Origin of the sequence: Clostridium sp. L2-50 (assembly GCF_000154245.1) — a bacterium.
Lineage (GTDB): Bacteria > Bacillota > Clostridia > Lachnospirales > Lachnospiraceae > Coprococcus.
The window spans coordinates 1-57,671 of record NZ_DS480316.1; the positions used below are offsets into that span (position 1 = coordinate 1).

Genomic DNA, 57,671 nt, shown 5'->3' on the forward strand with positions numbered 1-57,671 from the left:
TGGGTCAGTTGTAGCGGCCGCTTGACTTCCACAAAACAGGCAGTGACGGAAGCCGTAAACGCAGGTAAGATAGTCACAATTCCGGCAGAGGACATGACGATAGGCAGCTGGTCGGGAACAGGGTATATGGTCATAGACCCTGAGACCGGAGCAGGGGCGTATATGATATCCGGAGGGCTGAATGGGGGTGCATTATCGGCGCTTTTGACGCTTGGAGGATTATGCGCTACATTTTCTTCGGCTGCTGCAACGTCAATGTTGGTTTGGGCTGCTGTTCAATTCTTCGCACTTACGCTAACACCGTTTTCATTGGTGGCATATGGCACTATGTTGGGTTTACTTGTTGTTGCGATGATAGCGTTGAATTATGAAATGTGGACTGATAACCTCGATTATTTGTTTACGGGAGATTTAAGTTCTGCAGAGCAGGCAGCAGACATGATGGGCAGATTAGGTAATCTGGCTTTGGCAGAAGTGACACTTACAGGGTACATTAATATTCAGTATTTTTATGCTCGGTTGGCAAAAGGTGCAACACACAATAGTACCGCAACAACAGTTGTTTTGGGGAAATATAACAAAGATGGAGTATCATACATTAATGTTGCGAAGGAAAAAAATGCAACATATTTTCAATTGGATAACTGGGCAGAAATTGAAGAAATAGTTGGGAATGATAATATGTGGTATATAAATGAAAGGTTTTTAGAGCAACAGCTTTCGCAGGGAAAAAATTTTATTTTATCTCATAATCCAGCAGAAGCAGATGGGTATTTTTCAAGTGAGGTAAAATTTTTAGTAGAACATGGATATTCATTTATAAAAAATGGGGATATATGGGAAGCAATAATCAATTAGGAGCTAGAATAGTTATGAGTAATAAGAATTTTGAAGATGCCAAGGCTGTTTTTGATAAATATGATGGCAGCTATTATCAGATGGTTCGTGATGGACAATATGAAAAATATAAAAGATATTGTGTACCGAAATCTTTAGAAAAGGAATGGCTCAAAAGCAAGCAAAATGCTGAATACAAAGAATTATTAAGAAGTAAAAATATGTATAAAACAGCACATGCTTTTGATATGTATTGCCATTTTACTTCGTTACTAGGCGATAAGAATGGTATAAGAATTGCTGAAGAATATATTAGCGATAACATGACTATACAAGATACTTGGACGCTGATTAGAGAGATTAGTACCTACACAGATTTGTTGCGAGCATTTAAGGCTTTTGATCATAAGAAAAAAGCAAAGATTATTAAATTTTTAAAAGAATTGCTTGAAAGGAACATTACAATATCAGATGATTATAAGAAGGATGGTGTATTTCCAGATTATTTAACTGAGGAAAAGGTACGAGAGGACATTGTTAGACAGATAAAATACTGGAAAGTTAATTAGTGTTTGCTCGTAGCATACAAATATGAGTAGTGTTATAAAGGTATTGGATTTATAGAGGATTCGTAGTATGACCGGGCAAGTCTTCTCATAGCTGGGCTGAGATACCGGATTCAGACAGGGACAAGGTAAGCTTCGGTATAGACGGTGATGTGCTCACAAGCTTCACGGCTTCCGAGCTGTATGGGAAAAGAGTGTACTGCTCGCATACGAGCCTGCCACGGATGCAGACAAAGCTATATATGACAGCTATGACAGCATATTTGACGTACCCGCTTATGCGGTGTATATAGACACAGCAAAGACAGAGATAAAAGTGGGAGAGGAACTTCTGATAGACGGATATGCGCTGGATGATTACGGCGTGGATTCGTATGCAAAGTATACCTACGGTCAGGGCAAGGCAGGGGAGCGTCTTACTGTGACTGACATCACAGGCTGCAATCGCTAACAAATAATAGACTGCACGAAAACGTGAATTATAATAGTCAATAATAAAAAGTCTCTGTTACTGTTATATTGCAGTAACAGGGGCTTTTTGTTAGTTAATAATTAAAATTATATGTTTGCATATAATTGTGAACGATACAAAGAATCTCATTTGGTGTATGCCGGGCGGGATTTTTGTGTTATAGTGGTAGTTGTGAGATTGAAGAATAGAAAAAGATGAAGGTAGAAAGAAAAAACAGATGAAGACAGATAATAGTACGAAGAAAAAGGACAGTGTAAAGAAAGAACGTAGGGAAAAGAAAGAGAAACTGACGATTGAAAAGAGAATATTACAACTATCATTTCTTGGAAGCGTATTGTTTATAGTAGCGGAAGGTGTGATGGCATGGTTTACTCATTCGCATTCCTTGTGGACTGATTGTTTGTTTGATGCAGCAGATTTAGTGATGATCGGACCGTTTCTGGTGCTTGTGCCCCTGCTTTATAAACCGGTGACAGAGAAGCATCCATATGGATATGCGCAGGTAGAATCATTGTTCTTACTGGTAAAGTACAGTGTATTATTAGCACTTACCTGCAATCTGATGGTTGAAAATATAAAGCTGTTATTACATGGTGGACATGAAGTTGATGCCGGCAGTATTGCTATATTTGAATTGCTTGTATGTCTTGGGTGTGCAGGCATGTATCTGTTGCTTGGTCATTACAGTAAAAAGTATGAGTCTACGACGATCAAAGCTGAGCTTTATATGTGGAAGCTTGATGTTATAAGTAGTATGGGAGTAGCCGTAGCATTTGCAGTTCAGATGATATTGCTTACAACGAGATTCCGTTTTTTGACGCCATATATTGATCCTGCAGTAGCTGTAATTATGGCACTGCTTCTTATAAAAGAACCGGTAAAGGAGATCTTCCAGAGCATTAAAAATCTGATTTTATTTGCGCCGGAGAAAGATGTCTTAAATCAGATACGTGGAATCGTGGATAAACATATGAATGATTATCCCTATGAGGTTACATTCTTAGATGTTATCCAGACTGGACGGAAGCTTTGGGTTGAAGTATATATTGGAAATAAAACAGATGTCATACATATCAGTATTCTGCATCGTGTCCGGGATGAGATCAAGCAAGAACTGAAATACAAATACGATCAGGTATATATAGAGATTATACCGGATTAGGATAATGCAAAAGATTCCAAGTTATTATATAAAACAGAGGTGGTCGATATGAAGAAATGGAAGGCTGCCGGACTGATCACAGTAGCCGGGGCATGTGTTATTGCAATCGTCTGGGGATTGCATGGCCGTACAAAGAATAATGTAAAATTGTTGCAGTTAAATGAGCAGGTATCGGATGATTCTGTTATATATGTAGCATTGGGAGATTCGATTACATATGGATATTCATTAGAACATGCAGAGAATGAACGATTTTCTGCAAGGATCGCTGCTTATATGAAACAGCAGGGCATGCAGGTTGTCGAATGTAATCAAGGTGTAAATGGTCAGCTCAGTGACGACATGTGGCAAAATATCAAGAAAGGCAAGGTAGATCTGTTAGACCATGCTGATTATGTGACATTTTGCATTGGTACGAATGATGCACTTCTTCCGTTTGAATTCTTTGTTATGCAGTATGAAGATTATTTTTATGGATATTCCGGTGCAGGAGATGATTCTCCACTTTGGAAAAAAATTAATAAAAAGACATTTATCCGGGACTTTGAGGAGGCAGACCGGTCTGCAGAAGATAATCTGAATCAGTTTTATAATAATCTTTCAGATAGTATAGATCTGATCCGTAAGGATTCGCCGGATTGCCGGATTGCGATCATGACCTTATACAATCCATACCGGAATATGGATTATGCGATTACCGCAGATGGAAAAACGATCAACATCGGACAATATGCAGAAGAAAAGATCAATCAGGCAAATACGATTATTCAGACAATATGCAGGGAAAAGGATATTGTACTGGCAGATTGTTACGATGCATTTGCATTGTCAAATGATATTGTGCTGAATAATCAGAAGGCAGAAGATTACATAGATCCGGATGATCATCCGACAGCGATAGGACAGCAGTTAATCGCAGATGTGTTTATAGAAGCATTGTTTACAAAGTAAGATAGGATCAGGTATAGCATTTACTTATAAAGTAAGATGTGATCAGAAGGCAGCATTTATTTACCAGGTAAAATGGAAATAGAATAGCATTCATTCATAATAGAACAGCAGTTTAATGAATAAAAAATAGAATAGTTGGAGCACATAATAAGACATTTTCGTATGATGTTACAGTTTAAGATATGTCCGAAATTTGGGATATATTTTTATAAGGATATCATATGAAAATGTCTTTTTTTGAAGCAAGAGGGGTATAATTTATGATTTGATCCGACAATATTTGCATAACATTATGCGTTTTAAATTGTATCCGCTTCTAATCAACTAACGCAAATTGTCAGAACAAATACACATATTGTGTTTACAAGATGGATATATTTATAAAATATATCTATTTTTCTTTCTTTTTAGAAAATATTTCGATATAATTATTATGTAACTGGAGGTTTGGATGCAGAGACAGCATTCAGAAACAAGAATAACGTTTATGTAAGAAAGGGATGATGAGAACATGAACAGAAAATGGGGAAAGAAATGGATGGCAGCAATGCTTTCGATTTCGATGGTGATCGGTATGTTTCCTAGGGTTGGAAATCCGGTCAGAGTTCTTGCGGATGAGCCGCCGGGGCAGGCGGTCACGCAGGCAGATATTTCAAATGCAGATAACAGCGGAAAGGATAAATATGGATTTAATCTGACGACACCAAGTTCATTTAATGCAAATGACGGTGAAAATCCATACGGTTCCGGCTATTCTGCATTTAATGAAAAGATGGAAGCATTTTTATGGTATCGATCCAGTGGAAAGAACCGAAATGCTGAGACGTATAACTATACGAAAAGCTCGGATATCAAGGGCTATTATGTTGGACCGGATTCGAAACGGAACAACAATGGATTTATGCAGAGCCGTACAGCATCCGGCGCAGCTGATGTCAAGTATGTAAATGTAGACGGTTATGATCCGTATGGAACCGGCCGTGATAATATGGTTGCACTTGTTGGCGCATCACTGGGAAAAGATCCGCAGCTTGTTGTAGCAAGATACAGTGCATCCGGTAAAGGTCAGGAATTAAGAAAGACCTTCAGCCTTGGATCGGGTGATGATAATGACTGGCTTCGGGATAATCAGTTGGAAAAATACAGTGCCTATAAGAATTATTTTACATTAAAGGCAGGAGATTTTGACGGTGACGGAGATGAAGATATCGCAGTCTATGTTCCAAAACGTGGAGATCCGTATATTATGATCCTGGACGGAATCACCTTATCGCCGATCAGTGATAATATTCCGGTTCGTAGTTTTATGGGAAATACCGGAGCGGATATGGCAGGTAAATTTACCAATAATGGTAAGACAGCAAGAGCAACAATCAACATGTCGATAGAAACTTCGGATATCAATCGGGATGGTAAAGATGAGATCCTTCTGGTTGGTTCCTATTCGAATATCCACGATGACAGTGATGGAAAGAAGCTGCAGCAGAGAAGCTCTGTATTTGCCTGTTATAAGGTAGAGAACAAGAAACCACAGCAGATGAATAAGTATGTAATGGATAAGGATACATGCAGTGTATATATGCGTTACGCATCTGTAGCAGCAGGTGATATTGATTTTGATGGCTTCCCGGAAGTTGTAGTTGCCGGTGTATACAGTGATAATGATGGCCCGGATGGAGATAAATCCGGTTCAAATAAAAAGTATATGCTGGTAACATTGAAATACGATCCAAATGAAGAGGTGGAGACATTAATTCCATCCGGCGGAAACGTAATGGATATGTGTAATTTTGTAAATGCAGGCTTTGATAAAGATGATAATGTGCATCCGCTTCCTGCATTGACCTGTGCGGCAGTAAACGGAAGAAATGATGCGGAGCAGGTTTTCTTAGATGGTGTTTTCTGGAAGTTTGAAAATGAATCATGGAAAAAGGACTATACAGCCAAGGTATGTCAGAGCAGTGATAAAGGAATCGGCGGTTATATCATATCCGATACCTGGGTAGACGGATGTGTGGCAGGAAACTTTGATGAAAATGATCTGGGAATTGAGCAGGTCTTATATACGACCGGATATAAGCAACAGAGCTTTAACCGGTACTTTTACCGGGTGAACATGTCCGGTAAGGAACAGAACAAGGATTCATCGACCGGTATCTGTACACCGGGCAGTTATTTTGATTCGACTTCAAACGAGCTGGTGCGGCATGTCGGCATGAGTGATTTCCCATGTCTGGCGATCGCAGCAGTTGATGCGGATAAAGATACAGATGTATTTACCTTTAAGAGCAAGAAATATACATACAGTAATGTAGATATTCTGGCTATATTACAGGCTGCTCCATATTTTGGAGAGCTTCAGGATAATTATTATAATGGTAATATCGGAGAAACCTTATATGGTAAGCTATCAGGACAAGGAACGGTAACCAGTAAGACGAAAATGGCATCCATCGGAGCATATGCATCATTTTCCATCGGTTCTTCAGCATTGCAGTTCCATACGGAGGCGTCCTATACCCATGACTGGGAGTGGTCGTATGAGGATGAGCTTTCCCATGAGTATTCGATCAGTTTTGAAAATGATGGTACGAAGAATCAGGTAGTACTTTATCGAACGCCGGTTATATTGTATGAATATGTCATCACACCGGCGAATGGAAGTGCATCGTATACCATGGAAGTCGGAGTGCAGCAGCAGCCGGTCTATTCGACCATGGATGTAGATACCTTTAACCGATTTGCAGAAAGTGATGAAACTCTGCAGAATAAGGTGATCACGAAGGATATTCTGTCCAGTACGCCGGGATGTCCGGATACCTATGCGACCAGCTCGCTTGGAATGAAAGGTTTCGTTGGCTATCCGAACTGGATAGAGATCAATAATAAGGTCAATGACCAGACAACGGTAGCTATGAATATTACGGACAATACACAGAGCAGTAAAACAATGACCCAGACGAACAGCTTCGAACTGACACTTGGTGTAGAAGGTGAAATTGATGCCATGGTAGTGAAGATGAATTATGGCGGTGGTGTCAAGCTTGGCGGTGGCTGGGGCTCCGGTAAGACAACATTTGATTATTCATCAGTATCAAAGGAAGGTGTGGTAGCTTACCCGCCGGCGACGGATTCTCAGTACAGCTTCAGTACAAAATTTGGTATCTGGCAGGCAAAGCTTGGCGATAGCAATGTTCCGATTCTTGGCTTTGTTGTAAAGAATGTCGAACAGCCGCCATCTCCACCGGAAGATATCAGTGTGGATACAGTGACCGCGGATTCCGTAACGCTTGCATGGGAAAGTGGTTATAAGAAGGCAGAGAAATATGAGATCTATCAGGTATTTAATGATGGTATTACAACCAATAAATACAGCCTGTTAGATACGATCAGCGGTGACAGTTTTTCTTACAGCTATGATGGACTGAAACCATCGACGGAATATGAATTTGCACTTCGTTCAGTTGGAACAAATAGCGGAGGCGAGACTGTATACTCCGAATACACACCGGAGGTATCCGTTCATACACTGGCTGACAGTGAGAAACCAGATATCTTAAGCATGACAAGTGTACAGAGAGTTGTTGTCGGCGGTAATGCGAGCTTTGTGATCGATGCACTCCCATCTGCAAATGCGAAAGGCGGTCTGTCCTATGCATGGCAGGTTCGAAAAGCAGGTTCGGTCAACTGGGTAAACCTGACGGACAAAGAAGCTTCCGGTATAAATGGAAGTACATTGAAGTTAAATGGTATCACAGAGGATATGGATGGCAATTCTTATCGATGCGTTCTTTCTGAGCTGATAAAGGGTGTGCGGTTATATGCATATGGAGCTCCGGGTATCCTGCATGTCGGAAGGGCTGACAGTATGATGACAGCAACGATTAGCAATACACAGTCCGACAGTGCGAATAAGGGAACCAATACAGCGTTTGGACAGTATACACAGACACGGACGGTTACGAATGAACGTACGGTATCGAAGACTGTAGCGGTTACGATCGGAACACAGAAGGAGACATTTGTCCAGTATAAGAATGGTGCAGTGGTATCCGCTGTATATCCGGATGCAGTAATACCGGAATTTATCTATTTTGACAGCCAGACAAATGAATGGTATGTACTGGAAGAATATAATGAGACAGCAGGAACAGCAACTGCAAAGGTGAAATTAAATGAAGTAATACCAAATGTATTCCAGAGTGGAACAACCGGTGATGCAGCCGCTCTCTGGAATGGAGTTGATGCAGATACAATAAAGCCTGTGACAGAACAGGTGACAGAGACGGCAGCGGGCAAGACTTATTATGCATATATAGCAGTAACAGCCGATGGTGAGATATTGTTGTACAGCACAGATGCTATGTCAGAAGCAGTTACACAGTGGTATCAGTTGGAACAGGGTACAGATGGAGCAATTACAGCAAAAGCGTATGCCGGTACTGTTCAGTCCTATGTGCCTGCTTATGCCGGATATAAAGAAGAATCTGCTGGCACTACAAATCAGCAGTATATCGAGGTTGATGGAACAACCTGGTATCTGTACTGGCCGGAGGCATACGAAGGAAATAATGCTTATATCATGTATGCAAAATCCGCCGAAGCAGATCGGACTGCGGATGAGACCTATTATTACAAGACTGAGCAGACGGTAACAGATGAGAACCAGCAGGAGCAGATCATTACAACATTTAATGAATTAAAGATCGCTACGGATGATGCCTTTTCTCTTATGGGAAGTTGTGCATCTAAGCAGTATGGTGTTACCCCTGGTGAGGTTGTTACCGTAAATGAAACATATGATACACAGGTTGAAGATATCATAAAGGGAGATCAGACAACGGTTCAGATCCATGTTGCAGAGGCAGTTACATCTTCTGTCAATATCGATAAAACAGGAATTGTAAATGTAAACTTCTTCAATAACCGAACCGGTTCCATTCGTGATATATCAACCATTGTAGATAAGAATGGTAATGCGTCTGTTGTATGGAATCCGGAAGAAGCCGGAGATTATACGGTAACTGTATCCTATGGAGGAAATACATCATTATATCCTACAGATACACAGACCGTTTATTATGTAATAGATCGTACCGATGATACGGTATACGTTCTTTCAGGCAACAATGCGGAATATGGCAATACCATTAAGTTAGAAGTCAGACAGGGAAAACGGGAAAATAATACATCCGGTAATATAACGACAGAACCGCTAGCAGCGGATGCTTCTGTATCCTATCAGGTATCCTATGTAGATGGAGATGATAAGGTTGTAACAGAAAATATAACCGGTAATACATTTACACCGAAATGGCCGGGACAGCATACATTTGCTGCGACGATAACCAGACAGAGCGGTACCAGTCAGACCAAATCATATGCGATGAAGATGCTTACTGTAAGCAAACGGCCGATCGTTATTACTGCTCCATCAAAGGATGATATATCAGAGGATGACACGGCAGATAAAGTATTAAGCCTGTCAGATGTTGATGTAAAATATGCGGGTGATGACACAGAATCCGGTATTCTGGATTCAGATGCAGCTAAATATAAGCTATCGGATCTGATAACAATAGAGGCTGAGCCGAAGTTAGATGAAAATTCGTCAGCAGGTGTTTACCAGACCGGAATCGCATGGCTTACAGTTGGAACCGAAGAAGACAGTGAGTATATAGATCTGGTAAAAGAATTCCTGAAGAAATATAACGTCACTCTGAACAGAGGAAAATATCAGATCGTATCGAACCAGTATACAGTCCGATATGAGTCTGATGGCAAGGGAACGATAAAAGGATATTGTGGAGACTCCAAAGAGCCATTTGCATCCGGAGCCGGATTAGCAGATCAGAGCAAGGTATCCTTTAAAGCAATTCCAAAGGATAATTATAAGATCAAAGCATGGAAGGTAACAGGAAGTGATGGAAATGATCTGGTTCTCGGAACTGATTATGTGGTAAATGGAGATACATTGATTATTTCAGCATTGAGCAGCAGCGTTCATGTCAGTGTATCCTTTGCAGCAAAGACCTACCAGTTGAATTACGATCAGCCGGAAAACGGAAGTCTTCAGGCATATTATGTAAAGGCCGGAAGCTATGGAAGCAAGATCGATACAGGTGAGACCGTCCTTACGGGAAAGAGTATCCTGCTTCAGGCAGTTCCGGATGAGAATTATGTCGTAAAACAGTGGACGGTTTCTCATGGTGGTTCAGCAAAGATCCAGAAAAATACTGACGGAAGTATCTTTGCCGGAACAGAGATCACACTCGATAATGTGGAGACAGATACTGTTGTGGCCGTTGAATTTGAACCGGTAGAGACATATTTATTTGAGACCGAAGTGATTGCAGAAGATCCGGATACATCGGTTGCAGGCTGTAAGATCAATGTCTCAGAACAGGTTCAGGATGGTAAGGCGGCAAAGGGATCAACAGTAACCCTTACGGCAGATCTTCCGGAATCAGTTACGGTATCAGAGTGGAGAATCTATACCGATGATACACATTATACTGTAGCAGCAACGGGTGGAGACCGGTATGTAGTATCCAATGTGCAGAAAGACATGAAAATCAAGTTGGTTGTCAATATGTTCCAGATGGAAACACTTCATTTTGAAGCGGTAAATGAACAGGGACAGCAGGTAGATGATGTTGTTACGGCATGGAGCGATTCAGTGCAGATCAGCAATGATACAAAGATCGTAAAGAATCTGCCGGTTGTTATGAAAGCAGATGTACCGGAGCAGTATCAGATCTCTGCGTGGAAGCTGTTTATCGGTTCAGAAGAACAGACGATCGCAACCGGAAAGGATGCGAAGAAAAGTTCATTTAACAGTGTAAACAAATCCATGCGTGTTGTACTGGTTCTGCTTGATCGGCCAACTGTCACATATAGCTGTGACAGCAAGGGAACAGTGGGATGTAATGATGTTGTATCCGGCGGTTATATCGACAGATACCGTATAGAAGATATTGTTATGACAGCAGTACCGAAGACCGGATATGAAGTGGATCAGATCACAGTAATGATGGATGGTGCAGCTTACAGTGATATGACGGTTTCTGATATAGAAAATACAGACAATAAGCAGATCAGGATTCAGGCACCAGATACAGGCTTTGAGAAGAATGTAGAGGTGACAGTTACTTATAAGGAGATTCCAAAAGCTGAGTTTCAGTATGAGCTGGTATCGGCAGATGGAGTAGATGCAGGAACAGTAGCTGTTCATGTGGATCGTAAAAAACAGAATGATCTTGTGCAGAATGTATCCTCCGGATCAGGCAGCCTTGAAGTATACCGGGACAGCACGGTTACAATGACAGCATCGGTGATCGCTGGCTACGAGATCAATGCATGGAGTATGAATGGTACAGATATCACAGCTGATGTCCGGACGAACAATACAGATCTGAGCAAACTGGTATGTACCGTTGATGAGAAGCTGTTGCAGAATGTACCGATTAAGATCACTGTAACGGTTGTTAAGACACCGGAGCCTCCGTTAGAACCGGAAAAACCGGTTGTAGAGGAACTGACCAGGAAGCAGATCGAGAAGAATTCACAGACACTTTCCAGCAAACAGAAGGTTGCATGGACACAGAAGGGAATTCAACTGACCTGGAAAGCTGTTAAGGGGGCACAGGGATATGATGTCTATGCAGCCCCATGTAATAGAAAGAAGCTGACATTTGTTAAGATGATTTCAGGTGCAAAGAAGAATGCAACCGTACTGAGTAAGTATAAAGGCAAGAAGCTGAACCGGAAGCAGTCTTACAGAGTCTGCGTCAAGGCATATCGTATTGTAAATGGAAAGAAGCAGTATATTGCTACAGGACTGACACTTCATATCGCAGGGCCGAAGAATAAGACCTATACAAATGTAAAGAAGATTCAGTGCAAGAAGACAAAGTATACCTTAAAGAAAGGTAAAACAGCAAAGATAGCAACTAAGCTTATCTTACAGGATGACAAGAAGAAACTGTTATCCAAAGGGCATGGTGCTAAGCTTCGCTACAGCAGTACCAATAAAGCAGTTGCTACTGTAACGGCAAAGGGTACGATCCGTGCTAAGAAAAAAGGAACCTGTTATATCTATGTTACTGCATTAAATGGAGTAAATAAACGGGTGAAGGTAACAGTAAAATAAAACTGCAAATTTAAGTTAAAAAAATTCCATGGTGGGGTAACACAGGAGCTTTCCGGCTCCCTGTTATCCCATTCATGGAATTTTATTTTTGTTCAAAATATTTATATAAAAATCTATTTCTTTCTGGGCAGATAGGTAACAAAGATCATACGTTTATCAATGATCTGTCCGGCGATGGCAATGCCTTTTCCCATTGTAAAGGCGGCAAGGATGGTTCCGATCCCAAGACCTTTGATGTGACCGAGGAAGAAGCCTGTCATACAGGCAGTTGTAAGCAGACAGATAACATCAAAAGAGATCTTAACAACCGAATATTTCTTCTTTATAATCTGTGACGCGACTGCTTATAAGCCTCCCTGTGTACAGAGTTTTTATGATTATGTGTCGGGAAAAAATGAAATGCAGGAAGATAAATTTATATGGAATATATAGAAAATCGGAATTTGCATAAAAGTTTCGCGTATACGACAGGTTTGTGGTATAATTTTACATGAGTGATATGTATGGCTTTTTGCAATATGTATACAAAAAATGATAAAAGGAGATAAAGACTATGGCATGGTATGACAGCGCAGTATTTTATCATATTTACCCACTTGGATTGTGTGGATGTCCACATGATAACAATGGAGAGACAGGAGAGCATTTTGACAAGTTAAATGAATGGGCGGAGCATGCGAAGCGGATCGGATGCAATGCGATTTATATAGGACCGTTATTTGAATCCGGTTCTCATGGATATGATACAACCGATTATCGGCTGGTAGACAGACGACTTGGAACAAATGATGACTTCAAGCAGTTCGTAAAGAACTGTCATGCAAATGATGTAAAGGTCATCGTAGATGGTGTATTTAATCATACAGGCAGAGATTTCTTTGCATTTCAGGATATAAAGCAGAACCGGGAGAATTCCAGATACAAGGATTGGTACTGCAATGTGAATTTCTGGGGTAACAACGAATATAACGATGGATTTTCCTATGATAACTGGGGCGGATATAATCTGCTTGCGAAATTAAACCTCTGGAATCCGGAAGTGAAGAATTATCATCTTGAAACCGTAAAGTTCTGGGTCGATGAATTTGATATTGATGGAATCCGTCTGGATGCTGCGGACGTACTTGATTTTGGCTTTATGAAAGAATTACGTTCCTTCTGCAATGGATTAAAGCCGGATTTCTGGCTGATGGGCGAGGTTATTCATGGAGATTATTCAAGATGGGCAAATAACGATATGCTCCATTCCGTAACAAATTATGAACTGCATAAGGGCTTGTATTCCGGACATAACGACCATAACTATTTTGAGATTGCACATACGATCAAGCGTTTAAATGGCATTGTAGGTGACAAGAAGTTATATACTTTCTGTGATAACCACGATGTAGCAAGAATTTACAGTAAATTAAATAACAAGGCGCATATGTACAATGTAGCGATCCTCGTATATACCGTACCGGGAATTCCGTCAATCTATTACGGTTCTGAATTCGGTATACCGGGCAATAAGGAGAATGGTTCAGACTGGAATCTGCGTCCGGATCTGAATCTGGCTGATTTTAATGAAAAAGATGAGCTCCCTGCATTGTATACAACACTTGGGCATCTGAAACAGAGATTTCCGGAACTGACCTATGGAGACTACCGGGAATTGTATCTGACGACCGGACAGTTTGCATTTGCAAGATGTCTGGATGGACGTGCAGTTGTAACAGCATTGAATAATGCAGATGACGGTGCACACATGGAGATCAATCTGCCGATTGGTGCAAATAAAGCAGTCAACCTCCTGACGATCGATCAGTCAACAGAAGTACAGGAGGATACCTGTACAGATGATGCAACAGCAAAGGCATGGGAAAATGCACGAAATGAGCTGCTTGATAAAGCCGGTCAGTTGGTTGGAGCCTCTGGTGAGATCCGCTATAAGGCAGAAGATATCCGTAAGGCATTAGAAGCACTGGAAACAGGCGCAGACTTCGGACAGGCAGTATGGAATCTGTTTGGAAATCTGAATGATACCATGAACAACATGCATCGTGTGATCGGCGAATTCGAACAGACTATGCATAAGCAGGAGAGAAACTCTGTAGCCGCAGGCGGTGACTGTACAGGTGGAGAAAGCCTTGAGATCCGCGATGGTAAGCTGATTGTAGACCTCCCGGCAAACAAGGGTATTGTCGTATATTTAACCAATGAATAATATATAATTTGCCTACGTTTTACTTATAGTAATGAAAATTACTATGAGAAGATGGTATTAAGTATTTTGTATAATATTTTATTAGAGAAATTTATAGACAGAAAAAGTCCATCAGACTTGTTTCCTTCAGAGGACTGGCTCTGTTATAAAATGACATCAGCGAGAATTTCGTAGTGAGATGCACATTGCCAGTAAATACGGGTGCTTGTTTGAGTCGAAGGCGAGTTAGCACAGGAGTATTTACGAATCAGGCATGTGCAGCGAATAGAAATCGCAGCGAGTCATTTATAGCAGAGTCAGTTTTCTGAATGAGCAAGTCTGATGGACTTTTTTGTCGCAAAAATTTATGCATAAAGAATAAGAGTTATGTGTAGAATGTTAAGATTGTATAGGAAAAAGAATACAAAACTTCTAAAAAATATGTAGCTTTTTGTTGAAAATCACATAAAATAGTGTTAGCATAAAATATATATGTTAGTATATTTGTGACGGAGCTGCGCAGAATTGGCTGAACCCGCTTCTGTGCCGGGGGAATGGTTATAATTAAGGAGATTGTATATGATACTTATTGATACGCAAAAAGAAGAATTTAGCAAACTGAGAGACATCCGCGTATTTGGAAGGATCAGTCATGATGACCGGTTTAATGGGAATTTGCTTGTAATTGGTTTAGGTGGAATCGGAAGCAGAACAGTTTGTAATTTAAAAGGAATGATGGTCGATGATATCACACCGGAGGATAATATTCATTTTCTGATGGTTGATTCAGATATTCCCGAGATGGAACAGACAATTGAGGACAGTAAAGAACATATTGGTTTTAATGCACTTGAAGTATTAAGTATCTACAGACCTAATATTGAAAATATACTTGCGGATGGAATCAAGAAGAATCCGGTACATCCGAATCTAGCAAACTGGATGGATGCAGATTTTCCGGATGTAACAGTGACAAAGGATGGTGCGCATGGCAATCGTCAGATCGGACGACTGATGTTTTCAAATGCTTATGAAGATATCCGTATGCTGTTATTTGACAGACTGGAAGAGATCCATGATAAAGCGAATGGTAACTGGATGGATGTGATCATCGTATCAAGTCTTTCCGGCGGAACCGGAAGCGGTATCTTATCCGATCTTGCATATAATATTCGTGCATACGGAAAGGCAAAAAAGTGGGCGAATCTTCGGATCGGAGGCTGTTTGTTAATGCCGGATGTTATATTTGGCAACAAGAGCGTAACCCAAGATCCGGAATTAATGTTCCGAATGATGGCAAATGGCTGTGCTGCGTTAAAAGAAGTTGATTATTATATGAAGCTTTCAGAAAAGGATGATGCATATATATTTGAAAGCACCACTCACAAGATGGTGATCCGGGAGAATCTGTTCGATGCATGTATGCTTGTATCCGGTAAAAAGGACAGTCAGGGATATCTGCCGGAGGGAACAATTCTTATGGATACAGCAAGCTTCTTATATAAGCTTGCATGTAATAAATATATCGGTAACAATGATGTAAATGATGACAGGAAGCTGCTTCGTGATGTGTTCTTTGATAACGAGAAATATTCTGTGACAAACTGGAAGATGGAGCATTCGGATTCTGAGATTGCGACAGCAAACTGTTATTATAAGGTTGTCAGTGAAGCAGATTATAAGATACCAATCCGTGAGATTGAGAATATCTGTGAGAGTGATCTGTTCAATAAGGCGTATAAGCGATTATTTGTATCTCCGTTCGACAATCCGCAGATTGAAACGGATATTAAGGATGCTTTAAAGGAACTGGATGCTTTTCTTCATGCAGAGCCGGGGGATGAGATCAACCTCAGTGTGAACGGGTTGATCCAGTTTGGACAGTTTACGAAGCCAACCTATAAGATGATCAAGAAGCATACAGACGGACTCAGAGAACATATGGGTGAGAAGCTTGATAATATGGATAAGGAGCTTCCGGTTATGATCAAGTCCATTAAGAATAAATTATGGAATTCCTTAGATGCGGTAATTGCCAGATATATCGAGAAATGCGGTCCGTATGCAGCAATTGATATTATCGGAGCACCGACAGCCGGTGTGGCAGATTCTACCAGAGGTATGATGGCAGAGGTTAAGAAGCTGCAGGAGCTTCACAGCAAATATACACCATCCGGTGAATATTCCAGAATTATAGAATCTATATGTGAGATTGTAGCAAAACGTTTCTTCACTTTTCCGTCTGCAAAGCGTGAGACAGAGAATGGATATTATGATGCCTGTATCAAAGAGACACTTGCTGCAGAACGAAATCGGATCATGGATGAGATTGATGCACAGGATCTGTTTGGTGATACACTTCGTTGGTTGCAGCAGCGAGCAGAGCGTTTGGATGAGATCTATTCCCAGTTCGGAGAAGACCTGAAGAATTCAATCGAGGATCTTGCAAATGAAGGTAAGGTAACAACCAAGAATATATTAAAGAATGCAGCCAGACATGAATTCCTTCCGACTGATTATGTAAATGACAGTCGTATCAATGAGGTAAAGGATGGATTGATCCGGTTGATGTTAGATAATGAAGCAAATATTGATAACGGAAGAGTTGTTCCTGTCAAGGATGCGATGGAGAAGATTTATCGTCGTTTATTCAGCGGTATCGGAGCATATGGTCCGGAGAAGATGTTATCCGTTGCATTCTCTGATAAGAAGCTTGCGGAGAATGATATCAATGTTATGTTTGGTTCACCGACAAATGACCGACGGGATGAAGTTATGCAGAAGGTAGCTGCTGCATTTGTAAATGATATTCAGGAAGAAAAGCAGTTATGTGTGCTCAAGGATGGCTACAAAGAACTTTTGTTAAATAAGAAATATATATCAGTGCCAAATGTAATGCCGTATTTCAGTAGGGCAGTAAAAGGAATCCTGATGGATAAACCATATAATGAGAAGGAGGATTCCATTACATTGAATCCTGGGGAGATCGAGATTTCGATCAATGATATGTATGTCGGCGTGCCTGCATCTATGATGGCATGTACAGCAGAGATGCAGAAAGCCTATAATGCAGTAGATAGTTCTTACAAAGGACTGCATATTGACGAAGTGAATAGGGATATGAGAGATTTCCCGAATCTTTGCACGTTATAATAAATAGTATGAAAGAATCCTGCATGTGGAGGTGTATGAAACCGTTAGTGTTTTTCAAACTTTCGTATGTGGGTTTTTTTATTTTATAGGAAAGAAGCTTGTCCGGATAACAGATTTTATTCAGCAAATATATGCGTTAGCGGCAGATTTTGTTTCGTAAATATATGCTTTGATGCTATATAAAATTTGATTTTTACCGGAATATGGTTATACTAGAAAAAGATTTACATGAATAGATAGAAAGGAAAATTTCCATGCTGATTTGGTATGCGGATGTGTCGGATATGACAGAGGAGCAGATGAAAAAGTATCTGGAAGAGCTGTCTGAGTATCGTTTGGAAAAAGTGAATAGGCTTCGATATGAGAAGGATAAGAAATTGTCGGTTGCTGCGGGAATTTTGCTTGACCGGGCGTTAAAAGAGTGTCATTTGTCTGAGAAAGACTGTCGCTATCAGATCATGGAGCATGGCAAGGTTTATCTGGCAGATCATCCTGAGATAGCATTTAATATCAGTCACAGCGGATGCGTTGCAGTTCTGATCTTTCATAAAGAAACGAAACACGATCTGTCCTGTGGCATTGATATCGAGCTGATACAGGGTGGACGGGAGAAGATCGTGAACCGGTTATTTTCAGAAGCGGACAAAGAACAATATAAGAAGTTGGATCCGGATGCGGCTGCGTTATATTTTGCGCGGGTCTGGACCCGGATGGAATCATTTGGTAAGATGACAGGAAAAGGACTTGATTTTTCAGATCCGACTCAGAAAAAAATTATGGATCGTTCAGAGATGAAAAAGAAAAATGTCTATTTCCGAGAATTCAGAATAACAGATAAAACAGGTCGGGAATATAATCTCTGTGCCTGTGCAGATAAGGAAGGTTTGTTAGAAGAAACTGTATTTTCTGATAAGTCGGTTCTTTTTTCTTCTCAGAATGTAGATTGTGTGGTAATATGATGATGAAAATTTATGTACTGCTACATAAGTGAAGTTTTGGAGGAACATGATATGAGTAAAAAAGCTACGAAAGCACTGAATAATCCGTATTATATCGCAAGATATAATGCATCAAAGAATAATCCAAATCTTACCAGCCGGGAAAAGACGGCTGAGATTTTAAATATTGACCGGACGCGGTTATCACGGATCGAGCTTGGCATGTCAGTTCCTTATCCGGAAGAAGTTCTGGCGATGGCGGATGTATATGAGATACCGGAGCTTTGTAATATGTATTGCTCAGGGGAGTGTGCAATCGGTCGTGAGACAGTGAAACCGATCAATGCAGATAGCTTGGATCGACTGATCCTTCAGTTCCTTGGATCTTCTCAGAAGATGGAGAATATTACGGAGCAACTGATCAATATCACCTCCGATGGAATTGTAGATGAAGGAGAACTGGAGCAGTTTGATTCGGTTCTGTCTGAATTGGAAAAAATGTCGGTCAACATTCAATCGTTGATGATGTGGGCTAAAAAAAATAAAGATTCAATTATGAGTAAAAGAGGAAATTAGAAATGGCAGACAAGAATATCGAAAACGAGATTAAGAAAAGAAGAACATTTGCGATCATATCCCACCCGGATGCCGGTAAGACGACTTTAACAGAGAAGTTTCTCCTGTTTGGTGGTGCAATCAATACGGCAGGATCGGTAAAAGGAAAAGCAAATTCCAAATATGCGGTATCCGATTGGATGGATATTGAGAAGGAGAGAGGTATATCAGTTACCTCATCCGTTCTTCAGTTTAATTATGAAGGCTACTGTATCAATATTCTTGATACACCGGGACATCAGGATTTCTCAGAAGACACATATCGAACCCTGATGGCTGCGGATTCTGCTGTTATGGTTATTGATGCCTCAAAGGGTGTAGAGGCACAGACGATCAAGCTTTTTAAGGTCTGTGTAATGCGTCATATCCCGATTTTTACATTTATTAATAAGATGGATCGTGATGCAAGAGATACATTTGAATTGTTAGATGAGATTGAAAATGTCCTTGGAATACGTACCTGTCCGATGAACTGGCCAATCGGTTCCGGTAAGGAATTTAAGGGTGTCTATGACAGAGAGACCAAGATGGTCGATACCTTTGAAGCAATCTCAACCGGTGGTGCGAAGAAGGCTGCGGAGACGCAATATCATATCGAGGATCAGGAGCTTAAGGATCTGATCGGACCGTACCTGTATGACCAGTTTAAGGAAGAAATTGAATTGGTTGACGGTGCAACCGATGAAGTCGATCTCGAGAAGGTTCAGAAGGGAGAGCTTTCACCCGTATTCTTTGGTTCTGCACTGAATACATTCGGTATCGATATGTTCCTGAATTATTTCCTGAAAATGACGACACCTCCTCTTGGAAGAATGTCGGATCAGGGTGTGATCGATCCGGTTACAGAACCATTTTCAGCTTTCGTATTTAAGATACAGGCAAATATGAATAAAGCGCATCGTGACAGAATCGCATTTATGCGTATCTGTTCAGGTAAATTTGAAGCCGGTATGGAGGTTTACCATGCAGCCAGTAAGCGTAAATTAAAATTATCCCAGCCGCAGCAGCTTATGGCGCAGGATCGTAAGATCGTAGAAGAAGCATATGCGGGTGATGTAATCGGTGTATTTGATCCGGGATTATTTTCAATCGGTGATACTCTTACATTTCCGGGTAAGAAATTCCAGTACGAAGGAATTCCGACATTTGCGCCGGAGCATTTCTGTCGTGTTGTTCAGATGAATACGATGAAGCGTAAGCAGTTTGTACAGGGTGTTACTCAGATCGCACAGGAGGGTGCAATTCAGATCTTTCAGGAGTTTACAGCAGGATTGTCTGAGATTATCGTAGGTGTTGTAGGTGTTCTTCAGTTTGATGTATTAAAATACAGACTGGAGAATGAATATGGATGTGAGATCCGTTTAGAGCCGATCCCTTATAACTATATCCGTTGGGTAAAAGATCCATCTACAGATCTTACAAAGCTGAAACGTGTCAGCGATGTTAAGAAGGTGAAGGATATGAAGGGTAATCCATTATTGTTATTTGCAAATGAATGGGTTATCAATCAGGTGCTTGAGCATAATGAAGGACTGGAACTGTTAGAGTTCAGAAAGAATTAAATAAATGAATAATCTACCTTGAAAATGTAAATCCTTTTCTTATGAGGCCTAAGAAAAAATCCGTTTGACAGACAGGCAGACATAAGCAGGAGGAACATGATATGGCACTGAACAGGGTAGTGATATGTGGTGTGAATACAGCCAGACTTCCGTTACTGACAGACAAGGAAAAGGATGAATTGTTTGACAGGATCGAGCAGGGAGATATGGCTGCCAGAGAGACCTTTATCAAGGGCAATCTGCGACTGGTTCTGAGTGTGATCCAGAGATTTTCGAATTCAAATGAGAACCCTGACGATCTGTTTCAGGTTGGATGCATAGGATTGATAAAAGCAATTGATAATTTTGACCGGAGTCTGAATGTGAAGTTTTCGACATATGCAGTTCCGATGATACTTGGAGAATGTCGGAGGTATCTGCGGGATAATAACAGTATCAGGGTATCCAGGTCGTTAAGAGATATTGCATATAAGGCAATCTACACAAAGGATGCTTTGTTAAAGAAGTTGGATCGGGAACCGACCGTGGATGAAATTGCAAAGGAGATCGATGTAGCACCGGAAGATATCACGACAGCACTGGATGCCATATCGACACCGGTTTCATTATATGAGCCTGTTTATCAGGAAGGCGGAGATACGTTATATATCGTAGATCAGTTAAGTGATAAGAAGAATAAAGAAGAAAATTGGGTAGAGAATATTTCATTGAAAGAGGCAATGAAGAAATTAAACGAGAGAGAATATAATATATTAAGGCTCCGTTTCTTTGAAGGAAAGACACAGACCGAGGTCGCATCGGAGATCGCAATTTCACAGGCGCAGGTCAGCCGTATCGAAAAGAGTGCGATCAAATCTCTAAAGGGCTACCTCAGATAATATATGGACGATTAAGAGGTATCTATATATTTATTCTACAGAGCATTTTCATTCTATTTTTACGCTGTATAACTTTGAACTAACCTCGGCTAAATAGCCTTGGTAAGGGCTCAGTTATCACGTAGCGGTACTAAACTCACCGCCTTGCGGTTCGTTAAGGACCGACATGAAAAAGGTCTGTAGAACAAAATATAGATACCTCTTTATTTGTTTATAGGTAAATCTGTGTTATTGTGATTTCCCATATTTTATTTTAGTTTTTACATTTATTGTGCTTTTTTTGCTCTATTTATTCTTGTTTTGAGCTTCTAGCTGTGATTTGGCTTCGGTGGCAAGCTCTGCCATATAGTCCTGAACGGTTGTGCCGCCGGTGTCGCTGTTTTTCATGAGATTTGCTTTCAGCTTTTCTACTTCCTCGAGTGGAAGATCGCTCATTATGGCAACCTCGGCCGGTTCGATGTGAACATTTAACATTCGTTCAGCCAGATCATATTTTGCTTTTGTTGTTCGATTCATTTCTGATTCATCTCCTTACTTATTCAGATCCTTCAGATAAGCTTCGTTGATCTCGATGATCTTATTCATAGCTTCCGGTCCCGGAGCACCGATTGTATTACGTTTATTGACACATTCTTCCATGCTGATCGCCAGATAGATGTCGTCTTCAAATACCGGGCAGATTGCCTTGTAATCGTCTAGTGGAAGCTCATCCAGCGAGATGTTCCGTTCGATACAGGTGAGAACCAGTTCACCTACGATGCCGTGAGCATCACGGAATGGAACACCGTGGTTTACCAGATAATCGGCAGCATCCGTAGCATTTGTGAATCCGTTCTTTGCAGATGCTTCCATACGGTCTTTATTTACAGTCATAGTTTTTATCATACCGTTAAATAATGCGATACATCCCTTTACGGTATCGATCGCATCAAAGGTAAATTCCTTATCCTCTTGCATATCCTTATTATAAGCAAGCGGAATTCCCTTCATTGTGGTAAGGAGAGAAGTCAGTGCGCCATAGACACGTCCGGTCTTACCACGAACCAGCTCTGCGATATCAGGGTTTTTTTTCTGTGGCATGATCGAGCTTCCTGTGCTGTATGCGTCATCCAGTTCGACAAACTGATATTCATTTGTATTCCAGATAATGATCTCCTCTGAGAAACGGCTCAGATGCATCATGATCGTTGAAAGAGCGGATAATAATTCGATGCAGTAATCACGGTCTGCGACAGAATCCATACTGTTAAGAGTAGGACCTGCAAAATCAAGCAGGGAAGCAGTTAGCTCACGATCCAGAGGGTAAGTTGTGCCGGCTAAAGCACCGGAGCCCAGTGGACAGTAATTCATTCTTGCATAGATATCACACAGACGGCCGTAATCACGCTTGAACATCTCCATGTATGCACCAAAGTGATGGGCGAGAGTGATCGGCTGCGCCTTCTGTAAATGTGTAAATCCGGGCATATATGTGTGGATATGTTCCTTCATCAGGGAATGTAAGGTGTTCATTAATTCCAGTACAAGAGCTTTAATTTCAACGATCTCATCTCTTACATAGAGCTTCATATCAAGAGCTACCTGATCATTACGGCTTCTTCCGGTATGTAATTTCTTACCGGTATCACCGATACGGTCAATCAGATTTGCTTCTACAAAGCTGTGAATATCTTCATATTTGGATGTGATTTCAAGTGTACCATTTTCCACATCGGTAAGTATGCTGTTTAAGCCGTCGATGATCTGATCTCGTTCTGCTTCTGTAAGGATGCCGGATGCTGCAAGCATGGTAACATGCGCAATGCTTCCGCGGATATCCTGTTTATAGAACTTCTGATCAAAAGAGATCGAAGCATTAAAGTTATATACTAATTGGTCTGTTTCTTTTGTAAAACGACCACCCCAGAGCTGTGCCATAATGTAGTTCCTCTTTTCTCTAAAATTATTTTAACTGTTTCATTTTACAACAGGATGAGAGCTTAATCAACAAAAACAGGGATTAGCAGAAGAATTTTGCATGGTAAATATCAAATTTTTATGAAAAAGATATTTACAGGTTTACAGCAGTTGTGGACAGATGATAAAATAACCTAAATTGTCAGAATGGATGGATTGGATGAAGAAACGACATTTTATTTTGAAAGGAATCATTACGGCACTTGTGCTGATCGTTCTTTTCTATACAGGAAGATGGGCATTTTTTAATATATTTCATCGTCAGGATGTTGTGAACGGACTGGTAGCATTACGAACAAATGTAATGCATTCGATGGAGGATGGAAATGATTCTGATATCTTTTATGTAAAGAATGTAAAGATAAAGGATATCAGTGATATTAATAAATATGTGGATTCGGCATTCGGAAGTGTAGATACCTATCGGGTATTGGTATCTTCCGGTGATTATCTTGCAATTCAGCTTTCTTTTGATCGTAGCGAGAATTACTATGTGATCCGGAAAGCGCTTTTTGATGAAGAGATACCATCGGATAAAAAGAAAGCGATTGCTATGTATGATGCATATATAGAATTTTATCAGACCTGCATCAAAGAACCGATGAGTGATTTTGACAAAGAGGTGGCGGTACATGACTATCTGATAAAAAACTGTGTATATGGTTTTCCGGAGGAACAGCAGGATGCATATGATGCCTATGGTGTCCTTGTATCTCATAAAGCAGTATGTGATGGTTATGCGGAAGCGTTTTTTATGTTGATGACCTGTCTTGATATTCCATGTGATATTGTAGTCGGAACGGCAGATGGTGACCTGCATGCGTGGAATCAGGTTGAACTTAATGGCAAATGGTATAATATCGATCTGACTTGGGATGATGCGGTTCCGGACATGGGATCGTATATAAAACACACATATTTTAATCTGACAGATGAGGCACTTGCCGAAAATCATACATGGGAACGGGAGTTTTACCGTACCTGCACAGATACAGATATGAATTATTATGTGAAGACATTTGCAGTATTTGATGATTTTGAAGCATATAAGAAAGGGATCACGAAGCAGATCGGACGCTCGGATGTGCTCGAAGCAATTGTTTATTATATGGATACGGACAGACCGGATCTGTCATTTCTCTATGACAGTTCGGCTATAAAAAAACTTAAGTATCTGGTTGAAGATATGGGAGAATATTATGTGATCATTGTATATGTAAATATATGATTTTATTATTGTAAAACAAAATGCCCGTGACAGTACGGGAGAAAGGAAAACTCAATGCCTGATGAACAGGGGAGAGTGAAGTGTGATAAAAATGAGTAAGAAGGAATTTATGGATCAGCTCAGAGAAGGCTTGGATGGGAATGTATCATATGAGAAATATCGTGAAACAATAGAATATTATGAGTCTTATTTCCGGAGAAAAATAGCAGAAGGTAAGACTGAGGAGGAAATTGTTGCGGAACTTGGCTCCGGGCGACTGATCGCAAAGACGATCGTTGATACCGCAGGAGCTGACCGGACAGAACAGAGCTATACCTATACAGAGACAACGAACGGCAGACGCGGAAGTGTGAGCCGAGATGGAGGAGACACACCAAAGGGCTGGCATATCAAAATGGATGAAAATGGAAATACCAGTGTCTGCTTTGGAAAACTTGATTTTTCTACGACGCTTGGTAAGGTTGTGATCGGAATCGGACTTGTTTTATTACTTGCCCTGATCGTATTACTGGTTGTGATCGGAGTTAAGATTCTTGTATATGTGATCATTCCGGTTGCTGCAATTTTGTTTATCGTGAACCTGATCATCAGTCTGATCGACAATCATCGAATGTAGTCGGAAGCAGATTTTTTAACAAATAAAAAAGTTTTAAAAAAGTTGAAAAAAGTTCTTGACAATTATCGGTATATCCCTTATACTAGCAAAGGTGTTCGACAGAGAACACAAACGAAATGGGATCTTAGCTCAGCTGGGAGAGCATCTGCCTTACAAGCAGAGGGTCACAGGTTCGAGCCCTGTAGGTCCCATTTAAAATAAAATATGGCGGGATAGCTCAGTTGGCTAGAGCATGCGGTTCATACCCGCAGTGTCGAGGGTTCAAATCCCCCTCCCGCTACTAACCTTTAATCGTCATGATATCATGGCGATTTTTTTTTGTAGCAGTGTGATGGTATTTGAATAAACCGGCATATTGATGCCGGTTCATGTGGTCATCATAACGATAGAAAAATATGAGTGAATGAAATAATAAGGAGAAATCAAATATGCGAGTTGGAATGGGCTATGATGTTCATAAATTAGTAGAAGACAGAAAGTTGATCCTTGGCGGAGTGGAGATTCCATACGAGAAAGGACTGCTTGGGCATTCAGATGCAGATGTTCTGCTTCATGCGATCATGGATGCGCTTCTCGGTGCTGCGGCATTGGGAGATATCGGCAGGCATTTTCCGGATACAGATGACCGTTATAAGGGGGCAGACAGCATGGTGCTGTTAAAGAAAGTGAAGAAGCTTCTGGATGAGAAATTTTTCTTTATAGAGAATATAGATGCGACAGTGATCGCACAGCAGCCGAAGCTTGCCCCATATATAGAAGATATGAGAAAGAATATTGCAGAATGTCTGGAACTTCCGGTGAACAGGGTGAATGTGAAGGCTACGACAGAGGAAAAGCTGGGATTTACCGGAGTGGGTCTTGGAATCAGTTCACAGGCTGTCTGTCTGTTAGAGACTGTCGGGAACTATGATTATGATGTTATGGGAATGAACCAGGGAGGCTGCGCCGGCTGTCAGGGCTGTCCGGTCAGACAGTAGGTAGTTTAGGGTATGAATGAAGAAAGATGCGATCAGATGGATTGCAAAACGTTTGATTCGATCAGGATAGAAACTGCCGGAGCGGAAGATATGAACGAGATCCGTAAGCTCTGGAAACAGTCATTTGACGATCAGGATGCATATATGGATTATTATTTTTCAAATGTGGCAACAAGGAATCATATCTTTGTGGCAAAGACTGACTCCAAGATTATTTCTATGGTGCATTTGAATTCATATACTCTTGCTGAGACGACAGCAGGAGCAACCACATATAAAAAGGGTGGATATATCGTTGGCGTTGCGACCGAGCCTGAGTTCCGAAGACATGGAATCATGTCGATATTAATGAAGCATGTGCTTGCATATGCGGCTGAGAATGATTACGATTATATTTATCTGATGCCGGAGAAAGAGATCTATTATAAAGGTCTGGGATTTGCTCCGGTAGTAGAAAGCGGCTTTTATAATATAACCGATCTGAAACCTGAGAAGAATGATTATGAGCTTTGTGGGTTGGAAGATATAACAGATGAACAGTTGCAGAGTTTTTCTGAAAAACTGGCACAACGCTATGATCTCTTTGTACCACGAACCAGAGCCTACCTGGAAGATCTTGGAATGGAATGTCAGTCCCTGTTCGGTGATGTATATATTATAAAGGATGAGAATGAGATAGCGGCGGTGTATGGAACCATGTATGATGGGGATCGCGCAGAGATCGTTCAGTATTGTACAGTTACCGGATCACTTGATCCGTTGTTATATGGAATTTGTGAGAGTGATATTCCTGTATTTTCTAAGGTTGAATTGTTTGGAACATATACAGATCATAAGATGATAAAGAAAGGCCGTGGGATCATGTTTTATGAGCCATATACGGAGTACACAGAATTATATAGAAAATCAGATCGTATTTTCATAAATGAAGTGGTTTAAAAAAATATGGATACCATGTATAATAGTTGTAGAGTGTATATACAAAAAGGAGAAATAAAATGACAACAGACGGATATGTAGAACATATAGTGAAAACAAAGACTTCTGCCGGAATCATGGCATTGATCGTACTTGGAGCAATTATCACCGTGGTGGGAGCATTTTTTATGTTCTTTGTACCGGGAGGCACAATCTTTGGACTTCCGCTTGCGGTTGTTGGTGTAATTATATTTTCATTTGCGATTAATCGAAAAGAGTGTGAGTTTGAATATTTGTTCGTAAATGATGATGTTGAGGTTGCAAGGATCACCGCAAAGAGCAGCAGAAAACAGGTGTATCATTTTGAAGGCGGAGAAGTAAAACAGATCACGACTGTAGATTCAATCTATAGGGATAATGAGCATCAGGCAAATTCCGGTATTAAAACGATGAATTTCACTTCAAAGGATAAGAACACAGAGAATCCTGTTTATTCTTTCATCCTGAATAAGAATAACCGCACAGAGGAAGTCCTGTTAGAGCTTGATGCAAAGACGATTGAACATGTAAAACAATTTTTCAAAGGAAAAATCCGGGAATAGAGAAAGTCAGGAACGGACACATATTTATAAGCAGAAAGACAGATACTATAAAAGAGGTGCTTGCGATGAAAATTACTTTTTTTAAATATCTGTCTTTGTTTTTGACCGGAGGAATGGTATATTATTTTCTTGAAATATTTACCAGAGATTATTCTCATTATTCCATGATAATCTGTGGGGGGCTGTGTATGATTGCCTGCGGAGGTTTGAATCAGATGTTCCCGAGAATGCCGATCTCGTTACAGATGTTTTTATCGGCAGAGATCATAACATTGTTGGAATTTATTACCGGAGTTATAGTAAATCTGATCTTTCATGTCGGAGTATGGGATTATTCATATCTGCCATATAATGTGATGGGGCAGATATGTCTGCCATATTCTGTGTTGTGGATGTTCCTTTCATTGATCATAATATTTGTGGATGATGGAATCAGGCATTTTCTGTTTGGAGAAGAATTGCCGGAGTACAGATTGTTTTAAATATAAATACAAAGCGAGTTTTTTTGTTGTTGAAGCAGCTGCGACGTTTAGAGTAATAAAAAAAGCTTATAACAGATTCGGTCTGAAATCCGGACTTCTGATGATAAGCTTCTTTTATGTGGTGTGAAATTAAATACGAAACTATGGCTGAAGAGGAGTCATCTTAAGTCCTTTATACAATTTGGTATAAAGACTTCTTTCATCGGAGTAAAGCATGATTCCCCGTGCACCATCTTTAACAATGTAGGCGTATTTATTCTTCTGTACATTCATGTACAAAACTTCCTCCACATTCAGTTCTTTGGCTTTCACTTTTGCAACGCTGACACTTACCGGCTGTAATTTGTATTTTTTGATTGCCTGTTCAACTGTCATGATAAACACCTCCATCATATAGTATGTCTATGTTTGTTTGAATATAGTATATTGTATAGATAGCACAAAGTCAACTGTAAATAATGCACAAAAAGGCAAAAAAAGGGAAAAACTTCCGTTATTTTTGATAAAAAAGGAGAGATAAATAGTGAAAAATGCAAACTATTATACTATGATGGAAGAAGAATTGAAGAAAATATCGGATTCCGGCAGTAAAAAGAAGATATTGCTTCATTGCTGCTGTGCCCCGTGTTCCAGTCATTGCCTTGAAGTTCTGACCGATTATTTTGATATTACTGCTTATTTTTATAATCCGAATATCACAAGTGATGAAGAATACGAGAAACGCTGGAATGAATTAAAACGCTTTGTTCATGAAGTATATCAGGAGAATGGGGTGGAGTCATATCTGGAAGAGCATGAGAGCGAACGGTTTCTTGAAATGGCAAAAGGAATGGAAGAGGAACCGGAACGTGGAATCCGGTGCTATGCCTGTTATAAGCTTCGTCTGGATAAAAGTGCAGCATTTGCAAAGAAGCATGGATTTGATTATTTTACTACGACACTGTCGATCAGCCCGCATAAAAATGCAGACTGGCTCAATGAGATCGGAGAAGAACTGGGTGAGCAGTATGGTATAACATTTTTGCATAGTGATTTTAAGAAGAAAAACGGATATAAACATTCGATCGAGCTTTCAAAGGAATATAATTTATATAGACAGAACTTCTGCGGCTGTGAATTCAGCAGAAGAGTGTATGAAGCAGCAGAAAAAATGAAGCAGGAAGCTGCTCAGAAATAAGTTGACGAATTTCGATGAAAAAGTGTTGTCTAACAATAACAAATGTGTTAGAATTGACAAAACTAGAAAAAAGAGGCAGATGAGGATCTTTGTATGTGTGCACAGATTCTCTGTTCACTCTTTTTTTTTGAGCAAAAATAGAAAAAAGAAGAAAGGAATTGTATTATGAAAGCTTTTTTGATACTTGAAGATGGACATGTATTTGAAGGCACCAGTATTGGAGCAACCGATGAGATCATAAGCGAAATTGTTTTCAATACGTCTATGACAGGTTACTTAGAGGTGTTGACAGACCCATCCTATGCCGGGCAGGCAGTTTGTATGACATATCCGTTGATTGGTAATTATGGTGTATGTCTGGAAGATATGGAGGCTGATAAACCATGGCAGTCAGGATTTATTGTAAGAGAGATTGCGAAGAAGCCAAGTAACTTTAGAAGTGAACAGAGTATTAACCAGTTCCTTATTAATAACAATATAACAGGTATCGAGGGAGTTGATACCAGAGCCTTGACCAAGATCCTCAGAAATCAGGGTACAATGAAGGGCATGATCACAACAAATGCTTCTTATGACCTTGAAGATTGTCTGAAGCGGATCAAAGCATGGGAGATGGGACATGTTGTTCTTGATGTTACATGCAAAGAAAAGAAAGTTTATCCGGGAGATGGCTACAAGGTAGCTGTGATCGATCTCGGCGTTAAGAGAAATATTATCAAATCTTTATTAAAGAGAGGTTGTCAGGTTACTGTATATCCTGCTGAGACACCTGCGGAGGAGATCATCGCAGATGCACCGGACGGCATCATGTTAACAAACGGACCTGGAGATCCAAAGGATTGTAAGGTTACGATCAAAGAAGTGAAAAAACTTTTCGATACAGATATTCCTATTTTTGCAATATGTCTTGGACATCAGCTGCTTGCACTTGCAAATGGCGGCGATACCGTAAAGATGAAATACGGTCACAGAGGTGCGAACCATCCTGTAAAAGATTTAAAGACCGGAAAGGTTTATATTTCAACTCAGAATCATGGATATATGGTAAAAGAAGAGAGCCTTGACAGAAAGGTTGCCGAGGTCAGCTTTATCAATGTAAATGATGGTACAGTAGAAGGTGTTCATTACCTTGGTAAGAATGCATAGACCGTACAGTTCCATCCGGAAGCATGTGCCGGTCCTCTTGATACAGACTTCTTGTTTGATGTATTTATGAATATGATGGAGGTGTCTAAGTAATGCCAAAGAATCCGAATATTAAAAAAGTTGTTGTAATTGGCTCCGGTCCTATCGTAATCGGACAGGCTGCAGAATTTGACTATGCCGGTACACAGGCTTGTCGTTCATTAAAAGAAGAAGGCCTTTGCGTTGTCCTGATCAACTCCAATCCGGCTACGATCATGACAGATAAGGATATCGCAGATAAGGTATACATTGAGCCATTAACAGCCGATGTAGTAAAAGCAGTGATCGAGAAGGAAAAACCGGACAGCCTTCTGCCAACACTGGGTGGTCAGGCAGCTTTAAATATCGCAATGGAACTGGAAGAGTCCGGTTTCTTAAGAGAACATGATGTTATGTTGATCGGTACATCTTCTTCAACAATCAAAAAAGCAGAGGATAGACTGGAATTCAAGAAAACCATGGAGAAGATCCATGAGCCTGTAGCACCATCTGAGGTTGTTACAACGGTAAAAGCCGGTCTGGAATTTGTTAAGAAGATAGGATATCCGGTTGTACTCCGTCCGGCATATACCCTCGGCGGAAGCGGCGGTGGTATCGCTGAAAATGAAGAAGAGTTTGTCGAGATTCTGATGAATGGTCTGAGACTTAGTCGTGTCGGTCAGGTTCTGGTAGAGCGTTGTATCGCAGGCTGGAAAGAGATCGAATACGAAGTAATGCGTGATGCAAATGGTACCTGTATTACAGTTTGTAATATGGAGAATCTGGATCCGGTCGGTGTCCATACCGGTGACTCTATCGTAGTAGCACCATCCCAGACATTGGGTGATAAAGAGTATCAGATGCTTCGTACATCTGCATTAAATATTATTTCTGAATTAAATATCCGTGGTGGCTGTAACGTACAGTTTGCATTACATCCAACTACATTTGAATATTGTGTAATCGAAGTAAATCCTCGTGTAAGCCGTTCGTCAGCACTTGCATCCAAGGCAACCGGTTATCCGATCGCCAAGGTTTCTGCAAAGATCGCACTTGGTTATAATCTGGATGAGATCCAGAATGCAATTACCAAGAAGACGTTTGCAAGTTTTGAGCCTGCACTGGACTATGTTGTTGTTAAGATTCCTAGACTTCCGTTTGATAAGTTCATCAAGGCAGATCATGATCTGACAACACAGATGAAGGCAACCGGTGAGGTTATGAGTATCTGCACAAACTTTGAGGGCGCATTGATGAAAGCAATCCGTTCTCTGGAACAGCATGTAGATGGTCTTCATTCCAGCAGATATAAGAATATGTCTGACAGTGATATCTTAAAGCTTCTGCATCATGTAGATGACAGACGTATCTTTGTTATCGCTGAGGCACTTCGCCGTGGCATTACACAGGAAGCAATTCACGATATCACAAAGATTGATCTTTGGTTCATTGATAAGATCAACAATCTGGTTGACTATGAACAGGAGATCCGTGATTCCAAGGGAGATATCTCCAAGGAACTGATGAAGGAGATCAAGCGTGTAGAATTCCCGGATAAGGTAATCGCACAGCTTACAGGAAAGACAACAAAAGAGATCAAAGAGCTGCGGTATGGCTATGGTATCCGTGCATCTTTCAAGATGGTTGATACCTGTGCTGCAGAGTTTGAAGCATCTACACCATACTATTATTCCTGCTTTGACGGTGAGAATGAAGTAGAGGAAGATCATTCCGTAAAGAAGGTTATGGTTCTTGGTTCCGGTCCTATTCGTATCGGACAGGGTATCGAATTCGATTACTGCTCCGTACACAGTACATGGGCATTTGAGAGAAAGGGATACCAGACCATTATCGTAAATAATAATCCTGAGACAGTCAGTACAGATTTTGATATTGCAAATAAGCTGTATTTCGAGCCACTGACAGCAGAGGATGTAGAAGCAATTGTAGATCTGGAAAGACCGGATGGTGCGGTTGTTCAGTTCGGCGGACAGACAGCGATCAAGCTGACGGAAGCACTGATGGAGATGGGTGTTCCGATCCTTGGTACAAGTGCAGAGAATGTAGATGCCGCTGAGGATAGAGAATTATTTGATGAGATCCTTGAGAAGTGCTGTATCCCAAGACCTGCCGGAAAAACGGTATTTACCAGAGATGAAGCCTTAGAGGCAGCCAATGAACTCGGTTATCCGGTTCTGGTAAGACCTTCTTATGTATTAGGCGGACAGGGAATGCAGATCGCGATCTCTGATAAAGATATTATTGAATTTATGGATATCATCAACAGACATGTTCAGGAGCATCCTGTTCTGGTTGATAAATATATCATGGGTAAGGAAGTAGAAGTAGATGCCGTATGTGATGGAGAAGATATCCTGATCCCTGGTATCATGGAGCATGTAGAGAGAGCCGGTATCCATTCCGGTGATAGTATCTCTGTATATCCTGCACAGACGCTTTCACCAAAGATCAAACGTGTAATTGAAGATTATACAAGAAAGCTTGCAAACAGCCTTCATGTAATCGGTCTGATCAATATACAGTTTATCGCATACAATGATGAAGTATATGTAATTGAGGTAAATCCTCGTTCCAGCCGTACTGTTCCATATATCAGCAAGGTTACTGGTATTCCAATCGTAGATCTTGCAACCCGTGTTATCACAGGCGAGAAGATCAAGGATATGGGATATAAGCCGGGACTTCAGCCGGAAGCAGAATACTTTGCGATCAAGATGCCGGTATTCTCATTTGAGAAGATCCGTGGAGCCGAGATCAGTCTGGGACCGGAAATGAAATCAACAGGTGAATGTCTTGGTATCTCCAAGGACTACAACGAAGCCCTTTACAAAGCGTTCCTTGGCGCAGGTGTAAATCTTCCAAAGACAAAGAAGATGATTCTTACAGTTAAGGATGCAGATAAGATGGATGCAGTAGAAATCGGCAGACGTTTTGCGGCTCTTGGTTATGAGATCTTCTCTACAAAGAGCACATGCAGAATCCTGAATGAGAATGGAGTGCCTGCTGAACTGATCAACAAAGTAGAGGAACCATCACCAAACCTGTTGGATCTGATCTTAAGTCATGAGATCGATCTGATCATCGATACTCCGTCACAGGGTGTTGAACGAAGCAAGGATGGTTTCGTGATCAGACGTCATGCAGTTGAAACCGGTGTTACCTGTCTTACAAGTCTTGATACAGCGAATGCACTGCTTACAAGTTTGGAGTCATCCGCAAATAGACGATTATCACTGGTTGACATCAGCGAATTATAAGTATAATATGATACAACCTGACAAAACAGGCTGCTGCATTTTGCAGCAGGCTGTTTTGTGTTCTTAATAGGAGGTGGAATATGCATAACATTCCAAGAGATGAGGTGTTTGTGATCGGACATAAGAATCCGGATACGGATTCGATTTGTTCAGCGATCGCGTATGCAGATCTTAAGAATCAGTCAGAAAATAAATACATTCCCAAAAGAGCGGGTAATATCAATAAAGAAACAGAATTTGTATTAAATTATTTTGATGTGGAAGTACCGGAGTTGATCAAAAACGTGGACACCCAGTTGAGTGATATTTCTTACCGGCTCGTTTCCGGTGTACCGGGTGATACAACAATGAAGAAGGCATTTGAGATCATGCAGAAGAATGATGCAACGACGTTGCCGGTTGTGGAGAACGGAAAGATTCGTGGAATATTAACTGTTGGAGATATTGCAGAAGCTTATATGTTGAATTCGGAAGACGATATTTTGTATAAAGCGAGAACCAGGTGCCGACATATCATGGAGACGATCGATGGTGAGATGGTCTGTGGAAATCCGCATAGTTATATTACGAAAGGAAAAGTTATCATAGGCGCGGCACATGTGGAGCTTATGGAGCATTTTGTAAAGCCGGACGACATTGTTATCTTAAGTGACCGGAAGGAATCTCAGCTAATGGCTATCGAAAAGGGAGCAGGTATGCTGATCCTTTGTCTGGTGGATAAGGTGGATGACGATGTTGTGAAGCTTGCGGCATTTAAGGGCTGTTCGATCATCACATCTCAGAATGATACTTATAAGGTGGCCAGACTGATCGGTCAGAGTATACCGGTAAGGTTCTTTATGGTTCGTGATAATATAATGACGTTTAACGAGGATGATTCGGTTGAAACGATAAAAAGTGTTATGTCGAAGACGAGAGTTCGTTATTTCCCTGTTGTAGATAAGAGTGGAAATTATCTGGGACTGGTTTCCAGACGTAACTATATCAATGCCAGAAAAAAACAGGTGATCCTGGTCGATCATAATGAACGTACACAGTCGGTTGATAATATCGACAAGGCAGAGATCCGGGAGATCATCGATCATCATAGAATTGCAAATGTAGAAACGCTTGCACCGGTTTATTTCAGAAATCAGCCGGTTGGCTGTACATCTACGATCATATATCAGATGTACAGAGAGCAGAACATTATACCGGATAAGAAGATTGCAGGATTGATGTGTGCGGCTATTTTATCAGATACGCTGCTGTTTAAATCACCGACCTGTACCTGTGAGGATAAGAATGCAGCATATGCACTGGCGCAACTTGCCGAGATTAATGTAAATGATTTCGCAATGGAGATGTTTGATGCCGGAAGTAATCTGAAGGGAAAGACAATCGATGAGATTCTGCATCAGGATTATAAGAAATTTGAGATCGACGGACGTACCTTTGCGATCGGACAGATCACATCGATCAATACCAGAGAGATTGAGCAGATACAGAAGAGTATGTATGAGTATCTGACCGATTATACAGAAAATGGATGTGATGTATTTTTGTTTGTAATGACAAGTATCTTAGACGATAGTTCCGGAATGTTGGCATTTGGAGATGAGGCAGAGGAGATCTGTTCCCGTGCATTCCAGACGGAATTTGTCGATCATTATGCATATCTGGAAGGCGTGGTTTCCAGAAAGAAGCAGATCGTTCCGGCACTTGTCCGTGCCGTACAGGAACTCGATCAGCCGGAATAGAACAAAGGCAGAAAGGCAGATGTACAATGAAGAAATATCAGGCAGTTATATTTGATTTGGATGGAACACTTTTAAATACATTAGAGGATCTGGCAGACAGTACAAATTACGCACTTCGTCAGATGAATTATCCGGAACGGACAATCGATGAGGTCCGCCGCTTTGTAGGGAATGGCGTAGAGAAGCTGATGGAGCGTGCAGTTCCGACGGGAACTTCAGAGGACGATACATTAAAAGCACTCGCGATATTCAAGGAACATTATTCAAAGAATATGTTGAATAAGACAGGCCCTTACGAGGGAGTTGTCGATGTGCTTAAGGCGTTAAAAGAAAAAGAAATACCGGTAGGTATCGTATCGAACAAATTTGATGCTGCAGTGAAGGGACTGAGGGATCAGTTCTTTGGTGCATATATAAGTACAGCGATCGGAGAGTCTGCAAATGTAGCAAAGAAACCGGCACCGGACACTTGCATAGAAGCAATGAAGGAAATGCAGATTGGACGGGAAGGCACAGTCTATGTTGGAGATTCAGATGTGGATATCATGACCGCAAAGAACAGCGGACTGGAATGTATCTCTGTTACCTGGGGCTTTCGTGATGAAGAATTCCTGTTAGAACATGGTGCTACCCAGATCATCCATAAGCCGGAGAAGCTGCTCGAATTTTTTTAAACAGTAAAGCTGCTGTCTGATCGATATGGAAGTTGTATATGGAAGATATATAATATGGAGATGGACATGAACATGGCAGTTCAATGTATAAGGAATATGTAAGATGAATATATATACAGCAAATCAATATATAAAGGATACCTTCGGGGAGAAATTATACAAGCTGTCATTAAATGCTGGAACCACCTGCCCGAACCGGGATGGAACGGCAGGAATTGGCGGTTGTATCTTTTGCAGTAGTCTAGGATCGGGTGATTTCAGTCCAAAAGCGGATATGGACATAGATCAACAGATCGAACAGGCAAAACAGCTGGTTGCTTCGAAGTTCAAAGGTAAACATTATATTGCATATTTTCAGTCATTTACGAATACTTATGGTGATATCGACCGTTTGCGGGATATTTATAGAAATGCAGCGATGCGGTCAGACATTGCAGTTATTTCAATTGCAACCAGACCGGATTGCCTGGGAAATCAGGTGATCGATATGCTGCGTGATATACAGAGAATCAAGCCGGTGTGGGTAGAACTCGGACTTCAGACGATCCATGAGGAAACGGCAAAGCTTATTAATCGCGGATATCCGCTTTCGGTATATGACGAGGCAGTAAAAAAACTCTGTGATCTTGGTGTACATGTGATCGTACATATGATATTGGGACTTCCGGGAGAGACACAGAGAGATATGATCGAAACAGCAGAGTATATAGGAAAGAGCGGTGCACAGGGCATAAAGCTACAACTACTTCATGTCCTTAAAGGAACCAACCTTGCTGAATTGTATCAGAATGGAGAATGTTCTGTTTTGTCGCTGGAAGATTATACAGAATGTGTTGTTTCGTGTCTGAAGGTACTGCCGCCGGATATGGTGATCCATCGCCTGACCGGAGACGGACCGAAGAAACTATTGATCGCACCGCTTTGGAGCGCAGATAAGAAAAAAGTAATGAATACGATAAATGCAGCAGTCAGACAGCTATAAAACAGATCTGACTGCTGTTTTTTTAGTTGTTGTTTTTTCTGGATTCATTCTGATTACAGATATTTGCGGCATGAAGAAAACGGGTGACGGCATCCTTGTAATTTTTAGACAGACGATCATACTCTTTAAATACATGAAAAAAATCCCAGTCAAATATATTGTCAAAGGTAAATAACTGAAAAAGGTTCTCATTTTTAATGTTTTCCAGAGATGCAAGATCAATACAGATTAGAAATACAAGAAACTGAATATTGATATGATAGTAATTTGATGCATAAAAAATTGTTTTTATATCGGGTATAGAACTGCCACGTTCGTATTGGGAATAGGCAGATTGGGATATTTTTAATTCTTCGGCTGCTTCACGCATGGATAAGGTTTTGCTTTTTCGAAGGGATAACAGTGCACTGCCTATATTGGTTCGGATAACGGATGTCATATATTCTTTTTCTCCTTTTCGTTTTTCTCATTACAGTATAATTGTACATAGGTTTTTAGTAGCTCCAACTCCCATGTTGGGACTTCCTTCAACTGATTGATAAGATCAGTAATTGTTTCTTTGCGAACAGGAACAGCCTGATATGCAGATGGATCACTGACTGCTTCAATCAGATTGTAATTGTCCTGTTCTGCGTTTTTTAATGACATGGAATAGGCGAACAGGAAGTCGTGGTCGAGAATCTTCGATAATTTGGCTATATGTTCGATACCGGGAAGTATCCGCCCTGATTCATAATTAGCATATCCGGATCGCGAGATTGAGAGCTGCTCGGCGACCTCTGCCTGCGTCATTTGTTTTTTCTCACGGAAGTAACGTAGAAGCTTAGGTAATGGATAATTTTCATTTGGCATTTGTGTAAGTCTCCTTTCATTTCTTTGCAACATCATACACGATTTGCAGGAAAAAAGTGCCGAAATGTAATAAATGGTAGTGTTTCATGTAATAAGTTGCGTTTTTTCGGTTGATACGATACAATTACAGAAGCTTTATTTATGAAAAAAACGGAGGTATAAAATGAGTCGTGCGGATGATATTTTTATAGAAATGTGTAGATCAATCATAGAAAACGGATATAGTACAGAGGGAGAAAAAGTCCGCCCTAAGTGGGAGGATGGAACAAGTGCTTACACGATCAAAAAGTTTGGCGTCGTAAACCGCTATGATCTGTCAAAGGAATTTCCGGCAATTACACTTCGAAAGACATATATTAAGTCTGCTATAGATGAGATACTGTGGATCTGGCAGAAAAAATCCAATAATGTACATGATCTGAAAAGTCATATCTGGGATAGCTGGGCAGATGAAGATGGTTCGATCGGAAAAGCTTACGGATATCAGATGGGTGTAAAACACCAGTACAAAGAAGGTATGTTTGACCAGGTGGATCGCTTGATTTATGATCTGAAACATAATCCATACAGTCGTCGTATGATGACAAATATGTATGTACACGAGGATCTTCATGAGATGAATCTGTATCCGTGTGCTTATGGGATGACATTTAATGTAACAGGAGATCGCCTGAATGCTATATTGAATCAGAGATCACAGGATGTACTTGCGGCAAATAATTGGAATGTTGTTCAGTATGCAGCACTGGTTTATATGATTGCACAGGTTACAGGGTTTAAACCGGGAGAATTGGTGCATGTAATTGCAGATGCACATATTTATGACAGACACATTCCGATCGTAAAAGAGCTGATATCCAGAGAAACCTATCCTGCACCAAAGTTTACCATGAATCCGGATGTAAAAGATTTTTATCAGTTTACGTTGGATGATTTTACAATTGAAGATTATCAGACAGGACCACAGGTGAAGAATATTCCGATTGCAATTTAAACAATACTTGTGGTTATTTGAGTAAAATTACTAAAAAAAGACGCGATTTTAATATAAAATTCACAAAAAGTATTTGTCTATTCCGATATATTGTGATACAATTTTCATATATTTTTGGAGGTGCGTTACACATGGCAAATATTATGATTACATCAGGCACAAGTTTTGAAGGATATGAGATAACAGAATATGGTCCTTATAAATTTGTACAGACAATTTTAAGCTCTAATTTTTTAAAGGAGATCGGTGCATCTATTGCTGACATTGCAACAGACAGAAGCAGCATGTACCATGACAAGCTGGATGGAACAATGAAGGAAACCATCAAGTCATTTGAGGAAGTTGTCGGAAAGACAAATTACAATGCGGTCGTAGGCTTTAAAACAAATATAGTTGATTATTCATCTAATATTTCAGCGGTTATTGTTAGCGGTACACTTGTTTCGGTGAAAAAAGAGTACAAATCCGAATTTGAAAAGAGCGATTTTGTAAGAAAAGAATTATATGTAAATAATTATTACGACAAGCTTGTACCGAGAGCCGTAAAAGTTATCCTTGCATCTGAAGGAAACGGAACCAAGATTTCGGCATGGTATAATAATTACAATATGGATGATGTCAAAGCAATCAAAGCAGACATTCAGTTTGTAAATATTTACGGTGATGAAATCACATTAACAGGTGTGGATTTTGTATTTGATAAAACAAATGTATCATTATTAAAATCTGATTATATAGAATGTAAACTTCCTGAAAAATACATAAAGATTATTACAAGTTGTAAAGTATATATTCAGAAATATGTAACTGCAAGAGGTGTATATTCATGCGGAGATGATCCGATCGATGTTGAAATGAGTGCATTGAAGTATAAAGCACTTAAAGTTAAAAAAGGTCTTGATGCTGTATGTAATTATAAGTCGGATGGACTTGTATGGACCTGTAACTGCGGACATGTAAATGAAGGTGGCGCAGAGGAATGCGTGATCTGTGGCAGAAAACAGGATGAGATGAAGAACAGCATAACATTTAATTATGAGCCGATGTTGGAAGAAATGAAACAGAAAGAATATGTTATGGAGATCAAGGATGTCCTTATGAAGTATATTAAGGATATTGATTCAGGACTTCGTATGCAGTTATTGGAGATTATGGAATCCGGTATTCAGTATGAAAAAACACGTGGAGATATGAAGGAAACTGTAATTGAGAAGGTTGAGAATCTGTTCCTTGGATTGTAAAAATGCAACAATATATGTTACAGATCATTGAGCATCTGGGGGAAAAAGGATATAAAAAATTAAATCCTGACAGTAATAATGTATATGGCAGAGCGGAAGGCGATGCCATATACGTTATTGTGCTTGGAAATAGCAGAAATTTGAAAGCGGATAATCTTATAAAGTTTAATTCACAGATTAGAAATGATCTGGAAGAAACAGGAAAAAGAGTTATGATTTTGAACCTGCTACTTACCAAGGACGGAATATTTGATGACGACTTAAGTACGATCATTAAGAAGATGGACAATGTCTGGCTGTTCAGTGAGGATTATGGTAAATTATATATTTTTGAGAATCAACCGGCAGATTTTGACGGGTTACAGAGGATTCTTGAAAAAGAGATTTATGCGGAAAAAGACCACTGGCGTATCCGGTTAAAGGAAATATTTGGAGTGGTAACACCGATTCTGGTATTGCTCAATATTTTGGTATTCATAGCATATGTATATACCAGGGATGCTTACGGATATTCTTTTCTTGAAGAAATTCTGACAGATAATCTTCGGTATGTTCTTGTTGAAAAGCAGTATTACAGACTGCTAACATCTATGTTTTTCCATTTTTCTCTGACGCATCTTTTAAGCAATATGGTTGTATTGATTGCTCTTGGAGCAAGGGTAGAATATCTGCTGGGGAAAGTAAAGTATATATGCGTATATTTGTTCTGCGGCATTGTAGCATCTGTTTGTTCGATAGTCAGTTGTTATATGGGAAACTTTTACGAATATGCAGGAGGTGCATCGGGTGCAATCTGCGGCTTGATGGGTATATTGATTGTTTTTGCCTTTTTTGGTAAAGGAAAGATATCAGATATTTCATTAAAGGATCTTATTTTTTTATCCGTGATCACAATATTGAATGGATATGTTTCGGAAGGCATAGATAATGCAGCGCATATAGGAGGATTGATAGCTGGATTATTTACAGGATTGCTTTGTGCATATATATGCTCGAAGAAGCAAAACTCAGGTACATGACAGTTGTAAAAGATGACCTGATGTGATAAAATTAGCTGATGAAAATTAGTTTAGGAGTATGATTGGATGGGTACTGGAATTAGCATGTCAAGTGTCAACAAAATAAAAGAACTTGCGGCAAGCGGGGATTATAGTCTTGCATTGGATATACTTGAACATCAGGATTTGACCAGATCGCTTTCACCTCAGTTTATCAAGATTTGTGGTGAAGTTTACTATGAAAACGGACGTTATTCGGAAGCCAGAGCTGCTCTTGTAAAAGCCCACTCCATGGCGCCTGTTGGAAATAAGATTATATATTCACTGATTAAAGTGTATTTATCTGAGGGGTTTTACTCACTTGTAGACACATATTATGACATCTATAAATTTAATCAAGATGAAAAAGATGCAGGTACATATCGTATAGAATACATGATTGCAAAAGCAAAACGAAAATCGTTCAAAGAGCTGTATGGAATTCTTATTTCAGCAAATGAAGCCGAAACGGATGCAGCTTGGGATTTTGAGATGTTGTTATTGTATGCTGCAATGGGAAATATGGAGAAACTTCAGTCGGAGGCTGAAATTTTCTGCGCGACCTATAAAGGTTCCCCATATATTGAGAATGTGAACCGGCTTAGAGATAAATCATATGATGTAGAGAAAACTATATATTGTTATCCTGCATCAGAACAGGAGGATGATTCAAAAGAACAGGAAGAGATCAGAACATTTGAACAAAAGGTTTTGGAAGCTGATCACCTTCGTATGTTCCCGAAAGACCCTAAGATTACTTTGATGGTCGATGATCGTGAACCCATACCAAATTCTGTGAAGTTCAAACAGATGCTGCTTAAATCTAAAGAAAAGAAAGAATTAAAGAAACAGCAGAAGAAAGAACAACAGGAAAATGAGCAGTCAGAGGAAAAAAAGGATAAAGGAAAGAGATTTCATATAGGACGACTGTCAAAGAAAGAAGAGGCTGCGATTGAAGAGGTAATTGCTGAAACAGAGAAGCTGCAACCGGACAAAGACAAATTACTGGATGAAGTAATGGCGGTAGAAGAGAATATAGATTCGACTCAGAGTGAAGATATAATGAAAGAGCCGGAGACCGCTTCGATTGTTAGCGAAGAAAAGAATCTGGATCAGATATCAGAAGAATCATTCGATGAAAGTCTGGATGATTTTGATACTTCGGATATTACAGATGATTTCGATACAGTATTGATGGTTGACCCGGATGCGCTTGAACAAAGCGAGCCGGAGATCGAGACAACTGTCGAGGAAGAGACTGCGGAACCTGAGACTGAGACAATTGTCGAGGAAGAGACTGCGGAACCTGAGACTGAGACAACTGTTGAGGAAGAGACTGCGGAACCTGAGACTGAGACAATTGTTGAGGAAGAGACTGCGGAACCTGAGACTGAAGAAATTGTTGAGAAAGAGGCTGCAGAATCGGATACTGAAACAGTTATTGAAAAAGAAAATACAGAACCTGAGTCTGAAGAAAATACAGAGTCGGAGATTGTTGCTGAAGAAGCTGAGTATGCAGAACCTGCGGAGCCACATGAGGATGCAGAGGTAGCGGAGATTGCTGAACAGCTAGCAGAAGAAGACGAGACGGTTCTCATGGAAGAACCTCAGATAAGTGAAAATGAAGAGCTTTCGGGAGATGTTTCTGAATCTGAAGGAAAGAAAGATCATAAATTTGATATTGATGTTGCGATCCAGTCACTGGATGAATACAAATTTGATACAGACGATTGGGAAGACGATTCGTTTGAGCAGGCATATGAGGATGACGATATTGTAGAGATCTCGGAAGTGCCGGAAGATCTGATGCCAGATGAAAGTGATGAAGATATCATTCAGTCTGAGACAGAAGAAATCAAGCAGGAAGAAGATGTGGAAGCTGAAATCATTGACGAAGCGGAAGTTAATGTTGATATCGAAGCAGAAGAACCGGAACAGGCGGAGCCGGAGACGACAGAATCTGAACAGTCGGAAACAGATGCTTATATACCGGAAGAAACTGTCGACGTCACAACAGAAGCGTTTGATGAGTCGGTACCTGATGAACTCGATGAATCAGCTTCAGAAGTAATATCAGAACAGGATTATGATATAGATAATGATGCTTCTGAAACGGAGATTCCCGAAGCAAAGATTTTTGAAACCGACGATTTTGAAATAAATGATCCTGCATCAAAAAATCCTGAAACAGAGGTTTTTGAAATAAAAGATTCAGAATCAGAAATCTTAGAACCGGTGGTTGAGAATTCTGCAAATGTAAATGGCAGAAAAATAGATTTTCCTACATTCAGATCAAGTCTTTTCCCTGATTATAACAGTGATAAACCACCTGTTGTAGAACATGTAAAGCATGAAGACATACAGGAAGAATACGATCAGAAGATGGCTGAAAATCTGAAAAAAGAGGAAGCTTTGATCAGTGAGACAGATGAATTGCTTGCAAGACTCGGAATCGAGCTTGGAACTAAATATGCATCAAACACTGATTATTTCAATATGCATCAGGACAGCTTTGTGTTAAATCCTTCAAGCGAGGATGAAACCGATGAATCGGAAAACATAAAGGAAAATGATAGTGCTTCAGAGTCTGAAGCTGTAAAGAAATCTGAATCAAAACATTCCGATGAAAAAAAATATAAGCTTAAGAAAAAATGACAAATAATTAGATTAATATAAATATTATTTTTTTTATTTGATAATGTGGAAGGAGGCGTACAAATTGGCTATAGATCAAACAGAAGCTATGATTGCTGCGATTAAAGCACAGCTTGAAAAAGAAAGGGCTGCTGAAGCTGCAAAGCAGAAAAGACTTGAAGAAGAACAGGCTTTGAAGAATAAGAGCAGCAATAAAAAGAAAACTTCAGATAGTGGAAGCAAGAGCCAATACAAGACTTTGTCTGCTGAAGAACTTGCGCGAATTGAGGAGAAGAAGCGTCGTAAGAGAGAAGAAGCATTAGGTATTGTTCATGAGGATGAGCCTGAAGAGACAGAGAACAAAGAAGCTGAAGCTGAAAAGCCGGATACAAATAATATAGAGGCAGAGAGTGAAGCTAAAACAGAGAAAAAGAATGAAAAGCAGGAAATGCCAAAGATCAGTCTTAACCTCGGTGGTATTGCCGATGAGGGACTTGGTGGTGGCCTCGGCGGACTTGGTGGTGGCCTTGGAGAAGGCTATGGCGGTCTCGGCGGACTTGGCGGTGGCCTTGGAGAAGGAGCCGGCGGACTTGGTGGACTTGGTAGTGCACCTTCAGGAGAAGGCCTTTCAGGAAAACCGGGTGCGACAGGAGGCGGTCTTGGTTCGACTTTGAATATGAATGCTTCCCTTGAACCGAATAAGATAAAAGGTAAAGATAAGACAACGTTATCTGATGAAGCAGAACGATTTGACGAAGATGATATGACATCTGTTGTTTCAGATGATGCTGAATGGACACCGGGCAAGAATGTTAAGGTGAAAGAGGTTAAGACTAAAAAAGGAAATGACAATAATGGTGATCTTTTCAGTATTTTACCTGACAGAAACAAAGATGACGCGGATGTTTCATCTATGTATGATATAGATGATGACGATGAAGATGAAGACTTCCTTGGAGCCGGTATTGAGAACCTCTCCAATATTGATGAAACCAGCGAAGAAGAAGCTGCACGTATAAAGGCAGAAGAAGAAGCTAAGAAGAAGGCAGAGGAAGAAGCTAAGAAAAAAGCTGAAGAAGAAGCTAAGAAAAAAGCTGCAGAAGAAGCTAAACGTAAAGCAGCAGAGGAAGAGTCCAAAAAGAAAGCAGAAGAGGCACGTAAGAAGGCTGCGGCTGAAAAGGCAAAGGTTGAAGCCGAGACCAAGAAAAAACAGGCTATCGAACTTGCTGAACGTAAGGCTCAGGATGCAAAGAATGTCGTTGAAACAGCCAAGAAGACGATTGCAGATTCTGAAAAAGAAGAAAAAGAACTGAAATCACAGCTTGAAGAATGTGCAAAGAAAAAAGCCGCTTATGAAGATAAGATGAAGGCAGAATTCGATGCAAAGAAGAAGGCTGATGAGAAACTCTTAGCAAAAGAAAATGCAGAGCTTGAAACAAAAGTAAAAGCTATCAATAAAGAGATAGAAGATACTAATAAGAAAGCAAAGGATGATTCAGATAAGGTATTAAAGGAGAGCAATCCTGAGACTATCAAGATGAAAATCATCAATGATGCACAGGCTGCAGCTGATGAAGTGATCAAAAAGCTTGCAGATGCTAAGAAAGCAAATATTGAAAAACACGAAGCTGAGTATACAAAGGCTTGCAAGGATGCAGAAACGGCTTCCGTAAAATTAGAGGAAGATAAGAAGAAAGCAATTGATGCTGCCAAGAAGAAGAAAGAGACACAGAATGACAAAGCTAAGAAGCTGATGGACGATGCAGAAAAGAATAAGCAGCGTGCAGGTGTTATCTTCACAGATTCCAAGAAGGCGGAGGAAGAAGCAGCTCTTAACCTTAAGAATACAACAGATATGGAGTCGGAGTCATTAAAGACATTAGCCGGACTTGAAAGCAGGCTTGCTGAGAGTGAAGGCAAACTTAAGACTGCGACGAATAACAATGATTCAGCAACAAAGGCTATTGATTCAGCAAAGAAATCATTAAAAGAAGCAGAAGCAAAAGAAGCTGAAGCGTTGAAGAAACTGGAAGAAGCCAGAACAGCAAAAGCAGCGGCAGAGTCCAGAATTTCAAAGGGTGAAGCTGATAAGAAGAAATTCCAGTCTGAAATTGATTTACTCAATAAAGAAAAGAAGACAACAAACGATGATATTGTTGCGACAAAGAAAGATGTAGAATCCTTTAAGTCAGCAAAGGCTGAAGCACAGCAGGCACTTGATGCAGCAAAGAAATCCGTAGTAGAGGCAGAAGATCTTCTTTCCAAGGCAGAAAATGCAGAGGAAGAAGCAGAAGAAATTCTGGAGAAGGCTAAGATTGAAGAAGAAGTAGAGATCCGGAATGCTGAAAAGGCTGCTTCAGATGGAAGAGAGAAACTGGATAAGGATAAGAAGTCCAGAGAGGATGCACGCGAGAAGTTCCTTGCAGATGAAGAAGAAAAATATGCAGCAGGAGAGGCTGCAGAACTTGAGAAAGTTCAGTCCGCTGCAATGACTGCAGAGAGGGAAGCTGTTGATGCCCAGAAGGAAGCAGAGAAAACAGCACAGAAGTTGCTTGATGATGCCAAGAAGAAAGAAGAAGAACTAAAACAGAAGATTGCCGGTTTGAAGACTGAACAGGAAGAACGTGTCGTTGCCAGAAAAGCTGCAAATGAAGAGGCAGTTAAGAAAGCAGAAGATAAAAAGAAGCATGATCTTGATTCTCTTCTGAAAGAAGAAATCAGTACAAAGAAGCAATTGGAAGAAGTAAGTGGCAGAGCTGCCGCTGCTGCAAAGGTTCTTGAAAAAGCTGTTAAGAAGGAAGAAGAAGCAAGAAAACAGGTTGAACTTTTAAAAGCAGGAAAGGTAGAAGAAGCATCTAAGATAGATGTATCCTTAGAAGCAACGGATGAAGCCGCTGTAGAAGCTGAACAGAGTGAGATTAATCAGGAAATGAAGAAAGCCCTGCCATCGGAAGCAAAGTATCTGTATAAGTATCTTTGTGTAAATCCTGCGGGCGCACAGATTGTGAATGTTCTTCAGACAATGAAAGTGGATCCGAAACGCTCAAAGAATCTCGTTATTCTCGGTCTGCATGGATTTGGTTCATCAAAGGTTGGAGAAGATTTTGCTGAGTGTTATTATGATCTTGGTTTCTGTACATCACCTGCAAAGGCAAAGGTTAGAGCAAAAGTAATCAATAGCGGTAAGCTTGCCGGTGCGGTTACAAAATTGAAAGGCGGATGCCTGATCGTTGAGAGTGCAGGACTTATAACACCTGAGCGTTTCAAAGAGATGGTTGATCTTTGTTCTTCGGAGAAGAATGATGTTAAGATAATTCTTACCGGTGAAAAGGTTGCACTTAGCAAGATGCTTGCAGATAATATGACACAGGCAAGAAGCTTTAACAATCGTGTTTATTTTGATCAGATTAAAGAAGAGAATATGATTGTAATTGCCAAAGAATATATCATTGAAAAAGGGTATAAATATGAAGATGGTATTGAGGGTAATATCAAGAATTTACTTCTTGCGATGGAGACTGGTAATATTGACAGGTTGTTAACTGCTGTAGACGAAGCGATGGAACGAGCAGATGCAAGGAATCCTGAAGCAAAGAAAGTTATGAAGACAGATATAAAGTAATGAAAAGTGAATATCGTAGGATAACATTTTCCAGTTTATATTTTGGTTGAAAAAAATGGTGCCAATGTTTATAATATTTATTATTGTAAACTTGGCACTTTTTTTACGCAGATCGGTTATCAAAGTCTGTATTTATGTGAGATTTTTACAACCGGTACGATAACGTAAGAAACGAGCAGAAAGTTGTTTCTTATGGTTGTCAAACTTAAAGGAGATATAAGATAGTATGGATATAGGAATAGATTTGGGGACATCGAATGTGTTGGTATATGTAAAAGGTCGTGGGGTTGTCATCAACCAACCGTCTGTTGTTGCATATGAGAAAAGTTCGAAACGCATTATTGCGATTGGAAATAAAGCAAAAAAGATGATCGGAAAGACACCGGAATCAATCGAAGTTGTAAGACCGCTCGTAAAAGGAGTAGTTTCAGATTATATTGTTACAGAGCGGATGTTAAAGGCATTTATCCGCAGTGCTATGGAGAAACGAACCGGGGTTGGCAGACCGAAAATATGTGTCTGTGTTCCCAGCGGAGTCACAGAAGTGGAGCGGAGAGCTGTAGAAGAGGCTGTTTACAGAACAGGAGCTAAGAGTGTTTATGTTATGGAAGAACCCCTTGCGGCTGCAATCGGTGCAGCAGTTGATATAGAGGAAGCCAAAGGAAATATGGTCATTGATATCGGAGGAGGAACAACAGATATTGCAGTTATATCACTTGGAGGGGCTGTAGAGAGCCGTTCGATTAAAGCAGCGGGGGATGATTATAATGCATCGATGATCCGATATATCAGAAGAAAGTATAATCTTCTGATCGGAGAACAAACTGCGGAGAAAGCAAAGATAGCGGTAGGATCGGTCTATGAGAGACCGGAGGACATCACCTATGTTGTAAAGGGAAGAGATCTGATCAAGGGACTTCCAAAGGCGATCACGATCACGGCAAATGAGACAATAGAAGCATTTGCAGATACAACTTCTCATATTTTGACGGCGATTCATGGTGTACTTGAGACGGCTCCGCCGGAGCTGGTTGCGGATATATCGGTAAATGGGATTGTTCTGACCGGTGGTGGCAGCCTGATGTATGGAATGGATAAGCTGATCAAGGAAAAAACGGGAATTGATACGTATGTTTCGGATAAAGCGTTAGAAGCAGTTGCACTTGGTGCCGGTATGTCGGTTGATATTGCAGCAAGAAAAGAAGATGCATAGAAAGCAGAGAAAAGAAAATGACAAATACACATAATTTTCTGCCGGTGAATAAAAAAGATATGATAGAAAGAGGATGGGAACAGCCGGACTTCGTGTTTATTACCGGAGACGCTTATGTGGACCATCCTTCTTTTGGTCCGGCAATTATCAGCAGAGTTTTGGAAGCACATGGATATAAGATCTGTATGATTCCACAGCCGGATTGGAAAGATGATAAGAGCATAGATGTATTCGGCAGACCAAGACTTGGTTTTCTGGTTTCCGGTGGCAATATGGATTCTATGGTCAATCATTATACTGTTTCAAAAAAACATAGAAGTATGGATTCCTATTCTCCCGGTGGAAAGATGGGGCTGAGACCGGATTATGCAACAGTGGTATATTGCAATCTGATCCGTAGAACGTATAAGGATGTTCCGATCATTATTGGTGGGATTGAAGCAAGTCTCAGAAGACTTGCACACTATGATTACTGGTCGAATAAATTAAAGCATTCAATTCTGATCGATTCACAGGCAGATCTGATTTCCTATGGCATGGGTGAACATAGCATGGTCGAGATTGCAGATGCGTTAGACAGCGGAATAGATGTCAGGGATATTACATTTATCAGAGGAACAGTCTACAAGACAAAAGATCTGTCCGGTGTAGAAGCTCCGGTGATCCTGCCTGATTATGCAGCACTTCAGGAAGACCGTTTAAAATATGCAGAAAGCTTTTATACACAGTATATCAATACAGATCCATATTCCGGAAAAGTGCTGGTGGAAGGATATGGCAACCGGGGATATGTTGTTCAGAATCCTGCGGCATATCCGCTCACACAGATGGAGATGGATGACGTATATGGGTATGATTACATGAACACCTATCATCCGATGTATGAAAAGGATGGGGGAATCCCGGCTATAGCAGAGGTGAAGTTCAGTCTGGCAAGCAACCGTGGATGCTTTGGCGGATGCAGCTTCTGTGCACTAACTTTTCATCAGGGAAGGATCGTTCAGACCAGAAGTCATGAGTCGATCATTGAAGAAGCAAAGCGCATGACGAAAGATCCGGAGTTTAAAGGATATATCCATGATGTTGGAGGACCTACGGCGAATTTCAGACATCCGGCATGTGAAAAACAGATGAAATACGGCGTATGCCAGAATAAACAGTGTCTGTTTCCAAAACCATGTCAGAACCTGAATGCCAGTCATAAAGATTATGTTGAGCTGCTTCGTAAATTAAGACGGATACCCGGGGTGAAGAAGGTATTTGTAAGATCCGGTATTCGATTTGACTATCTGCTTGCGGATCACGATGATACCTTCTTACGGGAGCTTTGCCGGTATCATATCAGCGGACAATTAAGGGTTGCGCCGGAGCATATTTCAGATAATGTCTTAAAGTACATGGGTAAGCCATCGAATCAGGTATATGAGACATTTATAAAAAAATATGAGAAGATCAACGAGCAGTATGGATTGAAACAATATGCAGTACCATATCTTATGTCCTCACATCCAGGCTCTACGTTAAAAGATGCAGTAGCGTTGGCAGAATATATCCGTGATATCGGATATATGCCGGAGCAGGTACAGGACTTTTATCCGACACCATCAACGATCTCGACCTGTATGTATTACACAGGAGTAGATCCGCGTACGATGGAACCGGTATATGTTGCGAGAGACCCACATGAGAAAGCAATGCAGCGTGCACTGATCCAGTACAGAAGACCGGAAAATTATGATTTGGTAAAGGAAGCCCTGATAAAGGCAGGACGGAAAGATCTGATCGGATTCGAAAAACATTGTCTGATCACTCCGAGAAAGATGGATAGGAATACTTCGGGATATAAAGATGTCCATAAAAAGAATCCGTCAGGACAGGCAACACGGAATCAGAATAACAAGAACAGTAATCATAGAAAACAGGATAAATCCGGTAAAAATTCAGGAAGTTATAAATCCGGGCAGGATAACAGAAACAGCAGAACCGGGAAACCTGCAGGACAAAATGATAAAAAATATCAAAAACAGAAAACAGGAAAGAAAAAACACTGATATTTTATATAAAATTAAGAAAATAACCAGAAATGAAAAAATAATGATTTCTAATGCGTGCATTTCATTTTTGGTTGCGTGGTACTTTCTTTTGTGCTAGAATGTAGCCAGAAAGTGTGCTGTTATGTCAATAATGGTCATTATTGTGCCGTTTACAGCATAAATGTACCATGATATAACACTTACATTATAAAAAATTACGGAGGATTTCATTATTATGGCAAAGAAAATTGTATTAGCAGGCGCATGCCGTACAGCTATCGGTACTATGGGCGGATCATTAAGCACAACACCAGCTCCGGTACTTGGTTCAATCGTTATCAAGGAAGCTTTAAACAGAGCAGGAGTTCCTGCAGATCAGGTAGATCATGTATATATGGGTTGTGTAATCCAGGCAGGTCTTGGACAGAATGTTGCACGTCAGGCATCTATCAAAGCTGGTCTTCCAATTGAGACAACTGCTGTTACAGTTAATGTTGTTTGTGGTTCAGGTCTGAACTGTGTAAATATGGCTGCTCAGATGATCGAAGCAGGAGATGCTGATATCGTTGTAGCAGGTGGTATGGAAAACATGTCAATGGCTCCATATGCTGTAATGCAGGGACGTTTCGGATACAGAATGAATGATGGTAAACTTGTAGATACAATGGTACATGATGCTCTTTGGGATGCATTCAATGATTACCATATGATCAAGACTGCTGATAACATCTGTGAGCAGTGGGGACTTACTCGTGAAGAACTTGATGAGTTTGCAGCAAAGAGCCAGCAGAAGGCTGTAGCAGCTCAGGAGTCAGGTGCATTTGACGCAGAGATCGTTCCAGTTATGGTTAAGAAGAAAAAAGAGATGGTTGAGTTCAAGAAGGATGAGGGACCAAGACCTGGTACAACAGTTGAGACACTTTCAAGACTCAGAACTATCAATCCAAATGGTTTCGTAACAGCAGGTAATGCTTCAGGTATCAATGATGGTGCAGCAGCTATCGTTGTTATGAGCGAGGAAAAGGCTAAAGAACTTGGTGTTAAGCCAATGGCTACATGGGTAGCAGGTGCTCTTGGTGGTGTTGATCCATCTATCATGGGTATCGGACCAGTTGCTTCAACAAAGAAAGTAATGGCTAAGACAGGTCTTAAGATTGAAGATTTCGATATCATCGAAGCAAACGAAGCATTTGCAGCTCAGTCAGTTGCAGTAGCTAAGGATCTTGGATTTGATGTTGACAAGCAGGTTAACCCAAATGGTGGTGCAATCGCACTTGGACATCCGGTAGGAGCTTCAGGATGCCGTATCCTTGTTACACTTCTTCATGAGATGCAGGCAAAGGGTGCTAAGACAGGTCTTGCTACACTTTGTATCGGCGGTGGTATGGGCTGCTCAACAGTTGTTAAGATCGAAGACTAATCCGGTCGGCTGAAAAACCATATTACATTTCTATATAAGGAGATAAACGATGGAATTCGTAACATATGAACAGGACGGATTTGTTGGTGTTATCACTATTAATCGTCCAAAGGCATTAAACGCATTAAACAGCACAGTTCTTGAAGAACTGGATGCAACATTCAAAGCTGTTGACCTGAATACAACAAGATGTCTTGTACTTACCGGTGCAGGAGAGAAATCATTTGTAGCAGGTGCAGATATCGGAGAGATGTCAACACTTACAAAGGCTGAAGGCGAAGCTTTCGGTAAAAAGGGTAATGACGTATTCCGCATGATCGAGACATTCCCAATCCCTGTAATCGCAGCCGTAAATGGATTTGCACTTGGTGGTGGATGTGAGATCTCCATGAGCTGTGATATCAGAATCTGTTCTGAGAACGCAGTATTTGGTCAGCCTGAAGTTGGCCTTGGAATCACACCTGGATTTGGCGGAACCCAGAGACTTGCCCGTCTTGTAGGTGCAGGAATGGCAAAGCAGCTGATCTACACAGCAAGAAATATCAAAGCTGATGAAGCATACAGAATCGGTCTTGTAAATGCTGTATATCCATTAGAGGAGTTATTACCGGCAGCTAAGAAGATGGCTTCTATCATCGCAGCAAATGCTCCGATCGCAGTTCGTAACTGTAAGAAAGCAATCAATGATGGATTACAGGTTGATATGGATCAGGCAATCGTTGTAGAAGAGAAATTATTCGGCGATTGCTTCGAGACAGAGGATCAGAAGGCAGGAATGGGCAACTTCCTTGAGAAAGATAAGGAAAAGAAATTAAAGGTTGTTCCTTTCCAGAATAAATAAATCAACAATCTTGATATTGACGTTTAGGGTGGTTATTTTGAAATCGAAATCAACCATCCTAAATGTTTGATATACCAAAGTAAGCATGTCAAACGAAACGTATATGAATTTCTCATGTTTGCTTAAAAATAATTTTTAGGAGGATATTAAAATGAAAGTTGGCGTTATTGGTGCAGGAACCATGGGTCAGGGAATTGCTAAGGCATTCGCTCAGGTTGACGGATATGAAGTAGCACTTTGCGACATTAAGCAGGAATGGGCTGAAGGCGGTAAGGACAAGATCGCTAAAGGTTATGCCAGACTTGTTGAAAAAGGAAAGATGACACAGGAGAAGGTTGATGGTATTCTTGCCAGCATCACTCCGGGTATTAAGGAAGACTTATGCGCAGATTGTGACCTTATCGTAGAGGCTGCTTTCGAGAACATGGAAGTTAAGAAGACAACATTTTCTGAGCTTGACAAGATCTGCAAGCCAGAGTGTGTATTTGCATCAAATACATCTTCACTTTCCATCACTGAGATTGGAAATGGTCTTACCCGTCCTATGATCGGTATGCACTTCTTCAATCCAGCTGACAGAATGAAGCTTATCGAAGTTATCGCAGGTGTTAACACACCGGCAGAGACTGTTGATAAGATCGTTAAGATCTCAGAAGAGATCGGTAAGACACCTGTACAGGTAAATGAAGCTGCCGGATTTGTTGTAAACAGAATCTTGATTCCAATGATCAATGAAGCTGCATTTATCAAGATGGAAGGTGTGTCAGATATCGCTGGTATCGATGCAGCTATGAAACTTGGTGCAAATCATCCAATGGGACCTCTTGAATTAGGTGATTTCGTTGGTCTTGATATCTGTCTTGCTATTATGGATGTACTCTATAACGAGACAGGCGACAGCAAGTATCGTGCATGTCCATTACTTCGTAAGATGGTACGTGGCGGCAACCTTGGTGTTAAGAGTGGTAAGGGATTCTATGTATACAATGCTGACCGCACAAAGACACCAGTTGATGCTCAGTAATTGACTGATAAATATATTTATGGAGGAAGAAATAGAATGGATTTCGCTTTAGACAAGAAGTATGAAATGGCGCAGAACTTATTCAGAGAATTTGCGCAGAATGAAGTAAAGCCTCTTGCTCAGGAAATTGATGAAAATCACAGATTCCCTAGAGAGACAGTAGAGAAGATGGCAAAGTATGGTTTCTTAGGAATACCTGTTTCTAAGGAAGATGGTGGACAGGGTTGTGATCCTTTAACATATGTTATGTGTGTTGAGGAACTTTCAAAGGTTTGTGGTACTACCGGTGTTATTGTTTCCGCACATACATCTCTGTGTGTAGATCCAATCCAGACATACGGTACACCAGATCAGAAAGCTAAGTACCTCCCAGATCTTGCTTCCGGTAGAAAGCTTGGTGCATTTGGTCTTACAGAGCCGGGTGCTGGTACAGATGCACAGGGTCAGCAGACAAAGGCTGTTCTTGATGGTGATGAGTGGGTTCTTAACGGATCTAAGTGTTTCATTACAAATGGTAAAGAAGCAGATGTATATATTATCATTGCAGTTACAGGTACAATTGAAAAACGTGGTAGAAAGCAGAAAGAGATTTCAGCATTTATCGTAGAAAAAGGCACTCCGGGATTTACATTCGGAACAAAAGAAAACAAGATGGGTATCTGTGGTTCATCCACATATGAACTTATCTTCACAGACTGCCGTATTCCTAAGGATGCACTTCTCGGACAGAAGGGCAAGGGATTTGGTATTGCAATGCATACACTTGATGGTGGTCGTATCGGTATCGCAGCTCAGGCTCTTGGTATTGCTGAGGGTGCTCTTGATATCACAATCGACTATGTTAAGGAAAGAAAGCAGTTTGGTCGTTCAATCGCTCAGTTCCAGAATACTCAGTTTGTACTTGCTGATCTTGCAACAAAGGTTGAAGCAGCTAAGTTACTGGTATACAAGGCAGCTAAGAAGAAAGAGCAGTACCAGGCTGATCACAAGACTTCATACTCTGTAGAAGCTGCTATGGCTAAGCTGTATGCTGCAGAAGTAGCTATGGAAGTAACAACAAAGTGTGTACAGTTACACGGTGGTTATGGTTATATCAAAGAGTATGATGTAGAACGTATGATGCGTGATGCTAAGATTACAGAAATCTACGAAGGAACTTCAGAAGTTCAGCGTATGGTTATTTCTGCAAACTTATTAAAATAATTAGGAGGTACTTAACGTGAAGGTTATAGTTTGTATAAAGCAGGTACCTGATACAAAGGGTGGCGTTCAGTTTAACCCAGATGGTACATTAAACAGAGGAGCAATGCTTACAATCATGAACCCTGATGATAAGGCAGGTCTTGAAGCTGCACTTAGATTAAAGGATCAGTATGGAGCAGAAGTTACAGTTCTTACAATGGGTCTTCCAAAGGCTGCAGATGTTCTTCAGGAAGCAATCGCTATGGGCGCTGACAAGGGCGTTCTTGTAACGGATCGTGTTCTTGGTGGAGCTGATACATGGGCTACATCAACAACAATCGCCGGAGCACTCAGAAAGCTTGATTATGATCTTATTATTACAGGTCGTCAGGCTATCGATGGAGATACAGCTCAGGTTGGACCACAGATTGCTGAGCATCTTGGAATTCCGGTTATTTCATATGCACAGGAGATCAAGGTCGACGGAGATTCCGTAATCGTTAAGCGTCAGTATGATGATGGATATCATATGTTAAAGGCTAAGATGCCTTGCCTTGTAACAGCACTTTCAGAGTTAAATGAGCCTAGATACATGACTCCAGGTGGAATCTTCGATGCAGTTAATGCAGAGATCACAACACTTGGCAGAGCAGATCTTGTAGATGTTGATGATTCAAACCTTGGTCTGAAAGGTTCACCAACAAAGATTGCAAAGGCTTCTGATAAGGTAAGAAAGGGTGCAGGCGAGAAGGTTGTACCTGATTCTCCAGATGAAGCAGTTAGCTATATTGTTGGCAAGTTAAAAGATAAGCATGTAATCTAATATAGTAAAGGAAAAGTGGTGAATAAAATGGGCGCAATGAACGCAGAAGATATGAAGAACTACAAAGGCGTATTTGTCTTTGCACAGCAGGTAGATAATAAGTTAAGTGGTATTTCATTTGAATTGATCGGTGAAGGAAAGAGACTTGCAGATAAGCTTAATGAAAAGGTTACAGCAGTCCTGATCGGTTCCGACGTAAAGGGTCTTGTAGACGAACTTGCAGAGTACGGTGCAGACAGAGTTATCGTTGTTGATGATCCAGAATTAAAAGAATACAGAACTGAGCCATATGCACATGCACTTGCTTCAGTTATCAATGAGTACAAGCCAGAGATCGTTTTAGTTGGTGCTACAGCTATCGGTCGTGATCTTGGTCCTACAGTATCAGCAAGAGTAGCTACAGGTCTTACAGCAGACTGTACATTACTTGAAATCGGTGATTTCCCTCTTGTTGCACTTCCAAATCAGGAGCAGAAGCACAATCAGCTTCTTATGACACGTCCTGCATTCGGTGGTAACACAATCGCGACAATCGCATGTCCTGATAATCGTCCTCAGATGGCAACAGTACGTCCGGGCGTTATGCAGAAGCTTGACAGAGTAGCTGGCAAGAAGGCAGAAGTGATCGAGTACAATCCTGGATTTACTCCAAACAACAAGTATGTTGAGATCCTTGAAATCTCAAAGGCTGTTTCAGATATCAAAGATATCATGGACGCTAAGATCCTTGTTTCAGGTGGTCGTGGTGTTGGTTCAGCAGAGAACTTCAAGCTTCTTGATGATCTTGCAGAAGTACTTGGCGGACAGGTATCATGCTCACGTGCAGTTGTAGATTCAGGCTGGAAGCCAAAGGAGCTTCAGGTTGGTCAGACTGGTAAGACAGTTCGTCCACAGGTATACTTCGCAATTGGTATTTCAGGTGCGATCCAGCATGTAGCCGGTATGGAAGAGTCAGATATCATCATCGCTATCAACAAGGATGAGGATGCTCCTATCTTTGATGTAGCTGATTATGGTGTTGTTGGAGATCTGAACAAGATCGTTCCTGCTCTTACAGAAGCAATCAAGGCTGAGCTTGCTAACAAGTAATTCAGTTTATAATTGAAAATGGACATTTTAGACTGCCGGGTTTTATACCCGGCAGTTTGTGTGTAAATGAGCCAAGCACAGATATTCATGTAAGTACAGATATTATGCTTGCATGCATATCTGTACTTACATGAATATCTGTATTTGGCGAATAGGCGACATCGAGCCGACAGGCGAGATGGGGCATGAAAGAGAGTATATTGCTGTGCGGTGGGCGAGATGGGGCATGAAAGAACATGAGAATGTTCTTTTACGCACAAAAGAGAGTGTATTATTACAGATTTCCCTGTTGAAACAATAAATACAATGCTGTATGATAAATACTGTTGCGAAAAAGACAAATGACAGTTAGATAAAAGAAGATTAGGGTTGATGAGAAAAATGAGTAAGTATGAAACACAG

The 57,671-nt window shown here is 40.6% G+C and carries 43 protein-coding genes, 2 tRNA genes and 2 pseudogenes (1 of these 47 running past the window's edge); 41 read left to right on the forward strand and 6 right to left on the reverse strand.

Annotated elements, in window-relative coordinates; translation table 11 throughout:
* The 6 genes and pseudogenes from CLOL250_RS03230 to CLOL250_RS03250 all read left to right on the forward strand — a co-directional run.
* Positions 1–858, forward strand: a pseudogene (locus tag CLOL250_RS03230) (hypothetical protein); the annotation flags it as partial.
* A gap of 14 nt (positions 859–872) precedes the next feature.
* Positions 873–1,406: a hypothetical protein gene (locus CLOL250_RS03235; protein WP_044944921.1), complete on the forward strand. Its 534-nt coding sequence runs from the start codon at positions 873–875 to the stop codon at positions 1,404–1,406.
* A gap of 280 nt (positions 1,407–1,686) precedes the next feature.
* Complete coding sequence (locus CLOL250_RS14100) at positions 1,687–1,854, forward strand: hypothetical protein (protein ID WP_008400666.1); 168 nt, start codon at positions 1,687–1,689, stop codon at positions 1,852–1,854.
* A 238-nt stretch (positions 1,855–2,092) separates the two neighbouring features.
* Complete coding sequence (locus CLOL250_RS03240; protein WP_008400667.1) at positions 2,093–3,037, forward strand: cation diffusion facilitator family transporter; 945 nt, start codon at positions 2,093–2,095, stop codon at positions 3,035–3,037.
* A gap of 48 nt (positions 3,038–3,085) precedes the next feature.
* Positions 3,086–3,988, forward strand: coding sequence for an SGNH/GDSL hydrolase family protein (locus CLOL250_RS03245; RefSeq protein WP_008400668.1), 903 nt, complete (start codon positions 3,086–3,088; stop codon positions 3,986–3,988).
* Between the two features lie 511 nt (positions 3,989–4,499).
* The gene (locus CLOL250_RS03250) at positions 4,500–12,140 is read left to right on the forward strand and encodes a fibronectin type III domain-containing protein (protein WP_008400670.1); all 7,641 of its coding nucleotides are present in this window, start codon (positions 4,500–4,502) and stop codon (positions 12,138–12,140) included.
* A gap of 113 nt (positions 12,141–12,253) precedes the next feature.
* Here CLOL250_RS03250 and CLOL250_RS13630 read toward each other — a convergent pair whose 3' ends face one another.
* Complete coding sequence (locus tag CLOL250_RS13630) at positions 12,254–12,469, reverse strand: DUF6198 family protein (RefSeq protein ID WP_342413206.1); 216 nt, start codon at positions 12,467–12,469, stop codon at positions 12,254–12,256.
* 224 nt (positions 12,470–12,693) lie between these two features.
* On the opposite strand from CLOL250_RS13630, the gene CLOL250_RS03260 reads away from it, so the two are divergent.
* From CLOL250_RS03260 to sigG, 6 genes are all read left to right on the forward strand, one after another.
* Positions 12,694–14,346: an alpha-amylase family glycosyl hydrolase gene (locus tag CLOL250_RS03260; RefSeq protein ID WP_008400672.1), complete on the forward strand. Its 1,653-nt coding sequence runs from the start codon at positions 12,694–12,696 to the stop codon at positions 14,344–14,346.
* Between the two features lie 558 nt (positions 14,347–14,904).
* Positions 14,905–17,478, forward strand: coding sequence for a tubulin-like doman-containing protein (locus tag CLOL250_RS03265; RefSeq protein WP_008400675.1), 2,574 nt, complete (start codon positions 14,905–14,907; stop codon positions 17,476–17,478).
* Positions 17,479–17,732: 254 nt separating this feature from the next.
* Complete coding sequence (locus tag CLOL250_RS03270) at positions 17,733–18,437, forward strand: 4'-phosphopantetheinyl transferase family protein (protein ID WP_008400677.1); 705 nt, start codon at positions 17,733–17,735, stop codon at positions 18,435–18,437.
* A 51-nt stretch (positions 18,438–18,488) separates the two neighbouring features.
* Positions 18,489–18,992: a helix-turn-helix domain-containing protein gene (locus CLOL250_RS03275; protein ID WP_021943746.1), complete on the forward strand. Its 504-nt coding sequence runs from the start codon at positions 18,489–18,491 to the stop codon at positions 18,990–18,992.
* Positions 18,993–18,994: 2 nt separating this feature from the next.
* Positions 18,995–20,593 (forward strand): peptide chain release factor 3, encoded by a 1,599-nt coding sequence (locus CLOL250_RS03280; RefSeq protein WP_008400679.1) that lies wholly within the window; start codon positions 18,995–18,997, stop codon positions 20,591–20,593.
* Between the two features lie 101 nt (positions 20,594–20,694).
* Positions 20,695–21,471: an RNA polymerase sporulation sigma factor SigG gene (gene sigG / locus CLOL250_RS03285; RefSeq protein ID WP_008400680.1), complete on the forward strand. Its 777-nt coding sequence runs from the start codon at positions 20,695–20,697 to the stop codon at positions 21,469–21,471.
* 285 nt (positions 21,472–21,756) lie between these two features.
* Here the strand turns inward: sigG and CLOL250_RS03290 are convergent, their stop codons facing one another.
* Positions 21,757–21,987, reverse strand: a complete 231-nt coding sequence (locus CLOL250_RS03290) for a hypothetical protein (RefSeq protein WP_008400681.1) — start codon at positions 21,985–21,987, stop codon at positions 21,757–21,759.
* Between the two features lie 15 nt (positions 21,988–22,002).
* Positions 22,003–23,388, reverse strand: a complete 1,386-nt coding sequence (gene argH / locus CLOL250_RS03295) for an argininosuccinate lyase (protein ID WP_008400682.1) — start codon at positions 23,386–23,388, stop codon at positions 22,003–22,005.
* 199 nt (positions 23,389–23,587) lie between these two features.
* Between argH and CLOL250_RS03300 the strand changes: the two genes are divergently transcribed.
* The 8 genes from CLOL250_RS03300 (at position 23,588) to CLOL250_RS03335 (ending at position 28,250) form a co-directional block, all read left to right on the forward strand.
* A complete protein-coding gene (locus CLOL250_RS03300; protein ID WP_161116759.1) occupies positions 23,588–24,655 on the forward strand; it encodes a transglutaminase domain-containing protein in 1,068 nt (355 codons plus the stop codon).
* Positions 24,656–24,746: 91 nt separating this feature from the next.
* Complete coding sequence (locus CLOL250_RS03305; protein ID WP_008400684.1) at positions 24,747–25,271, forward strand: DUF1700 domain-containing protein; 525 nt, start codon at positions 24,747–24,749, stop codon at positions 25,269–25,271.
* 118 nt (positions 25,272–25,389) lie between these two features.
* Positions 25,390–25,462: transfer RNA gene (locus tag CLOL250_RS03310), tRNA-Val, on the forward strand.
* A gap of 15 nt (positions 25,463–25,477) precedes the next feature.
* A tRNA-Met gene (locus CLOL250_RS03315) sits at positions 25,478–25,551 on the forward strand.
* Positions 25,552–25,699: 148 nt separating this feature from the next.
* Positions 25,700–26,248, forward strand: coding sequence for a 2-C-methyl-D-erythritol 2,4-cyclodiphosphate synthase (gene ispF, locus CLOL250_RS03320; protein ID WP_008400685.1), 549 nt, complete (start codon positions 25,700–25,702; stop codon positions 26,246–26,248).
* Between the two features lie 12 nt (positions 26,249–26,260).
* Positions 26,261–27,187: a GNAT family N-acetyltransferase gene (locus CLOL250_RS03325; protein ID WP_008400686.1), complete on the forward strand. Its 927-nt coding sequence runs from the start codon at positions 26,261–26,263 to the stop codon at positions 27,185–27,187.
* A gap of 59 nt (positions 27,188–27,246) precedes the next feature.
* On the forward strand, positions 27,247–27,768 hold the full coding sequence (locus CLOL250_RS03330; protein WP_008400687.1) for a DUF6106 family protein: 522 nt from the start codon (positions 27,247–27,249) through the stop codon (positions 27,766–27,768).
* Between the two features lie 65 nt (positions 27,769–27,833).
* Positions 27,834–28,250, forward strand: coding sequence for a putative ABC transporter permease (locus tag CLOL250_RS03335; RefSeq protein ID WP_008400688.1), 417 nt, complete (start codon positions 27,834–27,836; stop codon positions 28,248–28,250).
* Between the two features lie 141 nt (positions 28,251–28,391).
* Here CLOL250_RS03335 and CLOL250_RS03340 read toward each other — a convergent pair whose 3' ends face one another.
* Positions 28,392–28,625 carry a hypothetical protein gene (locus tag CLOL250_RS03340; protein WP_021943757.1) on the reverse strand — a complete coding sequence of 78 codons (234 nt, stop codon included), beginning with the start codon at positions 28,623–28,625 and terminating at the stop codon, positions 28,392–28,394.
* Positions 28,626–28,797: 172 nt separating this feature from the next.
* Between CLOL250_RS03340 and CLOL250_RS03345 the strand changes: the two genes are divergently transcribed.
* From CLOL250_RS03345 to CLOL250_RS03370, 6 genes and pseudogenes are all read left to right on the forward strand, one after another.
* Entirely contained in the window at positions 28,798–29,427 is a 630-nt protein-coding gene (locus tag CLOL250_RS03345; RefSeq protein WP_008400691.1) for an epoxyqueuosine reductase QueH, read from the forward strand.
* Positions 29,428–29,592: 165 nt separating this feature from the next.
* A pseudogene (locus CLOL250_RS03350) lies at positions 29,593–30,666 on the forward strand (carbamoyl phosphate synthase small subunit).
* Positions 30,666–33,869 (forward strand): carbamoyl-phosphate synthase large subunit, encoded by a 3,204-nt coding sequence (gene carB / locus CLOL250_RS03355; RefSeq protein ID WP_008400694.1) that lies wholly within the window; start codon positions 30,666–30,668, stop codon positions 33,867–33,869. The pseudogene CLOL250_RS03350 and the gene carB overlap by 1 nt, the downstream one beginning before the upstream one ends.
* A gap of 80 nt (positions 33,870–33,949) precedes the next feature.
* Positions 33,950–35,608, forward strand: a complete 1,659-nt coding sequence (locus CLOL250_RS03360) for a putative manganese-dependent inorganic diphosphatase (RefSeq protein ID WP_008400696.1) — start codon at positions 33,950–33,952, stop codon at positions 35,606–35,608.
* Positions 35,609–35,634: 26 nt separating this feature from the next.
* Positions 35,635–36,282 carry an HAD family hydrolase gene (locus tag CLOL250_RS03365; RefSeq protein ID WP_008400697.1) on the forward strand — a complete coding sequence of 216 codons (648 nt, stop codon included), beginning with the start codon at positions 35,635–35,637 and terminating at the stop codon, positions 36,280–36,282.
* A gap of 103 nt (positions 36,283–36,385) precedes the next feature.
* A complete protein-coding gene (locus CLOL250_RS03370) occupies positions 36,386–37,264 on the forward strand; it encodes a TIGR01212 family radical SAM protein (protein WP_008400698.1) in 879 nt (292 codons plus the stop codon).
* 22 nt (positions 37,265–37,286) lie between these two features.
* Here the strand turns inward: CLOL250_RS03370 and CLOL250_RS13235 are convergent, their stop codons facing one another.
* Both CLOL250_RS13235 and CLOL250_RS03380 read right to left on the reverse strand, forming a co-directional pair.
* Positions 37,287–37,703, reverse strand: coding sequence for a helix-turn-helix domain-containing protein (locus tag CLOL250_RS13235; protein ID WP_008400699.1), 417 nt, complete (start codon positions 37,701–37,703; stop codon positions 37,287–37,289).
* Positions 37,700–38,116 carry a helix-turn-helix transcriptional regulator gene (locus CLOL250_RS03380; RefSeq protein ID WP_044944927.1) on the reverse strand — a complete coding sequence of 139 codons (417 nt, stop codon included), beginning with the start codon at positions 38,114–38,116 and terminating at the stop codon, positions 37,700–37,702. Before CLOL250_RS03380 ends, CLOL250_RS13235 begins: the two co-directional genes overlap by 4 nt.
* A gap of 163 nt (positions 38,117–38,279) precedes the next feature.
* On the opposite strand from CLOL250_RS03380, the gene thyA reads away from it, so the two are divergent.
* The 15 genes from thyA to CLOL250_RS03450 form a co-directional block, all read left to right on the forward strand.
* On the forward strand, positions 38,280–39,110 hold the full coding sequence (gene thyA / locus CLOL250_RS03385; protein WP_008400701.1) for a thymidylate synthase: 831 nt from the start codon (positions 38,280–38,282) through the stop codon (positions 39,108–39,110).
* Positions 39,111–39,241: 131 nt separating this feature from the next.
* Positions 39,242–40,351 (forward strand): heavy metal-binding domain-containing protein, encoded by a 1,110-nt coding sequence (locus CLOL250_RS03390; RefSeq protein ID WP_008400702.1) that lies wholly within the window; start codon positions 39,242–39,244, stop codon positions 40,349–40,351.
* 14 nt (positions 40,352–40,365) lie between these two features.
* A complete protein-coding gene (locus CLOL250_RS03395) occupies positions 40,366–41,370 on the forward strand; it encodes a rhomboid family intramembrane serine protease (protein ID WP_274922231.1) in 1,005 nt (334 codons plus the stop codon).
* A 66-nt stretch (positions 41,371–41,436) separates the two neighbouring features.
* The gene (locus tag CLOL250_RS03400) at positions 41,437–44,043 is read left to right on the forward strand and encodes a hypothetical protein (RefSeq protein ID WP_008400704.1); all 2,607 of its coding nucleotides are present in this window, start codon (positions 41,437–41,439) and stop codon (positions 44,041–44,043) included.
* 64 nt (positions 44,044–44,107) lie between these two features.
* Positions 44,108–47,644: a hypothetical protein gene (locus tag CLOL250_RS03405; protein WP_147554279.1), complete on the forward strand. Its 3,537-nt coding sequence runs from the start codon at positions 44,108–44,110 to the stop codon at positions 47,642–47,644.
* Between the two features lie 226 nt (positions 47,645–47,870).
* Entirely contained in the window at positions 47,871–48,857 is a 987-nt protein-coding gene (gene mreB, locus CLOL250_RS03410) for a rod shape-determining protein (RefSeq protein WP_008400707.1), read from the forward strand.
* Between the two features lie 17 nt (positions 48,858–48,874).
* Positions 48,875–50,908, forward strand: coding sequence for a YgiQ family radical SAM protein (locus CLOL250_RS03415; RefSeq protein WP_008400708.1), 2,034 nt, complete (start codon positions 48,875–48,877; stop codon positions 50,906–50,908).
* 217 nt (positions 50,909–51,125) lie between these two features.
* On the forward strand, positions 51,126–52,310 hold the full coding sequence (locus CLOL250_RS03420; protein ID WP_008400709.1) for an acetyl-CoA C-acetyltransferase: 1,185 nt from the start codon (positions 51,126–51,128) through the stop codon (positions 52,308–52,310).
* A 49-nt stretch (positions 52,311–52,359) separates the two neighbouring features.
* A complete protein-coding gene (locus tag CLOL250_RS03425) occupies positions 52,360–53,151 on the forward strand; it encodes an enoyl-CoA hydratase-related protein (RefSeq protein WP_008400710.1) in 792 nt (263 codons plus the stop codon).
* A gap of 151 nt (positions 53,152–53,302) precedes the next feature.
* Positions 53,303–54,175 carry a 3-hydroxyacyl-CoA dehydrogenase family protein gene (locus CLOL250_RS03430; RefSeq protein WP_008400711.1) on the forward strand — a complete coding sequence of 291 codons (873 nt, stop codon included), beginning with the start codon at positions 53,303–53,305 and terminating at the stop codon, positions 54,173–54,175.
* 36 nt (positions 54,176–54,211) lie between these two features.
* The gene (locus tag CLOL250_RS03435; RefSeq protein WP_008400712.1) at positions 54,212–55,378 is read left to right on the forward strand and encodes an acyl-CoA dehydrogenase; all 1,167 of its coding nucleotides are present in this window, start codon (positions 54,212–54,214) and stop codon (positions 55,376–55,378) included.
* Positions 55,379–55,394: 16 nt separating this feature from the next.
* Positions 55,395–56,180 (forward strand): electron transfer flavoprotein subunit beta/FixA family protein, encoded by a 786-nt coding sequence (locus CLOL250_RS03440; RefSeq protein ID WP_008400713.1) that lies wholly within the window; start codon positions 55,395–55,397, stop codon positions 56,178–56,180.
* A gap of 51 nt (positions 56,181–56,231) precedes the next feature.
* Complete coding sequence (locus CLOL250_RS03445; protein WP_446714946.1) at positions 56,232–57,269, forward strand: electron transfer flavoprotein subunit alpha/FixB family protein; 1,038 nt, start codon at positions 56,232–56,234, stop codon at positions 57,267–57,269.
* Between the two features lie 130 nt (positions 57,270–57,399).
* Positions 57,400–57,570, forward strand: coding sequence for a hypothetical protein (locus tag CLOL250_RS14105; RefSeq protein WP_008400715.1), 171 nt, complete (start codon positions 57,400–57,402; stop codon positions 57,568–57,570).
* An 80-nt stretch (positions 57,571–57,650) separates the two neighbouring features.
* Positions 57,651–57,671 carry the start of an MATE family efflux transporter gene (locus CLOL250_RS03450; protein ID WP_274922232.1) on the forward strand. The gene runs 1,509 nt beyond the window's last position, so the window shows 21 of its 1,530 coding nt (coding positions 1–21); it begins with the start codon at positions 57,651–57,653; its stop codon lies off the right edge, out of view.

Bases quoted from the DNA above. Each gene is read 5' to 3' on its own strand.
- CLOL250_RS03345 (WP_008400691.1), top strand. From the start codon at position 28,798: ATGATGGAAGAAGAATTGAAGAAAATATCGGATTCCGGCAGTAAAAAG.
- CLOL250_RS03280 (WP_008400679.1), top strand. From the start codon at position 18,995: ATGGCAGACAAGAATATCGAAAACGAGATTAAGAAAAGAAGAACATTT.
- CLOL250_RS13235 (WP_008400699.1), bottom strand. From the start codon at position 37,703: ATGACATCCGTTATCCGAACCAATATAGGCAGTGCACTGTTATCCCTT.
- CLOL250_RS03395 (WP_274922231.1), top strand. From the start codon at position 40,366: ATGTTACAGATCATTGAGCATCTGGGGGAAAAAGGATATAAAAAATTA.
- CLOL250_RS03260 (WP_008400672.1), top strand. From the start codon at position 12,694: ATGGCATGGTATGACAGCGCAGTATTTTATCATATTTACCCACTTGGA.
- CLOL250_RS03325 (WP_008400686.1), top strand. From the start codon at position 26,261: ATGAATGAAGAAAGATGCGATCAGATGGATTGCAAAACGTTTGATTCG.
- CLOL250_RS03330 (WP_008400687.1), top strand. From the start codon at position 27,247: ATGACAACAGACGGATATGTAGAACATATAGTGAAAACAAAGACTTCT.
- CLOL250_RS03275 (WP_021943746.1), top strand. From the start codon at position 18,489: ATGAGTAAAAAAGCTACGAAAGCACTGAATAATCCGTATTATATCGCA.
- CLOL250_RS03290 (WP_008400681.1), bottom strand. From the start codon at position 21,987: ATGAATCGAACAACAAAAGCAAAATATGATCTGGCTGAACGAATGTTA.
- CLOL250_RS03445 (WP_446714946.1), top strand. From the start codon at position 56,232: ATGAAGAACTACAAAGGCGTATTTGTCTTTGCACAGCAGGTAGATAAT.
- CLOL250_RS03430 (WP_008400711.1), top strand. From the start codon at position 53,303: ATGAAAGTTGGCGTTATTGGTGCAGGAACCATGGGTCAGGGAATTGCT.
- argH (WP_008400682.1), bottom strand. From the start codon at position 23,388: ATGGCACAGCTCTGGGGTGGTCGTTTTACAAAAGAAACAGACCAATTA.
- CLOL250_RS03415 (WP_008400708.1), top strand. From the start codon at position 48,875: ATGACAAATACACATAATTTTCTGCCGGTGAATAAAAAAGATATGATA.
- CLOL250_RS03240 (WP_008400667.1), top strand. From the start codon at position 2,093: ATGAAGACAGATAATAGTACGAAGAAAAAGGACAGTGTAAAGAAAGAA.
- CLOL250_RS03420 (WP_008400709.1), top strand. From the start codon at position 51,126: ATGGCAAAGAAAATTGTATTAGCAGGCGCATGCCGTACAGCTATCGGT.
- CLOL250_RS03380 (WP_044944927.1), bottom strand. From the start codon at position 38,116: ATGCCAAATGAAAATTATCCATTACCTAAGCTTCTACGTTACTTCCGT.
- carB (WP_008400694.1), top strand. From the start codon at position 30,666: ATGCCAAAGAATCCGAATATTAAAAAAGTTGTTGTAATTGGCTCCGGT.
- CLOL250_RS03365 (WP_008400697.1), top strand. From the start codon at position 35,635: ATGAAGAAATATCAGGCAGTTATATTTGATTTGGATGGAACACTTTTA.
- sigG (WP_008400680.1), top strand. From the start codon at position 20,695: ATGGCACTGAACAGGGTAGTGATATGTGGTGTGAATACAGCCAGACTT.
- CLOL250_RS03340 (WP_021943757.1), bottom strand. From the start codon at position 28,625: ATGACAGTTGAACAGGCAATCAAAAAATACAAATTACAGCCGGTAAGT.
- ispF (WP_008400685.1), top strand. From the start codon at position 25,700: ATGCGAGTTGGAATGGGCTATGATGTTCATAAATTAGTAGAAGACAGA.
- CLOL250_RS14105 (WP_008400715.1), top strand. From the start codon at position 57,400: ATGAATATCTGTATTTGGCGAATAGGCGACATCGAGCCGACAGGCGAG.
- CLOL250_RS03435 (WP_008400712.1), top strand. From the start codon at position 54,212: ATGGATTTCGCTTTAGACAAGAAGTATGAAATGGCGCAGAACTTATTC.
- CLOL250_RS03390 (WP_008400702.1), top strand. From the start codon at position 39,242: ATGGCAAATATTATGATTACATCAGGCACAAGTTTTGAAGGATATGAG.
- CLOL250_RS03270 (WP_008400677.1), top strand. From the start codon at position 17,733: ATGCTGATTTGGTATGCGGATGTGTCGGATATGACAGAGGAGCAGATG.
- CLOL250_RS03425 (WP_008400710.1), top strand. From the start codon at position 52,360: ATGGAATTCGTAACATATGAACAGGACGGATTTGTTGGTGTTATCACT.
- CLOL250_RS03245 (WP_008400668.1), top strand. From the start codon at position 3,086: ATGAAGAAATGGAAGGCTGCCGGACTGATCACAGTAGCCGGGGCATGT.
- CLOL250_RS03300 (WP_161116759.1), top strand. From the start codon at position 23,588: ATGAAGAAACGACATTTTATTTTGAAAGGAATCATTACGGCACTTGTG.
- CLOL250_RS03305 (WP_008400684.1), top strand. From the start codon at position 24,747: ATGAGTAAGAAGGAATTTATGGATCAGCTCAGAGAAGGCTTGGATGGG.
- CLOL250_RS03235 (WP_044944921.1), top strand. From the start codon at position 873: ATGAGTAATAAGAATTTTGAAGATGCCAAGGCTGTTTTTGATAAATAT.
- CLOL250_RS03370 (WP_008400698.1), top strand. From the start codon at position 36,386: ATGAATATATATACAGCAAATCAATATATAAAGGATACCTTCGGGGAG.
- CLOL250_RS03265 (WP_008400675.1), top strand. From the start codon at position 14,905: ATGATACTTATTGATACGCAAAAAGAAGAATTTAGCAAACTGAGAGAC.
- mreB (WP_008400707.1), top strand. From the start codon at position 47,871: ATGGATATAGGAATAGATTTGGGGACATCGAATGTGTTGGTATATGTA.
- CLOL250_RS03250 (WP_008400670.1), top strand. From the start codon at position 4,500: ATGAACAGAAAATGGGGAAAGAAATGGATGGCAGCAATGCTTTCGATT.
- CLOL250_RS03400 (WP_008400704.1), top strand. From the start codon at position 41,437: ATGGGTACTGGAATTAGCATGTCAAGTGTCAACAAAATAAAAGAACTT.
- CLOL250_RS03335 (WP_008400688.1), top strand. From the start codon at position 27,834: ATGAAAATTACTTTTTTTAAATATCTGTCTTTGTTTTTGACCGGAGGA.
- CLOL250_RS03360 (WP_008400696.1), top strand. From the start codon at position 33,950: ATGCATAACATTCCAAGAGATGAGGTGTTTGTGATCGGACATAAGAAT.
- thyA (WP_008400701.1), top strand. From the start codon at position 38,280: ATGAGTCGTGCGGATGATATTTTTATAGAAATGTGTAGATCAATCATA.